At 71.5% G+C, this 56,258-nt stretch carries 49 protein-coding genes, 1 tRNA gene and 1 other RNA gene (1 of these 51 running past the window's edge); 29 read left to right on the plus strand and 22 right to left on the minus strand.

The features are described 5' to 3' along the window. Positions 1-225: 225 nt before the first annotated feature. Positions 226-1,149, plus strand: coding sequence for an RNA polymerase sigma factor SigJ (gene sigJ / locus AB0G11_RS35550; RefSeq protein ID WP_357591132.1), 924 nt, complete (start codon positions 226-228; stop codon positions 1,147-1,149). 217 nt (positions 1,150-1,366) lie between these two features. On the opposite strand, the gene AB0G11_RS35555 is transcribed toward sigJ, so the two are convergent. Next, positions 1,367-1,454, minus strand: a tRNA-Ser gene (locus AB0G11_RS35555). 93 nt (positions 1,455-1,547) lie between these two features. Here AB0G11_RS35555 and ffs point away from each other — a divergent pair. Then, an RNA gene (gene ffs / locus AB0G11_RS35560) (signal recognition particle sRNA small type) lies at positions 1,548-1,645 on the plus strand. Positions 1,646-1,675: 30 nt separating this feature from the next. Continuing rightward, entirely contained in the window at positions 1,676-4,345 is a 2,670-nt protein-coding gene (locus tag AB0G11_RS35565; protein WP_357591134.1) for a DNA polymerase III subunit gamma and tau, read from the plus strand. 100 nt (positions 4,346-4,445) lie between these two features. Here AB0G11_RS35565 and AB0G11_RS35570 read toward each other — a convergent pair whose 3' ends face one another. Further along, positions 4,446-5,876, minus strand: a complete 1,431-nt coding sequence (locus tag AB0G11_RS35570; protein WP_219508190.1) for a helix-turn-helix domain-containing protein — start codon at positions 5,874-5,876, stop codon at positions 4,446-4,448. A gap of 326 nt (positions 5,877-6,202) precedes the next feature. On the opposite strand from AB0G11_RS35570, the gene AB0G11_RS35575 reads away from it, so the two are divergent. The 5 genes from AB0G11_RS35575 (at position 6,203) to AB0G11_RS35595 (ending at position 10,095) form a co-directional block, all read left to right on the plus strand. Further along, a complete protein-coding gene (locus AB0G11_RS35575) occupies positions 6,203-6,553 on the plus strand; it encodes a YbaB/EbfC family nucleoid-associated protein (RefSeq protein WP_219508191.1) in 351 nt (116 codons plus the stop codon). Positions 6,554-6,556: 3 nt separating this feature from the next. Continuing rightward, positions 6,557-7,156, plus strand: a complete 600-nt coding sequence (gene recR / locus AB0G11_RS35580; protein ID WP_219508192.1) for a recombination mediator RecR — start codon at positions 6,557-6,559, stop codon at positions 7,154-7,156. Next, the gene (locus AB0G11_RS35585) at positions 7,149-7,679 is read left to right on the plus strand and encodes a DUF5063 domain-containing protein (RefSeq protein ID WP_219508193.1); all 531 of its coding nucleotides are present in this window, start codon (positions 7,149-7,151) and stop codon (positions 7,677-7,679) included. The genes recR and AB0G11_RS35585 overlap by 8 nt, the downstream gene beginning before the upstream one ends. 86 nt (positions 7,680-7,765) lie before the next feature. Next, entirely contained in the window at positions 7,766-9,040 is a 1,275-nt protein-coding gene (locus AB0G11_RS35590) for an aspartate kinase (protein ID WP_219508194.1), read from the plus strand. Then, a complete protein-coding gene (locus AB0G11_RS35595; protein WP_219508195.1) occupies positions 9,037-10,095 on the plus strand; it encodes an aspartate-semialdehyde dehydrogenase in 1,059 nt (352 codons plus the stop codon). The genes AB0G11_RS35590 and AB0G11_RS35595 overlap by 4 nt, the downstream gene beginning before the upstream one ends. A 54-nt stretch (positions 10,096-10,149) precedes the next feature. On the opposite strand, the gene AB0G11_RS35600 is transcribed toward AB0G11_RS35595, so the two are convergent. Beyond that, positions 10,150-11,166 (minus strand): hypothetical protein, encoded by a 1,017-nt coding sequence (locus tag AB0G11_RS35600; protein WP_357591136.1) that lies wholly within the window; start codon positions 11,164-11,166, stop codon positions 10,150-10,152. Positions 11,167-11,390: 224 nt separating this feature from the next. On the opposite strand from AB0G11_RS35600, the gene AB0G11_RS35605 reads away from it, so the two are divergent. Genes AB0G11_RS35605 through AB0G11_RS35620 form a run of 4 tightly spaced genes read left to right on the plus strand, consistent with a single transcriptional unit; the run spans position 11,391 to position 14,915 of the window. After that, positions 11,391-12,059 carry a TetR family transcriptional regulator gene (locus AB0G11_RS35605; RefSeq protein WP_308125893.1) on the plus strand — a complete coding sequence of 223 codons (669 nt, stop codon included), beginning with the start codon at positions 11,391-11,393 and terminating at the stop codon, positions 12,057-12,059. 57 nt (positions 12,060-12,116) lie between these two features. Continuing rightward, positions 12,117-13,076 (plus strand): LLM class F420-dependent oxidoreductase, encoded by a 960-nt coding sequence (locus tag AB0G11_RS35610; RefSeq protein WP_357591137.1) that lies wholly within the window; start codon positions 12,117-12,119, stop codon positions 13,074-13,076. Between the two features lie 5 nt (positions 13,077-13,081). Further along, positions 13,082-14,497, plus strand: coding sequence for an amidase (locus tag AB0G11_RS35615; protein ID WP_219508198.1), 1,416 nt, complete (start codon positions 13,082-13,084; stop codon positions 14,495-14,497). A gap of 58 nt (positions 14,498-14,555) precedes the next feature. Further along, the gene (locus AB0G11_RS35620) at positions 14,556-14,915 is read left to right on the plus strand and encodes a YkvA family protein (protein WP_246645511.1); all 360 of its coding nucleotides are present in this window, start codon (positions 14,556-14,558) and stop codon (positions 14,913-14,915) included. On the opposite strand, the gene AB0G11_RS35625 is transcribed toward AB0G11_RS35620, so the two are convergent. From AB0G11_RS35625 to AB0G11_RS35640, 4 genes are all read right to left on the minus strand, one after another. Beyond that, entirely contained in the window at positions 14,912-16,108 is a 1,197-nt protein-coding gene (locus AB0G11_RS35625) for an amidohydrolase family protein (protein ID WP_219508199.1), read from the minus strand. The genes AB0G11_RS35620 and AB0G11_RS35625 overlap by 4 nt on opposite strands. A 134-nt stretch (positions 16,109-16,242) precedes the next feature. Then, entirely contained in the window at positions 16,243-16,986 is a 744-nt protein-coding gene (locus tag AB0G11_RS35630) for a tyrosine-protein phosphatase (protein ID WP_219508200.1), read from the minus strand. A 10-nt stretch (positions 16,987-16,996) separates the two neighbouring features. Next, positions 16,997-17,794 carry an SURF1 family protein gene (locus AB0G11_RS35635; RefSeq protein ID WP_357591139.1) on the minus strand — a complete coding sequence of 266 codons (798 nt, stop codon included), beginning with the start codon at positions 17,792-17,794 and terminating at the stop codon, positions 16,997-16,999. 29 nt (positions 17,795-17,823) lie between these two features. Continuing rightward, entirely contained in the window at positions 17,824-18,270 is a 447-nt protein-coding gene (locus AB0G11_RS35640) for a helix-turn-helix domain-containing protein (protein WP_219508202.1), read from the minus strand. Positions 18,271-18,330: 60 nt separating this feature from the next. Between AB0G11_RS35640 and AB0G11_RS35645 the strand changes: the two genes are divergently transcribed. Further along, positions 18,331-18,852 (plus strand): GNAT family N-acetyltransferase, encoded by a 522-nt coding sequence (locus AB0G11_RS35645; protein ID WP_357591141.1) that lies wholly within the window; start codon positions 18,331-18,333, stop codon positions 18,850-18,852. Then, positions 18,849-19,439, plus strand: a complete 591-nt coding sequence (locus AB0G11_RS35650; RefSeq protein WP_219508204.1) for a TetR/AcrR family transcriptional regulator — start codon at positions 18,849-18,851, stop codon at positions 19,437-19,439. The genes AB0G11_RS35645 and AB0G11_RS35650 overlap by 4 nt, the downstream gene beginning before the upstream one ends. Here the strand turns inward: AB0G11_RS35650 and AB0G11_RS35655 are convergent. Next, positions 19,393-19,737 (minus strand): hypothetical protein, encoded by a 345-nt coding sequence (locus AB0G11_RS35655; protein WP_308125894.1) that lies wholly within the window; start codon positions 19,735-19,737, stop codon positions 19,393-19,395. The genes AB0G11_RS35650 and AB0G11_RS35655 overlap by 47 nt on opposite strands. Positions 19,738-19,889: 152 nt before the next feature. Here AB0G11_RS35655 and AB0G11_RS35660 point away from each other — a divergent pair, with 152 nt between their 5' ends. Further along, entirely contained in the window at positions 19,890-21,287 is a 1,398-nt protein-coding gene (locus AB0G11_RS35660; protein ID WP_357591143.1) for a class I SAM-dependent methyltransferase, read from the plus strand. Between the two features lie 305 nt (positions 21,288-21,592). Here AB0G11_RS35660 and AB0G11_RS35665 read toward each other — a convergent pair whose 3' ends face one another. The 3 genes from AB0G11_RS35665 to AB0G11_RS35675 all read right to left on the minus strand — a co-directional run bounded on the left by AB0G11_RS35665 (position 21,593) and on the right by AB0G11_RS35675 (position 26,796). Continuing rightward, positions 21,593-24,562 carry an AfsR/SARP family transcriptional regulator gene (locus AB0G11_RS35665; RefSeq protein WP_219508206.1) on the minus strand — a complete coding sequence of 990 codons (2,970 nt, stop codon included), beginning with the start codon at positions 24,560-24,562 and terminating at the stop codon, positions 21,593-21,595. 171 nt (positions 24,563-24,733) lie between these two features. Further along, complete coding sequence (locus tag AB0G11_RS35670; protein WP_219508207.1) at positions 24,734-25,390, minus strand: GNAT family protein; 657 nt, start codon at positions 25,388-25,390, stop codon at positions 24,734-24,736. A gap of 131 nt (positions 25,391-25,521) precedes the next feature. Further along, on the minus strand, positions 25,522-26,796 hold the full coding sequence (locus tag AB0G11_RS35675) for a pyridoxal phosphate-dependent aminotransferase (RefSeq protein ID WP_357591145.1): 1,275 nt from the start codon (positions 26,794-26,796) through the stop codon (positions 25,522-25,524). A 79-nt stretch (positions 26,797-26,875) separates the two neighbouring features. On the opposite strand from AB0G11_RS35675, the gene AB0G11_RS35680 reads away from it, so the two are divergent. The 3 genes from AB0G11_RS35680 to AB0G11_RS35690 are packed head-to-tail and all read left to right on the plus strand — an operon-like array spanning position 26,876 to position 29,532. Continuing rightward, on the plus strand, positions 26,876-27,811 hold the full coding sequence (locus tag AB0G11_RS35680) for a LysR family transcriptional regulator (RefSeq protein ID WP_219508209.1): 936 nt from the start codon (positions 26,876-26,878) through the stop codon (positions 27,809-27,811). Positions 27,812-27,822: 11 nt separating this feature from the next. After that, positions 27,823-28,494, plus strand: coding sequence for a ribonuclease HII (locus tag AB0G11_RS35685; RefSeq protein ID WP_219508210.1), 672 nt, complete (start codon positions 27,823-27,825; stop codon positions 28,492-28,494). Between the two features lie 33 nt (positions 28,495-28,527). Next, the gene (locus tag AB0G11_RS35690) at positions 28,528-29,532 is read left to right on the plus strand and encodes an LLM class flavin-dependent oxidoreductase (RefSeq protein WP_357591147.1); all 1,005 of its coding nucleotides are present in this window, start codon (positions 28,528-28,530) and stop codon (positions 29,530-29,532) included. Positions 29,533-29,537: 5 nt separating this feature from the next. Here the strand turns inward: AB0G11_RS35690 and AB0G11_RS35695 are convergent, their stop codons facing one another. Together AB0G11_RS35695 and AB0G11_RS35700 are read right to left on the minus strand one after the other, a co-directional pair. Next, positions 29,538-29,924: an SCO5389 family protein gene (locus tag AB0G11_RS35695; protein WP_219508212.1), complete on the minus strand. Its 387-nt coding sequence runs from the start codon at positions 29,922-29,924 to the stop codon at positions 29,538-29,540. Between the two features lie 86 nt (positions 29,925-30,010). Then, positions 30,011-30,949 (minus strand): ATP-binding protein, encoded by a 939-nt coding sequence (locus AB0G11_RS35700; RefSeq protein WP_219508213.1) that lies wholly within the window; start codon positions 30,947-30,949, stop codon positions 30,011-30,013. Between the two features lie 71 nt (positions 30,950-31,020). On the opposite strand from AB0G11_RS35700, the gene AB0G11_RS35705 reads away from it, so the two are divergent. The 3 genes from AB0G11_RS35705 (at position 31,021) to AB0G11_RS35715 (ending at position 33,416) form a co-directional block, all read left to right on the plus strand. Next, positions 31,021-31,500, plus strand: coding sequence for a tetratricopeptide repeat protein (locus AB0G11_RS35705; RefSeq protein ID WP_357591149.1), 480 nt, complete (start codon positions 31,021-31,023; stop codon positions 31,498-31,500). Between the two features lie 112 nt (positions 31,501-31,612). After that, positions 31,613-32,287: a VC0807 family protein gene (locus AB0G11_RS35710; protein WP_357591151.1), complete on the plus strand. Its 675-nt coding sequence runs from the start codon at positions 31,613-31,615 to the stop codon at positions 32,285-32,287. Positions 32,288-32,297: 10 nt separating this feature from the next. After that, positions 32,298-33,416, plus strand: a complete 1,119-nt coding sequence (locus AB0G11_RS35715) for an SRPBCC family protein (RefSeq protein WP_357591153.1) — start codon at positions 32,298-32,300, stop codon at positions 33,414-33,416. A gap of 108 nt (positions 33,417-33,524) precedes the next feature. On the opposite strand, the gene AB0G11_RS35720 is transcribed toward AB0G11_RS35715, so the two are convergent. Continuing rightward, positions 33,525-34,850: an LCP family protein gene (locus AB0G11_RS35720; RefSeq protein ID WP_357591155.1), complete on the minus strand. Its 1,326-nt coding sequence runs from the start codon at positions 34,848-34,850 to the stop codon at positions 33,525-33,527. Positions 34,851-35,056: 206 nt separating this feature from the next. Between AB0G11_RS35720 and AB0G11_RS35725 the strand changes: the two genes are divergently transcribed. Next, positions 35,057-35,734, plus strand: coding sequence for a class I SAM-dependent methyltransferase (locus AB0G11_RS35725; protein WP_219508218.1), 678 nt, complete (start codon positions 35,057-35,059; stop codon positions 35,732-35,734). Positions 35,735-35,777: 43 nt separating this feature from the next. Further along, the gene (locus tag AB0G11_RS35730; protein WP_219508219.1) at positions 35,778-37,217 is read left to right on the plus strand and encodes an MFS transporter; all 1,440 of its coding nucleotides are present in this window, start codon (positions 35,778-35,780) and stop codon (positions 37,215-37,217) included. Here the strand turns inward: AB0G11_RS35730 and AB0G11_RS35735 are convergent. Further along, positions 37,144-37,752 carry a hypothetical protein gene (locus AB0G11_RS35735; protein ID WP_219508220.1) on the minus strand — a complete coding sequence of 203 codons (609 nt, stop codon included), beginning with the start codon at positions 37,750-37,752 and terminating at the stop codon, positions 37,144-37,146. The two genes, AB0G11_RS35730 and AB0G11_RS35735, sit on opposite strands and share 74 nt — an antisense overlap. Positions 37,753-37,803: 51 nt before the next feature. Continuing rightward, the gene (locus tag AB0G11_RS35740; protein WP_357591156.1) at positions 37,804-38,463 is read right to left on the minus strand and encodes a hypothetical protein; all 660 of its coding nucleotides are present in this window, start codon (positions 38,461-38,463) and stop codon (positions 37,804-37,806) included. Between the two features lie 447 nt (positions 38,464-38,910). Between AB0G11_RS35740 and AB0G11_RS35745 the strand changes: the two genes are divergently transcribed. Together AB0G11_RS35745 and AB0G11_RS35750 are read left to right on the plus strand one after the other, a co-directional pair. Then, the gene (locus AB0G11_RS35745; RefSeq protein ID WP_357591158.1) at positions 38,911-40,164 is read left to right on the plus strand and encodes an ATP-binding protein; all 1,254 of its coding nucleotides are present in this window, start codon (positions 38,911-38,913) and stop codon (positions 40,162-40,164) included. A gap of 81 nt (positions 40,165-40,245) precedes the next feature. Continuing rightward, entirely contained in the window at positions 40,246-41,202 is a 957-nt protein-coding gene (locus AB0G11_RS35750; RefSeq protein WP_357591160.1) for a serine hydrolase, read from the plus strand. A gap of 133 nt (positions 41,203-41,335) precedes the next feature. On the opposite strand, the gene AB0G11_RS35755 is transcribed toward AB0G11_RS35750, so the two are convergent. After that, on the minus strand, positions 41,336-42,775 hold the full coding sequence (locus AB0G11_RS35755; RefSeq protein WP_246645517.1) for a DUF234 domain-containing protein: 1,440 nt from the start codon (positions 42,773-42,775) through the stop codon (positions 41,336-41,338). 43 nt (positions 42,776-42,818) lie between these two features. Further along, positions 42,819-43,700 (minus strand): LysR family transcriptional regulator, encoded by an 882-nt coding sequence (locus tag AB0G11_RS35760; protein WP_357591162.1) that lies wholly within the window; start codon positions 43,698-43,700, stop codon positions 42,819-42,821. Positions 43,701-43,771: 71 nt separating this feature from the next. Between AB0G11_RS35760 and AB0G11_RS35765 the strand changes: the two genes are divergently transcribed. Beyond that, a complete protein-coding gene (locus AB0G11_RS35765; RefSeq protein ID WP_357591163.1) occupies positions 43,772-44,650 on the plus strand; it encodes a 4-hydroxy-tetrahydrodipicolinate synthase in 879 nt (292 codons plus the stop codon). Here the strand turns inward: AB0G11_RS35765 and AB0G11_RS35770 are convergent. After that, on the minus strand, positions 44,612-45,757 hold the full coding sequence (locus AB0G11_RS35770) for an FAD-dependent monooxygenase (RefSeq protein WP_357591165.1): 1,146 nt from the start codon (positions 45,755-45,757) through the stop codon (positions 44,612-44,614). The two genes, AB0G11_RS35765 and AB0G11_RS35770, sit on opposite strands and share 39 nt — an antisense overlap. A gap of 84 nt (positions 45,758-45,841) precedes the next feature. Between AB0G11_RS35770 and AB0G11_RS35775 the strand changes: the two genes are divergently transcribed. Together AB0G11_RS35775 and AB0G11_RS35780 are read left to right on the plus strand one after the other, a co-directional pair. Beyond that, positions 45,842-46,291 (plus strand): MarR family transcriptional regulator, encoded by a 450-nt coding sequence (locus AB0G11_RS35775; RefSeq protein WP_357591167.1) that lies wholly within the window; start codon positions 45,842-45,844, stop codon positions 46,289-46,291. Between the two features lie 149 nt (positions 46,292-46,440). Further along, positions 46,441-48,591 carry an ATP-binding cassette domain-containing protein gene (locus AB0G11_RS35780; RefSeq protein ID WP_357591169.1) on the plus strand — a complete coding sequence of 717 codons (2,151 nt, stop codon included), beginning with the start codon at positions 46,441-46,443 and terminating at the stop codon, positions 48,589-48,591. Here AB0G11_RS35780 and AB0G11_RS35785 read toward each other — a convergent pair. Genes AB0G11_RS35785 through AB0G11_RS35795 form a run of 3 tightly spaced genes read right to left on the minus strand, consistent with a single transcriptional unit; the run spans position 48,578 to position 56,025 of the window. Continuing rightward, positions 48,578-53,380: a DNA repair ATPase gene (locus tag AB0G11_RS35785; RefSeq protein WP_357591170.1), complete on the minus strand. Its 4,803-nt coding sequence runs from the start codon at positions 53,378-53,380 to the stop codon at positions 48,578-48,580. The genes AB0G11_RS35780 and AB0G11_RS35785 overlap by 14 nt on opposite strands. Before the next feature lie 3 nt (positions 53,381-53,383). Next, entirely contained in the window at positions 53,384-55,480 is a 2,097-nt protein-coding gene (locus tag AB0G11_RS35790) for a flotillin family protein (RefSeq protein WP_219519273.1), read from the minus strand. After that, the gene (locus AB0G11_RS35795) at positions 55,480-56,025 is read right to left on the minus strand and encodes a hypothetical protein (protein WP_357591172.1); all 546 of its coding nucleotides are present in this window, start codon (positions 56,023-56,025) and stop codon (positions 55,480-55,482) included. Before AB0G11_RS35795 ends, AB0G11_RS35790 begins: the two co-directional genes overlap by 1 nt. Before the next feature lie 132 nt (positions 56,026-56,157). Here AB0G11_RS35795 and AB0G11_RS35800 point away from each other — a divergent pair, with 132 nt between their 5' ends. Then, positions 56,158-56,258, plus strand: the start of a protein-coding gene (locus AB0G11_RS35800) for an NADP-dependent oxidoreductase (RefSeq protein ID WP_357591174.1). Its footprint extends 835 nt past the window's final position; the window shows 101 of its 936 coding nt (coding positions 1-101); its start codon is at positions 56,158-56,160; its stop codon lies off the right edge, out of view.

The raw sequence follows: 56,258 nt of genomic DNA on the forward strand, positions 1-56,258 counted from the left end.
CCATCGACCGGACCACCTACAAAGCCACCATCAGCATCAACATGCTCCGGGCCAGCCCTTGACGCCACGACCCCAGCCCTAACTGAACGGCGTTGCCTCTAGGACAAGGCAGTCCACCGGCCTGTGACGGCGGCGAATGTGACGTGCGTCTCCCCTCCCGTGCGGGCCTGCGCGGCTACCCTGCGGTACGTCATCGCGGCCGTACGCGAGTCGGGGAGGAATTCCGTGCTTGGATCAACAGCTCAGAAAGAGGCCTTCGCTTACCGGCCGCTGCTGTTCTCCATCGCCTACGGGATGACCGGGTCCGTGGGCGATGCCGAGGACATCGTGCAGGACGCGTTCCTCGGCCTGACCCGGGCGTACCAGGCGGGGACCGTGATCGACAACCTGAAGGCGTACCTGACCACGGCCGTGACGCGACTGAGCCTCAACCACCTGGGGTCGGCGCGGGTGCTCCGGGAGACCTATGTCGGCGAGTGGCTGCCGGAGCCGGTCGTCGTGCTCGCCGACCTGCCCGAACCGGCCGAGCACGCTGAGCTGTCCGACTCGCTGTCGATGGCCTTCCTGGTGCTGCTGGAGTCGCTCTCGCCGATGGAGCGGGCCGTGTTCATGCTGCGCGAGGTGTTCGGGTACGGCTATCCGGAGGTGGCTGGGATCACCGGCAAGACCGAGGCGAACTGCCGGCAGATCTTCGCCCGCGCTCGGCAGCACATCGCCGCCGGAGGGCAGGTCGAGGGCAGTGCGCTGTCCCGCGAGCGCCGGGCGGAAGGCGAGGAACTCGCGCGCAGGTTCTTCGTGGCCGCCGAGGGCGGCGATATGGACGCCCTGCTCGGCCTGCTCGCGCCTGACGTGGTGCTCCACGGGGACGGGGGCGGCAAGGCGCGGGCCTTCGGGAGTCGTCTGGCCGGGCGGCCGGCTGTCATACGGCTGCTCCTCGGCGTGTTCCGCCGGGGCGGGACCCTGGGCGTCTCCCTCCGGCCGGCCTCGATCAACGGCCGCCCGGGCGCTGTCAAGTACGACTCAGAAGGCCGCGTGATCGGGGTGGTCGAGCTCGACATCGCTGAAGGTGTGGTCCGCGCGATCCACGCGGTGGCCAACCCCGACAAGCTCGCCCACATCGGGCCGGTATCCGATCTAGGACGGCTCTAGGAGTGATGGTGCAGTCCCGATCGTCAGCAGGCTGTCTCAAAGGCGCAGAGCGACGGCACTCCACGAATGGGGGTAGGTGTGACCGTTGAGGTGCCCGTGGGGAGGGGTCGTTACGGCCTGCGGGCTCATGGCGGATCCAGGACAAGGCGCCGAGGGCTCACCTGGGACCCGAACGCCAGAAGGGGTGTGCCGTGATCACGGCACACCCCTTCTGGGCTGGCGGAGGATGGGGGATTTGAACCCCCGAAAGGTTGCCCTTTACACGCTTTCCAAGCGTGCGCCCTCGGCCACTAGGCGAATCCTCCGCCGACGAGCTTACCGGACTTCCGGACGTGTGAAGACCACCATTTCCCCGGAGCGAGCGTGGAGCGAGCACTGCCGCATCCCGCTAGACTGTCGGTGGACCCCTCGCGCGGCGTCATCCTGTGAACCTCCCCAGGGCCGGAAGGCAGCAAGGATAAGCGGGCTCTGGCGGGTGTGCGAGGGGTTCTCTTCGTTAGGAGCCCCTCGCAGGCGGGATGGTCGCATGAGCCTTGCGCTTTACCGCAAGTACCGGCCCGGGACCTTCGCCGAGGTCAAGGGTCAGGAACACGTCACAGACCCGCTGCGGCAGGCGCTGCGCACCGGCCGAGTCAACCACGCCTACCTCTTCAGCGGCCCGCGCGGCTGCGGCAAGACCTCCAGCGCCCGCATCCTGGCCCGCTCGCTCAACTGCGAGAAGGGCCCGACGCCCGACCCGTGCGGCACCTGCGAGTCCTGTGTCGCGCTGGCTCCGACGGGTCCCGGTCACCTCGACGTGATCGAGATCGACGCGGCCTCCCACGGTGGCGTCGACGACGCCCGCGACCTGCGCGAGCGGGCCTTCTTCGCGCCGGTCTCCGCGCGCTACAAGATCTACATCATCGACGAGGCGCACATGGTGACCCGCGAGGGTTTCAACGCGCTGCTCAAGCTCGTCGAGGAGCCGCCGCCGCACCTGAAGTTCATCTTCGCGACGACCGAGCCGGAAAAGGTCATCGGCACCATCAAGTCGCGTACCCACCACTACCCGTTCCGGCTGATGCCGCCCGCGACGCTGCGCGCGCTGATGGAGGAGATCCTCACCTCCGAGAGCGTCCCGTACGAGCCGGCCGCGTTGCCGCTCGTCGTCCGCGCCGGCGCCGGGTCGGCGCGTGACTCGCTGTCGATCCTCGACCAGCTCCTCGCCGGGGCCGAGGACGACGGCATCACGTACGCCAAGGCCGTGTCGCTGCTCGGCTACACCGACGGCGACCTGCTCGACGACGTCGTGGCCGCGTTCGCCGAGCGTGACGGCGGCCGGGTGTTCCAGACGGTCAGCCGGGTCATCGAGGGCGGCCACGACCCGCGCCGCTTCGCCTCCGACCTGCTGGAGCGCTTCCGCGACCTGGTCATCCTGGCCAACGTCCCCGAGGCCGCCACCAGCGGGCTGCTCGACCGGCCCGCCGACGAGCTGGAGCGTCTCGTCGAGCAGGCCGCGTCCATGGGGCCCGCCGAGCTCACCCGGGCCGCCGAGATCTTCAACGCCGGGCTCACGGAGATGCGCGGCGCGACCTCGCCGCGGCTCCTGCTGGAGCTGATGTGCGCCCGCGTCCTGCTCCCGGCCGTCTCGCAGGACGAGACCGCCCTGCTCGCCCGCCTCGAACGCCTCGAACGCGGCGGCGCCGTCGCCCAGATGGCCGCCCGCGCGTCCGCCCCTCCGCTCCCGCAATCCGACGGTACGGGTCACGGCGCGGCGGGGCACGGTGGGCCGGTGCGTGAGGCCGTGCAGGGCGGGGTGGCGGTTCCCGCCCAGGGCGCGGCGTCCTACACGACAGGCGGCCCCGGCGGTGGCGCCCCTGCCGGTGGCACGTCGCAGGGAAGTGGCTCGGGCGAGGCGGCGGCGCAGGAGGCCGGTTCGGGGGAGGGGCGCGTGGCGCGGCCCTCCGGCGACGACTGGCCCGAGACCGTACGCCCCGGCGCCGCGCCCCCGGCCGCTGCCGCACCGGCGGCTCCCGCGCAGAGCGGCGCCGGGCCCGTGTCCGGCGGCGCTTCCGGGGGGCCCGTCGCCGGCGGGGCGGGGGCGATCCAGCAGCAGTGGCCCGCGGTCCTGGCAGCGCTCAAGCAGCGCAGCATCGTCGTGTGGGCGAACGTGAGCACCAACGCCCAAGTGGTCGGCGTCGAGGGCAACCTGGTCACTCTCGGCTTCACCCAGGTCGGCGCGATGAAGAACTTCACCGGCGGCGGCAAGGACGCCGTGGTGGCCGGCGCGCTGGGCGACGTGCTGGGCGGCACCTGGCGCGTGGAGGCCGTGGTGGGCGGCGGCCCGCAGGCGGCCCCGCGCGGTCCTCAGCCGGGCGGCTCCCACCCGGGCGGCTCGCATTCCGGCGGGCCTCAGGGGCATGCGCCGGGGTCGCACCCGGGCGGCGCTTCCGGGTCCCATCCCGGCGGGGCGTCGGGGTCGCATCCCGGGGGCGGATCGGGTTCTCATCCCGGCGGTCCGTCCGGGGCGCAGGGCGCATCCGGCGGTGACGCGGCGGACGGGCAGCAGGGCGGCTCCCACGTGGGCGGCGCCGAAGGGCGCACGGGCGGCCCTTCCGGGCCGCCGTCCGGGCCTGCGGGCGCGCGTCCCGAGGGAGGCGCGGGATCACGTCCCGGCGGCCCCGCAGGGTCGCACGCGGGCGCTGCGGGGCCGCACGGGGCTGCCACGAGCTCGTACGGGGACGCGGACGGCCGGGGAGGCGCCGCGGGCGGTCCGCACGACGCGGCGGGCGCCCAGGCGGCACAGGACGGCGCGCACGGGCCCGGCGGGGCGGCGGGCGGCCCTCAGACGACGGACGAGTCGTGGCCGACGGCGCCCGACGACCCGGGGCTCGGCTCGCCTCCCACGCCCGACCCCACCCAGGCGGCTCCCGGACGGTCCGGGGGCGGCGCGGTGGGCGCCGGGCTGGCGGCGGCCCGTTCGGCGGCCAGGGCGGCCGCGCAGGCGGGTCCCCGGACCGGCGCTCGTGCCGGCGGCGGCCGGGCGGGGGCGGCGTCCGGGTGGCCGGACGCGGTGCCCCGGCGGGACAAGAGCCTGGAGACGGACGACGTCGACCCGCTGAACGACGCGGACGCCGACGTGGACGCCGTCTCGGGCATGGCGCTCCTCCAGCGCGAGCTCGGCGCCCAGGTGATCGGCGAGATCGACCACACCTGACCCCCGTCGGAAGGCCGCCGTCCGCGGCGGGCGCGAACCCGGTGGCGGGCGCGGATTCTGACGGTGTCGCGGTTACCTGTCAGTAGCGGGTGGCGAAGGATCAGGGGGCGCGGAGGCGGGCGTGGGCTGCGGCCGCGCGGGGGTCGCAGGCCGGGAGGCCGCGGGTGATGCGTTCGAGGACCTGGTGGTCGTCGCGGCCGCTCTCCGTCTGGGCGTAGGCCCACAGGTCCTGGGGAGTGCCGTGGCGCAGCAGCGTGGTGCGGACCTGGACCTCCAGCTCGTCGCGGGCGCGGCGGATCTCGGGTGACTCCGAGCGCGGCAGCAGCGGCCCGGCGTAGGCGCGGGCCAGCGCCGCCGGGTCGCCGGCCGACAGCAGGCGGCGCAGCTCCAGGAAGTCGGCGTCGACGGGCGAGGTCAGCCGGTACGGCTTCGCCTCGACGATGGCGCCGAGCTGGGCGCGCAGCCGGTGCACCTCGGCCCTGATGGTGACGGGGTTGCCCGCGTCCCCGTACAGGTGGAAGGAGAGCTGGTCGGCCGAGAGGCCGCGCGGGTGGAGGGCGAGGAGGGCGAGGATCTCGGCGTGCCGCAGGGACAGCGGCAGCTTGCGGCCGTTGACGACGGCGGTCGGCGGGCCGTCGCCGAGCAGGGTGAGCCCGAGCGGGGAGGCGGTGACGGTCGGGGTGGCGCGCAGGAGGTAGCCGCCCGAGAAGGGCTCCAGGACGGCGACGCGGCCGTCGCGCAGGATCATGCGGTCTCCGGTGGTGGGGAGCGGGACGCGGGAGCCGAGGCGGCCGGAGGGGTCGCCGGCGATGACGCGGCCGGTGGGGGAGAGCAGGATGGTGGAGCGGGCGCGCAGGCCCTCGTAGCGGCGGCGCAGCGCGTCGTCGCGTTCGTGCATGCGCAGCGCGAGCTGGGTCTCGGCGAGCTTGGCCGCGGCGCCGACGAGGGCGACCGTGGCGGGGTGGAGGCTGGGCGCGGTGCCGCTGACGTCGACGCAGCCGAGGATCTGGCCGGAGTCCGGGTCGATGATCGGGGCGGCGCTGCACGACCAGACGTGCAGCACGCGCATGAGGTGTTCCTCGGAGTAGACGTGCACGGGGCGGCGCAGCGCCAGGGCGGTGCCGATGCCGTTGGTGCCGACGATGCCCTCGCCCCAGTGGTGGCCGGTGGCGAGGCCGACCTGGTCGGCGCGGCGCAGGGTGGCGGCGTGGCCCTCGCGCCACAGCACCCGGCCGTCGGAGTCGGTGACGAGGACAATGTTCTCGCTCTCGTCGGCGGAGCGGCCCAGGGTCTGGGCGAGGAGCGAGAGCAGCGGCTGGAGCGGGTGCGAGGCGCGCACGTCCTTGATGGTGGCGCTGTCGAAGGCCAGCGGGGCGGCGGTGGCGTCGAGGTCGATGCCGGCGTCGAGGGAGCGCCTCCAGGAGGCGCCGATCATGCCGCGGGGCTCGGCGGGGGTCACCTCGTCGGCGCTGAGGCTGTCGTGTGCCGCGCGCAGGCGGCGGGAGTATGCGTTCAAGTGAGCGTAACTCATCGGCCACTCCATGTAATCGGCCCCCAAGGCGAGCATCCGTTGTACAGGGCTTCCGGCGCAACCCGTTCGAGGGATTGCTTAGGGTGATTGAACGATCGCAACCTGTGTGCAACGTGGTGACGTCTACCGTTCCTCTCGACGCACCGGCATGGTGCGGCCGCTCCGGCCGGTGTGATGGCCGGGTCCCGGACACTGGAGGGGGGCCGGGATCCGGCCAGAATGAGGCCGGAGCGCGAAACACCTGCATGCCTGCCAGTACATGACCGCGCCCAAACACCGTAGGCTCGTGGCAGTCAAGAACGCGGAGCCACGAGGAGCGCACGACGGTGAACCCAGGGGATGTCAACCTGCAGCAGCTGCTGGAGCAGGCCCAGCTCATGCAGCAGCAGCTTGTGAGCGCCCAGCAGGAGCTCAACGATGCGCAGATCGAGGGCTCGGCCGGTGGCGGGATGGTCACGGCCGTCGTCAACGGCTCGGGCGAGCTGCTCGAGCTCAAGATCAACCCGAGCGTGATCGACGCCGCGGACCCGCAGGACACGGCCGACACGATCGCCGACCTGGTGATCGCCGCCGTGCGCGACGCCATCAGGGCGGCCTCCGACCTGCAGCAGGAGAAGCTGGGCCCGCTGGCCCAGGGGCTCGGTGGCGGCGGCCTCGGCCAGTTGCCGGGGTTCTAGACGATGTACGAAGGGGTCGTCCAGAACCTGATCGACGAGCTGGGTCTGCTTCCTGGCGTCGGTCCCAAGAGCGCGCAGCGGATCGCCTTCCACCTGCTGGCGGCCGATCCGGCCGACGTCAAGCGGCTGGCGCACGCGCTCCTGGAGGTCAAGGAGAAGGTCCGGTTCTGCCGGGTGTGCGGCAACGTGGCCTCCGAGGAGGAGTGCCGCATCTGCCGTGACGCGCGCCGCGACACGCATGTGATCTGCGTGGTCGAGGAGTCGAAGGACGTCGTCGCGATCGAGAAGACGCGCGAGTTCCGCGGCACCTATCACGTGCTCGGCGGCGCGATCAGCCCGATCGACGGCGTCGGCCCCGACGACCTGCGCATCCGTGAGCTCATGACCCGGCTGGCCGACGGCCGGGTGACCGAGCTCATCCTCGCCACCGATCCCAATCTCGAGGGTGAGGCGACGGCGACCTATCTCGCCCGTCTGGTGAAGCCGATGGGTGTGAAAGTGACACGACTGGCCAGCGGTCTGCCTGTGGGCGGTGACCTCGAGTACGCCGACGAGGTGACCTTGGGCCGCGCGTTCGAAGGACGGAGGCTGCTGGATGTCTGACGAGTGGAGCATCCTGGCGGAGGAGATCGCCGGACACGCGAGCAACTATGTGGACGGCCTGGCGAGAGTGGCGGGCGGCGAGGGCGGCGACGCCATCTGGTCGCTGTTGCTGGTCGAGGTCGCGCAGGTGAGCCTGGCCGGGGCCAAGCTCGGCGCGAACCGCGACGTGATCCTGTCGGGCAACTACGAGCCGCCGCTGAGCGAGGACCCCGACATCGACGGGGTGCGCACGGCGCTGGCCGAGAGGCTCGGCCCGGTCGACGACTACGCCGAGGTGTTCGACCCGTACAAGGACACGGGGGTCACGCCGTACAGGCTCTCCGACGACCTGACGGCGGTGGCGGCCGACCTCATCCACGGGCTGCGTCACTATCAGGCCGGGCGGCCGGCCGAGGCGCTGTGGTGGTGGCAGTATTCCTACTTCAACACCTGGGGCAACCACGCGGGCGCGGCCATGCGGGCGCTGCAGGCTCTGGCCGCGCATTCGCGGCTCGACGTGGCGGAGGAGGCCACCACCGTCTGACGGGTGTCCACATAGTGGTTGAGCCATCAGTGGCATGAGAGCCCCCAAGTAGACTGGCACCTCACAGTCCAGACCGGGAGACTCTCGTGGCGCTCGTTGTGCAAAAGTACGGTGGTTCGTCCGTCGCCGACGCGTCCTGCATCAAGCGGGTCGCGCAGCGGATCGTCGCGACGAAAAAAGCCGGCAACAACGTGGTCGTCATCGTCTCCGCCATGGGTGACACGACGGACGAGCTGCTCGACCTGGCTCAGCAGGTGTCGCCGCTGCCTCCGGGCCGCGAGCTCGACATGCTGCTGACCTCCGGCGAGCGCATCTCCATGGCGCTGCTGGCGATGGCGATCGCCAACCTGGGGCACGAGGCCCGCTCGTTCACGGGCTCGCAGGCGGGTGTGATCACCGACTCGACGCACGGCAAGGCGCGCATCATAGACGTGACGCCGAGCCGCATACAGGAGGCTCTCGACCAGGGCCACATCGCGATCGTGGCCGGTTTCCAGGGTGTCTCGCAGGAGTCGAAGGACATCACGACGCTGGGCCGCGGCGGCTCCGACACGACGGCGGTCGCGCTGGCGGCGGCCCTGGAGGCCGACGTCTGCGAGATCTACACCGACGTCGACGGGATCTTCACCGCCGACCCGCGGATCGTGCCGGCCGCGCGGCAGATCCCCAGGATCTCCTACGACGAGATGATGGAGATGGCGGCCTGCGGCGCGAAAATCCTGCACCTGCGCTGCGTCGAGTATGCTCGCCGCTTCAACCTGCCGATTCACGTACGCAGCTCGTTCAGTAACAGGGAAGGCACGTGGGTCGTCTCCGACCCTTACCACGAAGGAACCGAGATGGAGCAGCCGATCATCTCCGGCGTCGCGCACGACCGGAGCGAGGCCAAGATCACTGTTGTCGGGGTGCCCGACAAGGTCGGTGAGGCTGCCACGATCTTCAAAACTCTGGCCAACGCCGAGATCAACATCGACATGATCGTGCAGAACGTCTCGGCCGCTGCGACCGGTCGCACCGACATCTCCTTCACGCTGCCCACGGCCGACAGCCAGACGGCGCTGACGGCGCTGAAGAAGATCCAGAGTGAGATCGGCTACGAGTCGCTGCTCTTCGACGACCAGATCGGGAAGGTGTCGCTGATCGGCGCGGGCATGCGCTCGCACCCCGGCGTCACGGCGACGTTCTTCGCGGCTCTCGCCGACGCGGGGGTCAACATCGAGATGATCTCCACGTCGGAGATCCGCATCTCCGTGATCGTCGAGCAGGACGGTGTCGACGCGGCCGTGGCGGCCGCCCACCGTGCCTTCGATCTCGACTCCGACCAGGTCGAAGCCGTTGTGTATGGAGGTTCAGGACGATGAGCAGGCCCAATCTCGCCCTGATCGGGGCCACCGGAGCCGTAGGCACCGTCATGCGGGACATCGTCTCCTCGCGTGACGACATCTGGGGCGAGGTGCGCCTGGTGGCGTCGCCGCGCTCGGCCGGCAAGGTGCTCCAGGTGCGCGGCGAGGACGTCGTCGTGCAGGCGCTGGCCCCCGAGGTGTTCGACGGCATCGACATCGCCATCTTCGACGTGCCCGACGAGGTGTCGGCCGTGTGGGTGCCGATCGCGGCCGAGCGCGGCGCGATCGCGATCGACAAGTCGGGCACGTTCCGCATGGAGCCGGACGTCCCGCTGGTGGTGCCCGAGGTCAACCCGCTCGACGCGCGCGAGCGGCCGCGCAACATCATCTCGACGCCCAACTGCACGACGCTGTCGATGATGGCGGCCATGGGCGCGCTGCACGCCGAATACACGCTGACCGAGCTGGTCGTCGCCTCCTACCAGGCGGTCTCCGGCGCGGGCGTGGCGGGCTCGGCCCGGCTCTACGACGAGGTCGAGGCGCTGGCCGGCGACCGGTCGATCGGCCAGACGGCCGGTGACGTGCGCAAGGCGCTGGCCAACAAGCTGCCCGACGACTCGCCGTTCCCGGCGCCGATCGCGTTCAACGTGGTGCCGTGGGCGGGCTCGTACAAGGACGGCGGGTGGGCCTCCGAGGAGCTCAAGCTGCGCAACGAGTCGCGCAAGATCCTCGGCATCCCCGACCTCAAGGTCTCGGCGACCTGCGTCAGGGTGCCGGTGATCACCACGCACTCGCTGGCCGTGCACGCGCGGTTCGCGCGCGAGATCACGGTCGCCGACGCGCACCGGGTGCTGGGCGCCGCGCCGACGGTGGTTCTCATGGACGACCCGGCCAACGGGGTCTACCCGACCCCCGCCGACGTGGTGGGCACCGACCCGACCTATGTGGGCCGGGTGCGTCAGGCGGTCGACTTCCCCAACACGCTGGATCTGTTCGTGTGCGGTGACAACCTGCGCAAGGGCGCCGCGCTGAACGCGGCGGAGATCGCCGAGCTGGTCGCGTCCGAGTTCTGACGGGTTTCTGAAGTCCGGGCTCCGTCCACCGGGTGGTGGACGGAGCCGGCCCTGTCACCGGAACAGGATGTCCCAGTGGTCGCCTTCGTCGGCGAAGATGTCGCCCGACGGGGAGCGGTAGAGGGTGGCGCCGTCACTCCGCACACCGGTCCGGTGATTATTTTTTGTGATGTACCGGTCGATGCACTGGTTGTGTGAGATGTCGAGCTTGTAGCCGTTCCCGTGGCTGAACCGGCCCGAGGCGTGGCCCGCCTCGGTGCCGCCCGTCACCGTGATCGGGCACCGGCTGCGCCGCTTCAGCTCCACGGCCTTGGCGACGGTCCGGGTGCGCACCGAGTCGAGCGACGTGCAGTGGCGCAGGTGCTTGCTGGTGCAGTTGCCCGTCGACTTCCAGCGCAGGCCGGCGTCCTTGAGCCAGTCCGAGGCGTGCGCGTGCGACAGGTGCACGGTGGCGTGCCTGGGCCGCGCCCGGTGCAGGTCCACCGCGGGACGGCGGTGCCGCCTGGCCTCCGCCTTGCCGCCCTTGCTCTCGCGGGCCCGTGATTCGGGCCGCTCGGCCTGGCCGGCGTCGAAGCGCCTCAGGTAGAGCTCGCGGAACTCGCGCTCGTCGCCCGGCTCCCGGAAGTCGCCGGGGTGGCCGCTGGGCTCCTGGAAGTCGCCGGGCCGGCTGCCGGGCCGCCGGAGCTCGCGGGGTTCCCGCAGCTCTCCGTGCTCTCCCGGCTCTGCGGGGTCCCGCAGCTCTCGCGATTCCCCGTGCTCCCGCGGTTCTTCGTGCTCCCGCAGGTGGGAGAGCTCGCGCGGGTCGGTGGGTTCGCGCATATGGGTGAGCGCGCCCGGATCGGCGTGCTCGCGGGTCTCCGGGTGGTGTGCGCGGAGCCCCGCCAGCCCGTGGACGGGGCCGAGTTGGGCGTGGTAAGCCCGTTCCAGGCTCGTCGCGGTCTTCTCGAGCATGGCGTACCAGCGAGGGGCGTTGTACATGTCACCGGCTTCGTACACCCGGATGACCGGGTCCGGAGCCTGGCGTGGCTCGTCCGCCGGCGTCCTGGGGGCGGCCGAGGCCGCAGACGCCATCGCGATGATGGTGATCTCGATACCAAAGAGCGCGACCACGAGGAGCCGCACTGTCCTACGTATCCACATGTCGATGCCTTTTCGCGGAATAGCCCTTCCGCTGGAATCATCAATCCCACCCTTCACACCGGATAACCCCTGTCCCACCGGGATCTTTGCCTTGTGGCGGCGATCACCGTGCGGCTTCATGACCTAACCCGGAAATAAGCCGTAAAGTGACGAACGTGTCCGAAGCCCGAAACCGAGGATCGGAGAGCACTCGAGAGGTCATCGTCGAGACGGCCTTGCGACTGTTCCGGGAGCGCGGCTTCGAAGCGACGACGATGCGCGCCATCGCCGCCGAGGCCGGGGTGTCCGTGGGCAACGCCTACTACTACTTCGCCAGCAAGGAGGCGTTGATCCAGGCGTACTACGACCGCGCCCAGGCCGAGCACGAGCAGGCCTGCCGTGAGCTGCTGGCCACCGAGTTCACGCTGGCCGGGCGGCTGAGCGGGGTGCTGCGCGAGTGGGTGCGCGTCTCGGAGCCGTACCACGAGTTCGCGGTGAAGTTCTACAAGCACGCGGCCGAGCCGACGAACCCGCTGAGCCCGTTCAGCGAGCAGTCCTCGCCGGCCAGGGAGGCGTCCATCGGGATCTACCGGCAGGTGGTCGAGGGGGCGCGGGACCGGATGAACGCCGAGCTGCGCGAGGAGCTGCCCGAGCTGCTGTGGCTGCTGTCGATGGGCATGGTGCTGTTCTGGGTGCACGACACCTCGCCGGGGTGCGCGCGCACGTATCGGCTGATCGAGGTGACGGTGCCGCTGGTGGACCGGCTGGTCGGGCTGTCGCACCTGCCGGGGCTGCGCGGGATCACCAAGGACTTCATCGCCGCGGTGCACGAGCTCAGGGCGTAGTCGAGGCTACAGACCGGTTGGTATGGTCAGGGCACACCCGGATCCCGGAGGCGCGCGATGACCCAGAACTGGGGCATGACCATCCCCTTCTACGACCGTTCGCTGGCCCGTTCGCGGGAGCTGATCGAGGAGCTGCCCGCGCTCGGCTACACCGACCTGTGGTCGGCCGAGGTCAACGGCACGGACGGGTTCACGCCGCTGGCCCTGGCCTCGCAGTGGGCGCCCGGGGTGCGGCTGGGCAGCGCCATCGTGCCCGTCTCCACCCGCGGCCCGGCGCTGCTGGCCATGTCGGCGGCCACGCTGGCGGACCTGGCGCCGGAGCGGTTCGTGCTCGGCATCGGCTCGTCGTCCCCGGCGATCGTGGAGCGCTGGAACGCCGTCGAGTTCGCCAAGCCCTACGCGCGCACCCGCGACACGCTGCGCTTCCTGAAGCAGGCGCTGACCGGCGAGAAGGTGTCGGAGACGTACGAGACGTTCCAGGTCAAGGGGTTCAAGCTGGAGCGGGCGCCGAAGACGCCGCCGAAGATCGTGCTGGCCGCGCTGCGGCCGCGGATGCTGAAGCTGGCGGCCGAGGAGGCCGACGGCGCGATCACCAACTGGCTCTCGCCCGAAGACGTGCGCAAGGTGCGCGCCGAGATCGGGCCTGAGACGGAGCTGATCGCCCGGCTGTTCGTCTGCGTGAGCGAGGACACCGACCGCGTACGCGAGCAGGCCCGGTGGATGCTGGCCTCCTACCTCACGGTGCCCGCGTACGCGGCCTTCCACGACTGGCTGGGACGCGGCGAGGTGCTGCGGCCGCTGCACGAGGCGTGGGCGGCGGGCGACCGCAAGTCCGCGCTCCAGGCCATCCCCGACGAGGTCGTCGACGCGCTGATCGTGCACGGCGACGCGGCGACCTGCCGGGCGCGGATCGAGGAGTACGTCGCGAACGGCCTCAACACACCCGTGCTCGCCCCGATCCCGGGCGGCGAGGTCTCCATCACCCAGGCCGTCCGCGACCTGGCTCCGAAGGGCTGAGGCGCATGGACGACATCCTGCGGCTGGACGCGGTCGGCCAGGCCCGGGCGGTGCGCGAGCGGCTGGTGTCGCCGCGCGAGCTCGCCGAGGCCGCCATCGCCCGCATCGAGGCCCGCGACGGCGAGCTGAACGCGGTCGTGCACCCGCGCTTCGAGCGGGCCCTCGCCGAGGCCGACGACCTGCCGGAGCACGCGCCCTTCCGCGGTGTGCCGATCCTGCTCAAGGACCTGGGCTGGCAGCAGGCCGGCGAGCCGTACAGCGCGGGCTCGCGGGTCTGCGACGGCCTGCGGATCGACCGGGACGGGCACGGCGTGACCCGGTTACGCGAGGCCGGCTTCCTGATCCTGGGCCGGACGAACACGCCCGAGTTCGGCAGCACGATCAGCACCGAGCCCGTCGCGTTCGGCCCCACCCGCAACCCGCACGACCCCGCGTACTCAGCGGGCGGGTCGAGCGGCGGCTCGGCGGCGGCCGTGGCGGCCGGGATGGTCGCGCTCGCGACGGCCAGCGACGGCGGCGGGTCGATCCGCATCCCCGCCTCGTTCTGCGGCCTGGTGGGCCTCAAGCCCACGCGCGGGCGCGTCAGCCTCGGGCCCGCGCAGGGTGAGGGCTGGAACGGCTTCTCCTGCCCGGGGTTCGTGACCAGGACCGTGCGCGACACCGCCGCCGCGCTCGACCTGGTCTCCGGGTACGTGCCCGGCGACCCGTACGCCGCCCCGCCGCTGCCGCGCCCGCTCGCCGAGGAGGCCGGAGCCGACCCGGGACGGCTGCGGATCGGGTACGTCACCGCGCACCCGAGAGGCGACGTGCCGGAGGTCCCCGAGCTGGTCGAGGCCGTGACGGGGGCGGCGGCGCTGCTGTCGGCGCTCGGGCACGACGTGGCGCCCGGCTGCCCCGAGGCGCTGGGCGAGCCGGACTTCCCCCTGCACTTCGGCGCCATCGTGGCCGACAACCTGGCCGCGCTCGTCGAGAGCCTGGGCCCGGCCAGGGGCAGGGCCGTCGAGCTGGACGAGCTGGAGCCGCGCAACGCCGCCATGGTGGCCACGGCCCGGGGACGCAGCGCGGCGGCCCACCTGCTGGCCGCGCAGTGGATCGACGGCTTCCGCAGGCGGATGGCCGCCTGGTGGGCCGCCGGGCACGATTTGCTGCTCATGCCGTCGGTTGGCGTGGCGCCGTTCCCGCTCGGCTGGATCCCGCCGGAGGACCTGAGCACCGCGTTCGGCAGGACCGCGCACGTCGTGGCCTTCACCTCGCCCGTCAACGCCACCGGCCAGCCGGCCGTCTCGCTGCCGCTGCACCGCACCCGCGACGGGCTGCCCGTGGGCGTCCAGCTCGTGGCCGCGGCCGGGCGGGAGGACCTGCTCATCAGGGTCGCGGCGCAGATCGAGGCCGCCAGGCCGTTCGAGCATCCCGCGCTGTGAGGAACTCCTTGCCCCCGGTAACACGTTATGTCGTGAGAGACGGGGTAAGGGGAAACACATGATGGCGAAAGCAGCGAAGGCCGCGGCGGCCTATCGGGCGTACCGGGACGTCACCAAGCCCGGCACGCCCGGCCTCATGCCGCGGCTGCGGGCGATCCCCCGCATGCTCGGCGCCGCGCTCCGGGGCCGGTACGACGGGCTGGGCAAGGGCAGGCTCACCATGATGGCGCTCGGCGTCGTCTACCTGGTCTCGCCGATCGACGTCGTGCCCGACTTCCTCATGCTGATCGGCGTGGCCGACGACTTCGGCGTGTTCCTGTGGCTGATGGCGTCACTGCTCGGCGAGAGCGGACGCTACGTCGACTGGGAGCGCCGGATCATCACCGGCCGGGTGGAGCCGGCCCCGCAGGAAGGCTAGATCTCCTCCATCCTCAGCCACGCGCGTGACGGCAGCGGGTGCCCGAACAGCCGGGCCGCGTTGCCGTAGGCGACCCTGGCGATGTCGGCGGGCGGCAGCGCGCCGAGGTTGCGCGCGACCGACTTCTGCGTGTCGGGCCAGGTGGAGTCGGAGTGCGGATAACCGCTCTCCTGCAGCACGTGGTCGAGGCCGACCGCGAGCCGCACCCCCGACAGCGCGTGGTCGTCGAGTGTGCCGAAGAAGAAGTTGCGGCGCAGCACCTCGCTGGGCTTGAGCCCGCCGTCCCACTGCGCCTCGCCGGCCACCGGGTGGTCGAGGGCGTAGTCGGCCCGCTCGGCGAGCACCGGCAGCCAGCCCACCCCGCCCTCGGCGATGAGGATGCGCAGGTTGGGGAAGCGCAGCGGCAGCCCGGACCACAGCCAGTCGGCGCAGGCGAACATGGCGCTGGTCGGCAGCAGCGTGGTGATCGCCTCGATGGGGGTGTCGGGCGACGGCACCGGCGACCAGCTCGACTCGCCTATGTGGAGGCAGACGACCGTGCCGGTCTCCTCGCAGGCGGCGAAGAACGGGTCCCAGTGGCCGGTGTGGATCGACGGCAGCCGCAGCCGGGTCGGGAACTCGGGGAACACCACCGCCTTGAAGCCCCGGGCGGCGTTGGCGCGGATCTCCTTGGCGGCCACGTCGGGGTCGGGCAGCCAGGGGAGCTGCAGGCCGATGATCCGCTCCGGGTAGGTGCCCGCCCAGACGTCGATGTGCCAGTCGTTGTAGGCCTTGACCAGCGCGAGGCCGAGCTCCTGGTCGCGCGTCCTGGCGAACGGCATGCCCGACTGGCCGGCCAGCATGCCGGGGAAGCACAGCGCGGCCCAGACGCCGGCCACGTCCATGTCCTGGACGCGGGCCTCGATGTCGTGGCAGCCGGGGCGCATGGTCTCGAACCTGACCGGGTCCAGGGTCCACTGCTCGCGGGGCAGCCCGGCGCCCACGTCGAGGCCGGCGCACGGGTAGGTGGCGCCGCCGTAGCGCCAGACCTGGTGACCGGCCTCGGTCTCCACGACCTTGGGCGCGACGTCGGCGTATTTCTCCGGCAGCCTGTCCTCGAAAAGGTCAGGGGGCTCGATCAGATGATCGTCGGCGGAGATGATCACGTAGTCGCGCCGCCTCGGCTCTGGATCGGGAAGCAGCGGCGTAGTCACGCAGGTAACCGTACGACGGCGGGATAACGTCGAACAAGCTGCGACGTATCCGTTGGGTATCCGGGCATATCCGAGGGCCGTTCGGACCCGGGATCGCCGGGAGGGGGACGGCTGGCGATCCCGGGGCCCCGCCGCTACCCGCGCGGGCCGGGTTCAGTCAGGAGATGGGCGCGCAGTTCGCCGACGGCGTCGGGGGAGAGGCCGACCACGCCGGTCACGTACGACTCCACCGAGCCGTGCCTGTCCGCCAGGTCGGCGAGGAACAGCCGCATGGCCTCGGCGGGGGCCAGGCCGAAGCCGGGCCACAGCTCCTCGTCCGGGTGGCGGGCCCGCCAGTCGGCGATGAACCGCTCGGTGGCCAGGCCGGTCAGCTCGTAGTCGGCCACGATGTCGTCGTCGGCCACGCCCGCCACGGCCAGGATCATCGCCGTGAGCAGGCCGGTGCGGTCCTTGCCGGCGGCGCAGTGGATCACGGCGGGGGCGCTGTCGGCGCGGCAGACCGTCTCCAGGGCGGTGCGCAGGTTGTCCACGCCGTCCTCGGTGACCTCCAGGTAGCGGTCGGCCAGGAAGCGGGGGACGCCCTCCGCCTCGTCGAAGGTGGCGAACTGCCAGCGCCGGCCCTCGATCGGCAGGTTGTGGTAGGCCAGGCCGTGCTCGTCGGGGACGCGCCCGTGCCTGTCGACCTCGAAGGGGTGGCGCAGGTCGATGACGGTGCGCACGCCCAGCGCGCGGAACGTCTCCAGGTCGGGTCCGGCCAGCCAGCCGAGGGAGTCGGCCCGGTAGAGCCGCTGCCAGCGGACGGTCCGGCCGTCCTTGGTGGCATATCCACCTATGTCGCGGAAGTTGTGGATATTTGCGAACTTGATGTGGCGGCTCACGCTCACCACCTTAGTTCGCGGACATTTCCGCCTGCTGGTCATCGGCGGCGCGGGCCTCCTGCGCCTTGCGGTCGGCCAGCTCGCGGCGGATCAGCAGCACCCAGCCGCCGATCGCGATGCCGACGAACAGCCACCACTGCACGCCGTAGGCCAGGTTGAGGCCGCCTCCGGCGCCCACGTCGGGGGCCGGCACCGGCTCGGGCGCCGCCGCGGGCGCGGGCTTCTGCTCGACCAGCTCCACGAAACCGCCCACGAGCCGGTACGGCAGCGCCTTGCCGATCTTGGCCGGGTCGATGAGCAGGACCTGGCCGGGCGGCAGCCCGGAGCGCTCGCGGATCCCGCTGTTGGCCTCGGTCTCGCCGGTACGTAGCCGCCCGGTGACACTTACCTCACCCGGCGGCGGCGGGGGCACGTCCGGCGGGGTGTCGGCGGTCGCCCCGGCCTTCACCCAGCCCCGGTTGACGAGCACCGCCTGGCCCTGGCCGATCACCAGCGGGGTCAGGACGTAGTAGCCGTTGCGCCCGTCCTGCGGCCTGCGGCGCACGACCAGGCCGTGCCCGGCGTCGTACGTGCCGCTGACCACGACCTTCCTGAACCGGTCGGACTCCTTGACCGGCTCGCCCGGCCGGGCCAGGGTGCCGAGCGGCACCGGGGCTGCCTCGATGTTGGCGGTGACCAGGTCGCTGTTGGCCGAGCGCTCCTCGAAGCGCCCGAACTGCCACCGGCCCAGGAACACGAAGGCGGGGATCACGAGCAGCACGACGACGTGGAGCGCGATCCAACGGGGCGTGAGCAGGAACCGGTACACGCTACAAGGGTAGGCACCGATGCCGGTGGTCAGGCGCCCGGCACCGCCGTGACCTCGCGCGGGCCGCCCACCTCGTGGCCGTCGGCGCAGCGCAGGTGTTGCTCGACGGGTGCGCCGCAGTCGCGGTGGGTCAGCAGGACGGGCGGGCCCTCCTCGCCCGCCAGATACTTGTCGCCCCAGTGCATGAGCGCGACCAGCAGCGGATAGAGGTCGCGCCCCTTGTCGGTGAGCCGGTACTCGTCGCGCTGGCGCTGGCCGGGCTCGCGGTAGGGCTCCTTGCGCAGCAGGCCCTCGTCCACCAGCCGGGTCAGCCGGGCGCTGAGCACCTGGCGGGGGGCGCCGGTGAACGCCTGCATGTCGGCGAAGCGGCGTACGCCCCGGAACGCCTCACGCAGCACCAGGAAGGTCCACTTCTCCCCGACGATGTCCAGGGTCCGCTCGATGGAGCAGTTGGCCACCCGGAAAGGCACGTTCATGGTGCACATCATACCTGAGTTCAGTTGACAGACTCAGATCGTTGAGGGCAGGCTGGGTCTGTGATTCGAACTCAGGAGCCGCTGATCCGCCCGGCGCGGGCCGACGACGACGAGCGCGTCCGGCGCTTCCTGGCCGGGCTGTCGCCGCAGACGCAGACGCTGCGCTTCTTCACCGGCGTCACCCGGCCCTCCGCGAGCCTCGTGCGCACGATGGTCGAGGTGGACGAGCGCCGTGACGCCCTGGTCGCGCTGCACGGCGACGAGATCGTCGGCCACGCCATGAGCTACCGGGGAGGCACGGCCGACGTGGAGATCGCCGTGGTCGTCACCGACCAGTGGCAGGGCTTCGGGCTCGGCCCCAGGCTCCTCGGCACGCTCCTGATCAGAGCCGCCGTGCGGGGCGCCACCACCGTGGGCATGGACGTGCTGGGGGAGAACAGGCGGGCGCTGCGGATGATCCGCAGGATCTGGCCGGAGGCCGGCATGAGGGTCGCGTCCGGCGCGGTCGAAGTGACCGCTATGATCCAACAGGCGGGAGTATTTGCGGAACAACGTTCTGGTGGCTCACCATTGACAGCGTGAAGAGTGTCAAGAACGGACGCGACGGACGGACCCGGATCATCGAGGGCGCGCTCCGCCGTTTCAGCCAGGACGGCGTCTCCGCCACGACCCTGGCCAGCCTCCGCGAGGAGAGCGGCGTGAGCGTCGGAAGCTTCTACCACCACTTCGCCAGCAAAGAGCACGTCTTCGGCGTGCTCTACGGCGAGATCCTGGCCTCCTACCAGAGCGAGTTCCTCGCCGAGCTGGTCGGGCACGACGACGCCCGTGCCGGGATCGAGGCGATCGTCGCGTTCCACATGCGCTGGGCCGGAGAGCACCCCGAACGGGCCCGCATCCTGGTCAGCGAGCGCCCGCCGCGCAAGCACGAGCCGGGCGGCGCCGAGGTCGCCGAGGCCAGGCGCGGCTTCTTCCGCCAGGTCTCCGACTGGTGGCGGCCGCACATGAAGAACGGCCTGCTCCAGCCCGTCCACCCGACCATGTGCTACGTGCTGTGGCTCGGGCCCGCGCAGGAGATGTGCCGGCTGTGGTTCGCGGGCGCCCACACCCCCACCGACGAGGAGATCAGGGGGCTCGGCGAGGCCGCCTGGCAGAGCCTGCGCCAGCCCTGACCGGCGGCCCCAGCCGGGCGGGCACCCGCCAGCTCGACCGGTCGAGCGAGATGTCCAGCCGCAGCTCACCGCGCTGCCTGCGCAGGCCGGGCACCCGTACGCGATCGTGCACCGCGAACCGGCCCCGGTGCCGGTAGCCGAAGCCGAGCTCGCCGGGAAGCACCCGCATGTCGTCGTGGTTGCCGCAGCGCGGGCACGTCCACGAGACCAGGTCCAGCCACCGGTTGTAGCCCGAGCAGGCCGCGAAGTATTCGTCCGGCGCGAAACGGGACTGGCAGGTCAGGCAGGGGATCAGCACGAATCCGCTCCTCGTCGAACGGCACAGCGGCTCCCCAGAAGTATCGCGCCCCACTTGTTCCCAGCTTGCGGAAAACTTGGATGTCTCGGTAACAGTATGATCACTGACGGTATCGGAGGTTCCGTTGTGATCTGCGGTGAAAGGATGGTCTCGTGGAACGACTGCGTGAGCACCTCCTGGAGACCGGCTACACGATCGACGGCGTCCGCGACCGGCTGGGCGACATGGCGGCCACGGCGCTGGCCCGCGAGGAGCTCGTGCCGGCCCTGCGCGCCACCGCCGCCGGCGACCCGCTGGGCACGCTGATCCGCCTGTGGTGGCTGGGCGTCCCCGTGGAGACGAGCGCGCTGCACCCGTCCGTGCTGGAGTCCGGCCTGATCGCCGTCTCCGGCTCGCAGGCCCGCGCGACCGTCCACCTCCAGCCCTGGGAGACCGGCGGCTACGTCGTCTCCGACCGCAAGGTGCGGCCCGGCGACCCGGCGCTGCGCCCCGACCACGTGGTCGGCGCGGGCGGCGCCTCCGCCAACCTCGCCCAGCTCGTCACCCGCCGCCCCGTCGGCCGCGCCCTCGACCTCGGCACCGGCTGCGGCGTCCAGGTGCTCTCGCTGGCCGGGCGGGCCGGCCACGTCACCGCCACCGACGTCAACCCGCGCGCCGTCGAGCTCGCCCGGCTGAGCTGGCAGCTCTCCGGCCTGACCGGCGTCGAGGCCCGCACCGGCTCCCTGTACGAGCCCGTGGCGGGCGAGCGGTTCGACCTGATCGTCTCCAACCCGCCGTTCGTCATCTCGCCCGGCGGCCGGCTGACCTACCGCGAGACCGGCGGCGACGGCGATGGCTTCTGCCGCGATCTCGTACGGGACACGCCCCGGCACCTCAACCCCGGCGGCCAGGCCCACTACCTGGCCAGCTGGCTGCACGTCGAAGGCGAGGACTGGCGCGACCGCGTCGGCGGCTGGCTCGGCGAGACCGGGTGCGACGCCTGGGTGGTGCAGCGCGACGCGCAGGACCCCGCCGAATACGTGGAGCTGTGGCTCAAGGACGCCGCCGAGCAGGGCACCCCCGGCTACACCGAGCACTACGACCGGTGGCTCGCCTGGTTCGAGGAGCACAAGGTCGAGGGGATCGGGTTCGGCTGGATCAGCATGCGCAGCTCCGGCACCCTGGACCCGGTCGTACGCCTGGAGGAGCTCACCCACCAGGTCACGCTGCCCGTCGGCGGCTACGTCGACGACGTGCTCGACGCGATCGGCGCCGCCCACCGGGTCCGCGACCTCGGGTCCGCGCTGCTGCGCACCGCCGACGGGCTGCTCGACGAGCGGGTGGGGCTGCCGGGGGCCGAGGACCCGATGCGCATCGTGCTCCGCCAGACGACCGGGCTGCGCCGCAGCAGGGAGGTCGGCACCGTCGAGGCGGCGCTCGCCGGGGTCTGCGACGGGGAGCTGGCGCTGGGGCCGCTGCTCAACGTCATCGCCGAGCTGGTCGGCGACGGCGAGATCCCGGACGCCGACGCCATCCGCCCCCTCATCGCGGAGGGCTACTTCCTGCTCTAGACCTTTTCGGTTGCCCAGGCTCAGCGCCTTTGATTCGCCGTTGATCGGTTGTTGACGCCGCCGGTGGAAGCTTCTGACTACGACACGGACCTGGGGGGTTCGAGGACCGTGTCGGGTCCGGCCGGTCGTCGATGTGAGGCGGCTAGCCGCTACGCGGAGCATCCGGATAACCGGGCCCCCTAGCGACGCGTGGCGGTCAGATGGCCGGCCGGGCCGCGTATCTCATCGGCCACGGGGGTCGTGACTCCAAAGGGACAGCCTTGTTTAACCATGTGTGGATGACACGTCTGGACGACGAGCTGTACTCAGGACTCGACGACCTGAGCGCTGTCGAGGAGGACCTTGATGTCCCCGGCCTCGGGCGCGCCCAGCCTGGTGAAGATGGCGAAGGCCTGGCGTAGGCAGTCGACGCTCCTGGAGACGCTGCCGAGCCCGCGCAGCGCCTTGCCCAGCACCGCCAGCGACAGCGCCTCCCCGAACGGGTGGCCGATCTCGCGTGACACGACCAGCGCCTGCTCGGCGTGGCGTACGGCGTCGGGGTAGCGCTCGGCGGCGATGAACGTCTCGGCCAGCCGGGAGCAGACCCGCTGCTCCCACACCCGCTGCTTGCTGGCGCGGAAGAAGGCCAGGCACTCGGCGTGGTGGTGCACGGCCTCGGTGAGCCTGCCGACGCGCGACAGCACGATGCCGAGGTGGTAGCGGGCTCTGGCGGTGCCGGCGCCGCTGCCGATCTCGGTGAAGATGGCCAGGCCCTTCTCGGCCGCGGCGATCGCGTCGTCGGGGCGGCCCAGGCCCAGGTGGTCGCGGGCGGAGTAGCTGAGCACCAGCCCCTCGCCGGCGGGCACGCCGTTCTCCCGGTAGAAGCGCATGGCGGCGTCGAACCAGGCGAGCGCCTCGGTGTGGCGGCGCTGCCGGCCGACGACGACGGCGAGCGCGTTCAGCACCTCGCCGGTGACGACCTTCTCCTTGCGCTCGACCGACAGCGTGTGGACGATCTCGAACTGCTCCTCGGCCTCCGGCAGCCGGTTGCCGGCGAACAGCACGCGGCCGAGCACGTAGCGGGCGCGCAGCTCGCCGGCCTGGTCGCCGAGCCGCAGCGCGGTGGCGAGCACGGCGCGGGTGCCGAGGTCGAACTCGCGGGTGTGGGTGCCCGACTCCAGCAGCGGCTCCATGGCCACGAGCAGGTCGCCGGCGGGCAGGAGCTGCTCGCCGGTGCGCGAGGACGCGGCGGCCTGGTTGATCGCGGCGAACAGCGAGTCGCCCTCGGCGATCAGCCAGGCGACGGCCTCGTCGGCGGTGCCGAACGTGCGCCCGCTGCCGACCACCACCAGGTTGTCGGAGATCATGCTGCCCTCGTAGGCCAGCCGGTGGGCCGACTGGGCGGAGGCCAGGTAGAAGCCGAGCAGCCGCCGCAGCGCCATCGTGCGGGCTTGGGGGCGTTCGCTCTTCTCCAGCGCCCGCCTGGCGAACAGCTTGAGCAGGTCGTGGAAGCGGTAGCGGCCGGGCGCCGGGGCCTCCAGCAGGCTGGCGTCGACCAGCGACTCCAGCACGTCCTCGGCCTCGATCACCGTCGTCGAGAGCACGGCGGCTGCGGCGCCCGCCGAGATGTCGGGCCCGTTGGGCAGCGACAGCAGCCGGAAGGCGCGGGCCTGGGCGGCTTCGAGCTGGCCGTAGCCGAGCGCGAAGGTGGCCTCGACCGCCAGGTCGCCGACGCGCAGCTCGTCGAGCCTGCGCTGCTCGTCGGCCAGCCTGGGCACCAGGGAGGCGACGGTCCACGAGGGCCGGGCGGCGAGCCTGGCGGCCACGATGCGCACGGCGAGCGGCAGGAAGCCGCAGGCGGCGACCACGTCCATGGCGGCGGCGTGCTCGGCGGCGACCCGTTCCGGCCCGGCGACCGAGGCGAACAGCGACAGCGCCTCGTCCGGCTCCATCACGTCGAGGTCGATGAGCTTGGCCGACGGCAGGTCGGCCAGCTTGACCCGGCTGGTGACGATGGCCGCGCAGCCGGGCGAGCCGGGCAGCAGCGGGCTGACCTGCCGGGCGTCGCGGGCGTTGTCGAGCAGGACGAGGATGCGCCGGTCGGCGAGGATGGACCGGTACAGCGCCGAGCGTTCGGCCAGTCCTTCGGGGATGACGTCGGTCGGGATGCCGAGCGCGCGCAGGAACGCGCCGAGCGCCGATTCGGGCGCGGTCGCCTCGTCGGTGTAGCCGCGCAGGTCGGCGTAGAGCTGGCCGTCGGGGAACAGGTCGCCGGTCGCGTGCGCCACGTGCACCGCCAGCGCGGTCTTGCCGACGCCGCCGATGCCGCAGATCGCGGCGACGGGCACGCCCTCGGCGGGCGACTGGGCCGACAGCAGCGTACGCAGCCGCCGGGCGATCTCCTTGCGGCCGGTGAAGTCGTTCACGGCGGCCGGGAGCTGCGCCGGGCGGGGCAGCTCGGGCGCGTGCTCCTCCTCGGCGGGCGGCTCGTCGGGGGCCACCTCGGCGGCAGCGAGCGTGGGGTCGGCGGCCAGGATGCGCTGGTGCAGCGAGGTCAGCTCGTGGCCGGGCTCGATGCCGAGCTCCTCGACCAGCGCGTCGCGCGTCTCGGTGAACACGGCCAGCGCGTCACCCTGCCGCCCGCACCGGTAGTAGGCCAGCATGAGCTGGGCGCGCAGGCGCTCGCGCAGCGGGTGGTCGGCGGTCAGCGCGATCAGCTCCGACACGACCGCGGCGTGGTTGCCCAGCTCCAGGTCCATGTCCATGAGCGTCTCGATGGCGCTGATGCGGCGCTCGATCAGCCGGTCGCGCTGGTGCTCGGCGTACGGGCCGACGGCCCCGGCGAGCGGTTCGCCCTCGAACAGGGCGAGCGCGGCCCGCAGGCCGGTGGCGGCGGCGGACAGCCGGCCTGACCTGCGCGCGCTCTCGGCCTCGGCCATGCCGCGCTCGAACCGGGTCAGGTCCAGCGCGTCGCCGGGCAGTCGCAGCGCGTAGCCCCTGCCGACGGAGGTGAGCAGCTCGGGACGTGAGCGGGCGGGCCTGTCGGGCTCCAGCACCGTGCGCAGCCGGGACACGTACGTGCGCAGCGCGCCGAGGGCCCTGGGCGGCGCTTCCTCGCCCCACACGGCGTCGATCATCTCGGCCGGGGTGACCGCGCGGCCTTCCCGCAGGAGCAGCATGCCGAGAATGGAGCGCTGCAGCGGCGTGCCGAGGTCGAGCTCCTGACCATCGCGCCACGCGCGGACGGGACCCAGTACGGCGAACCGCAGCCCGCCTTCGATGTCCTGACCAGCCATGCCGCCTGTCCCCACATCAATGGAACGATTTGTTACCAAATGATAGATCCAATGACGCCGAGCACCTAGGAATGCGGGCATTCGTTAACCGAAGCGTTGGCCGCCTTTTGACGACACGGCCTTTACGACACAGGCCCCGCCCATTCCGGGCGGGGCCTTCAACGGATTTTCCTATGCTGCTTCGACTGCCGTCTCGACCAGACCGAGCCTGTGGAGCAGCCGTTCTCGCACGGCCGGCCATTCGGAGATCAGGATCGAGTAGAACGCCGTATCTCGGACCGTGTCGTCGGCGCCTCGGCTTTCCGCTCGCCGCACCCCGTCGAAGTGTGCGCCGAGGGCCTCGATGGCGGCCCGGGATCGGACGTTCCTCACGTCGGCCTTGAGCGTGATGCGGTGGACCTGCCAGGTCTCGAAGGCGTGCGAGAGCATCAGGAACTTGCTCTCCCGGTTGGCACCCGTGCCCTGGGCGGAGGCGCCCAGCCAGGTGTAACCGATGTCGGCCACGGACGGGACCTCGCCCACCGCACCACGCGTGCCCGGAGGCCAGGGCATGGGACCCTGCCAGTACTCCAGGTTCATGAGACGGGTGGCACCGACCACGCGGTCGGTGTGCAGCCACCGGATGGCGAAGGGCACCGTGCGGCCCTCCGCCTGCTCAGCCAGCGCGGCCTCCACGTAGGAGACCATCTCGTCCCGGTTGCCCGGGACCCGAGTGAAGCCGTAAGTGGACCGGTCTTCACTCGCCGCGGCGATCAGGTCATCGACCACCGCGAGGCTGAGAGGTTCCAGGCGCACGAGGCGCCCGGACAAGGTGACAAGAGCGGACATGTGCACATGATGGGGGTTGCTCGGAGTCCGCGGAACCACGCTATCGGGGCCGTCGTCCCCGCACCCCGGAAAGCACGGTGTTTCCGCAGGTCAGAGGGGTAATTCGGAAGGATCTCCGGGGAAGATTTCGCCTAACCGTGACATCCGGTCGGCACCAGCGCCGGACGCCGTTCACGCGACGCCAGCGAGAGCTCCTTCAGGCCCATCGAAAGATGGTCGAGCGAGGCCGCGATCCACGGCAACTGGAGCGGATCGGGGCTGGTCAGCGCGGTCAGCCGGTCCTCGGTCGTGTCCCCGTACAGCAGGCTGACCGCAACCCGCACGCGCGCGGCGGCCGGGTCGTCGCCGAAGGCGTGACCGGGCAGCACCCCGAGGCCGTGCTGGTCGAGCAGGAGCCGGGTGACGTCGGCCGAGCCGCCGAGCCGCAGATGGCTCAGGTCCGGGTAGAGGTAGAAGCCGCCCTGCGGGGCCGGCACGGAGGCGCCGATCTCCACGAACCTGTCGTGTACGGCGCGGGCCAGCGTGCCGTGCAGCCGGCGGCTCTGCCTGACGCGCTCGGTGAGCTCGCTGGGGTCGGTGAAGGCGTACGCCGCGGCCTCCTGGATCGGGGCGGCCGGGGCCGACCAGATCTCGCTGGCCACCGCGAGCAGCCGGGCGCGCAGCTCGTGCGCGTCGTCGGGCAGCCGCGCGACGCCGATCCGCCAGCCGCCCAGAGCCAGGCTCTTGCTCAGCCCGGTGGTGACGATCGTGCGCTCGGGCGCCAGATCGGCCGGGGAGGTGAAGGACGTGGAGGGGTCGTGCAGCAGGTCGCGGTAGATCTCGTCCGAGATGACGTACAGGTCCAGTTCGCGGGCGAGCGCGACCAGGCGGCGGATCGCCGAGCGCGGCGCGAGCCGGCCGGTGGGGTTGTCCGGCAGCGTCACGAGCAGGGAGCGTACGGTCCGGCCCTGGGCGCGGGCGTCCAGCACGGCCGCCTTCACCAGGTCGGGGTCCGGCACGCCGCCCTGGCCCGAGGGCGCGGGGACCAGGATCGGGCGTGACCCGACGAGGTCGGCCTGCGCGGCGTAGCTGACCCAGCTGGGCATGGGCAGGACGACGTCGCCGCCGATCGCCAGGAGCAGGCCGTACAGCAGGGATTTGCTGCCTGGCCCGCAGACGACCAGCTCGGGGTCGGTGATGAGCCCCCGTCGTGTCCAGTAGCCCGCCGCCGCCGTCCTGAGCTCGGACGCCCCCGCGACCGGCCCGTAGCCGTTGCGTTCCGATGCGGCGGCCAGCTTGTCGCGCAGCGCCGGGTGGACGGGCAGTCCTGCCTCACCGAAGGCGAGGTTCAGCACGCGTTCCCCGGCGCGTCGTCTTCGTTCGATGTCCTCGTTCGCCGCCAGGGTGGCGGAGAGAGTCACGGTCATGTTTGTCACGTTCCCAGGGTGGTTGTAGGAAGGCATCAGGACAAGCGAGGCTTTTTGTGGGTAGGCGTAAGGAATTCCGATGCTCGATTTGCGGCGTTTGACGTTGATCTGCGAGTTCGCTCGGCGCGGCAGCATCGCCGCGACCGCGGAGTCGCTGGGCTACAGCCCCTCCGCGGTCTCGCAGCAGCTCGCCGCGCTCGAACGCGAGACCGGCACCGCGCTCATCGACCGGACCGCGCGCAGTGCCGAGCTGACCGACGCCGGCCGCAGGCTGGTGGCGCACGCGGAACGCATCCTTTCCATGGTCGAGGAGGCTGAGTCGGACCTTTCGGCTCACGCGGGCAGCCCCGCCGGACGTGTCGTGGTTACCGCCTTCCCCACAGCGGCCGTCGCATTCGCCCCGGCCCTCGCCAGGTCCCTCCGCCGCCACACCGAACTCACGCTCAGGCTGGGGCAGAGCAGGTCGGGAAAGGGCATGCGGGAGGTGCAGTCAGGCGAGGTCGACATCGCGCTCGTCGACGACTGGTACGGCATGGCCCGCGACAGCGAGAACCTGCGCGTCTTCCCGCTCCTGCACGACCCCCTGGTGCTCGTCGTGCCGCGCAAGCACCGGCTGGCCGACCCCGACGTGCCGCTCGACCTCAGGGAGCTGCGCGACGAGCCGTGGATGGCCACCCCCGACGGCGAGCCGTCCCGCCTGGCGGTGGACCGGCTGTTCGTGGACGTGGGCGGCACCAAGCCGACGCCGTGGGAGTTCGAAGGACTCGGCACCATCCTGTCGCTGGTCGCCAAGGGCATCGGCATCGCCGCCGTGCCCGCGCTCGCGCTGGCCGCCGGCGTGCGCGGGCTGTCGGTCCGCCACTTCCCCGGCAACCCCGTCGGCCGCGACGTGCACGCGGTGGCGCGCGTCTCCAGCGTCAACCGGCCCTCGGTCTCGGTGACCCTGCGAGCCATCCACGTGGCCGCCCGCTACATCGCCGCCGATCTGGATCCGGTACGGTTCGCCGACCGGTAGCGTTCTGCGCCATGGCGCCGACGTACGACATCGAGACCCTCCTGCTCGCCCAGCCGAGCGTGCGCACGGTCGCGGGCGTGGACGAGGTGGGCCGCGGAGCCTGGGCCGGGCCGGTCACCGTGTGCGCCGTGGTCACCGACCTGTCCGCGCCGCCCACCGGGCTCACCGACTCCAAGCAGCTCTCCGCCGCCAAGCGCGACAAGGTCGCCGCCGAGCTGGAGACCTGGGCCGCCGGCATCGGCTTCGGCGAGGCGGGCCACGACGAGATCGACCGGCTCGGCATGACCGAGGCGCTGCGCCGGGCCGCCCGGCGTGCCCTGGAGGCGCTGCCCACCAGGCCCGACGCCGTCATCCTCGACGGCAAGCACGACTACATCGGCGCGCCCTGGCCGGTGCGCCTGGAGGTCAAGGGCGACGCGGCCAGCATCTCGGTGGCCGCCGCCTCGGTGCTGGCCAAGGTCAGGCGCGACGCGTACATGGCGGAGATCGGATGTGAGGCGTACGGGTTCGCGGAGAACGCCGGATATCCGTCGCCGCAGCACCAGCAGGCGCTCGCCGAGCTGGGGCCGACGGCGCACCACCGGCTCTCCTGGTCCTACTTGGACGACCTGCCGGCCTGGCGGCACCTCAAGCGGCACCGCGACCCGGCCGCCGTCGAGGGGCAGGTCAGCCTCTTCGGCTGACACCGGGCTGCGGCGTCGGCCATCATCGGTGGGATGCGCATCGGCATCTTCCTGGTCGCCGCCCAGTTCCCAGGCGGGGAGCCGGGCCGGATCCTGGCCGACACCGTCGAGCTGATCGTCGCCGCCGAGCGGGCCGGGTTCGACGACGCGTGGATCGCCGAGCACCACTTCATGACCTACGGCGTGTGCCCGTCGCCGATCACGCTGGCCGCCGTCGCCGCCGGGCGCACCACCAGGATCGGGCTCGGCACCGCCGTCAGCGTGCTGTCCACGCAGCATCCGATCGCCCTGGCCGAGCAGGCCGCCATGCTGCACCACCTGTCGGGCGGGCGCTTCACGCTCGGCGTCGGGCGTGGCGGGCCGTGGGTGGACCTGGAGGTGTTCGGCACCGGGCTGGACCGGTTCGAGCGGGGCTTCCCGGAATCGCTCGACCTGCTGACGGCCGCCCTGTCACGCGAGACGGTGTCGGCCTCCGGTGAGTTCTTCGCCTTCCGCGACGTGCGGATGGTGCCGTCGGCGCGGCTGCGGCCGGTGGTCGCGTGCACGTCGGGGTCCACGATCGCGCTGGCGGCCGGGCGCGGGCTGCCGATGCTGCTCGGCGTGCACGTGGGCGACGAGGAGAAGGCGGCGGCGGTGCGGGCTCATGGCGCGTCCGGTGTTCCCGGCTCTTCCGGGGGGCACGTCGCCGCGGCGGTCGCGCACGTCGCCGACACGACGCCGCAGGCCGTGCGGGAGCTGAAGGAGTCGATGCCCGCCTGGCTGAAGCCCGGCCTGGCGAGCTACACGCCGGTGGACGGGCGGCCACGACCCGAGCGGGACGTGGACGCGTACGTGGACTTCCTGGCCCGGATCCACCCCGTGGGCTCGCCCGAGCACTGCGCCCGCACGCTGCTGCGCACCGCCGAGATGACCGGGATCGACCACTTCATCCTGATGGTGGAGGCGGCCGGGAACGCCCTGAAGGACGTGCGGCGGCTCGGCGCCGAAGTGCTGCCGCTGCTGAGAGGCCGCCCGCCCGGAGCGGCGGGCGGCCCCTGAACGGATCAGCAGTCCACCAGCTCCGGCTTCTGGTTGAGGATCTGCGCCCGCGGCGTGACGAACTCGCTCAGCGCCTCGCGCGCCGCCGGGTCGAACACGGCCACGCGGTGACAGTTCTGGAAGGCCAGCTTCATGCCGAAGTGGCGCTCCAGGGCGCCCCGCATCGCGTCGCTCGCCAGGCAGCGCAGGAGCTGCCCTCGGGCCTCCTCGTCCGGTGGCGGCACCTGGTTGTCGGCGAACTCGGCGCCGGTCCTGTCACGCTGCTCGACCAGCTCGGTGATCACCGACCAGGCGTAGGGCAGGGAGTCGCGGACGCAGGCGACGAACGCCGCGTCGTCGACGTCCCCGGCTCTGGCCTGGTCGAGGAGATCGTTCGGAACGGTCAGCGACATGCTGTCTCCTTTCGAAAGACATCAACTTGACGCTAGGTGAGCCTCCGGAAACGCTCCAGATGGCCGTAGGGCGACAGTCGTGTGGGTCAGGCGGCCGGAGGGCCGTAGACGAAGTCGGGGTCGACCTGACCGGCCAGGTCGAGGCCGGTCCTGGCGTTGGCCCAGGCGCGGGCGTTGCGCAGGTGGAACTCGGCGGCCTGGCGGCCGAACCGCACCCAGTCCTTCTCCTGCTCGTCGACGTGCTTGAGCAGCACGGCGAGCGCGTCGGAGTTGGCCGGCTCCAGGTCGTCGAGGCTGAAGGCGCGGCCCTGCTCCATGGCGCGCACGGCGGAGGAGTGCTCCATCCAGGTGAGCAGGTCGTCGCCCACGTGCTCGCGCAGGAAGTCGACGTCGGAGGGGCCGTGGACCTTGTTGCCGACCACGGCCAGCGGCACGTCGTAGTCGGCCGCGTAGTCGCGATACTGCCGGTAGACGCCGACGCCCTGGCGGGTCGGCTCGGCGACGAGGAACGTCAGGTCGAAGCGGGTGAACAGGCCGGAGGCGAAGGAGTCGGAGCCCGCCGTCATGTCGACCACCACGTACTCGCCGTGGCCGTCGACCAGGTGGTTGAGCAGCAGCTCGACCGCGCCGACCTTGGAGTGGTAGCAGGCCACGCCGAGGTCGTCGTCGTTGAACGGGCCGGTGGCCATCAGGCGGAAGCCCTCCGGCGTCGGGGCCGCGTAGCGGTGCTCGGCCAGGTCCTTGACGGACACCAGCCGGGAGCCGCGGCCCGGCGGGGTCGTCTTGACCATCGCGTCGGCGGAGGGGATGCGCGGGTTGTCGCCGCGCAGGAAGTCCTTGATCTCCGTGAGGTGCGCGCCGAGCGGCTCCGGTGGGCTGTCGAGCCCGAGCACCAGCGACAGGTGCTGGTTGATGTCGGCGTCGACCGCCACCACCGGCGCGCCCCTGCCCGCGACGTATCTGGCGAACAGCGCCGAGATCGTGGTCTTGCCGCTGCCGCCCTTGCCGACGAACGCCACCCTCACGAGAACCTCCTGGCGATGATTATGAAAACCGTTTCCGCTCGTACGGGTGACCATCATGCCACACTCGGTGCATGCGAAACGATGATTTGGCGATGGCCGTGCGGTTGCGTGAAGAAGGCAGGAAGGAGGAGGCCAGGACGGTGCTGCTCGCCCTGGCGGAGCGATATCCGGACGACGCCGAGGTCGCCTGCCACACCGCCTGGGTGCACGACTCGCTCGGGCTGGAGGCCGAGGCGGTGCCCTATTACGAGCGGGCGCTGGCGGGTGACGGGCTGACGCCCGGCGACCGGCTGGGGGCCTTCACCGGCCTGGGCAGCACGTTGCGGGTGCTGGGACGGGTGGCCGAGTCGCGGGCGCTGTTCCGGCGGGCGCTGGAGGAGTTCCCCGGAGACCCGGGGCTGCGGGTGTTCGAGGCGATGGCGCTCTACAACGCGGGGGAGTCGCGGGAGGCGGTCTCCACGCTGCTCAAGCTGCTCGTGGAGGCCGGGCACGTGGGCGGTTACGAGCGGGCCGTCGCCTATTACGCGGACAATCTGGACGAGACGGTCTAGCGCGTCAACCTAAGGATGTAGCCGGGATCAGACCCTGGGCCGATGTGACGGCAGGTGATCGCGTCGTAGCGTTGAGCTGACCAATCGGGGGATCGACTCGGGGGTGACCGCGATGACCCTGACAGCCCGGCCGGCGGCGCGTACGGCGTCCTGGCAGGTGTTGCTGGCCATCATGCTGGTGGTCTTCGTGGTGGTGCCCGTCGCGGCCTTCTACGGGCTGCGCGCCCTGGGAGTGAGCCCGTGGCTCGCTCTCATGGCCGGGGCCGTGGTGCCCGCGGCGGTGCTGGCGCACAAGGTGATCGCCGGCGGGCGGATCGACGGGCTCGACCGGTTCACGATCGCCACGCTGGCCCTGACCGGCGTCAGCTCGCTGTTCAGCGGCGATCCGCGGCTGCTGCTGCTCAGGGACGCGCTCACCGGCGCCGTCGCGGGCGGCTGGGCGCTGATCACCGCGATCTCGTCCCGGCCGCTCGCCCTGGAGCTCACGCTCCAGCTCGGCGCGCCGGAGCGGGAGGCCGCCTGGCGGACCTCCCCGGCCTACCGCGGCGCCATCCGCACGATCACCGCGCTGTGGGGCGCGGGGCTGCTGCTCGACGCGGCCGTCTCGGCGGTGGTGACCTTCACGGTCCCGCCGGACCTCGTGCCGCTCGTCCGGCTGTCGGGGCTGGCCTTCGTGGCCGCCGCCGTCACCGCGGGCGTCATTTACGCGCGCCGCTACCACCGGCGTAACGGCCACCGCCTGGTGATCCCCGACAACGGCCGCATCGTGCTCGACTACCCGACCTGAGGGGGCACCCATGACGACCACCCAGCTCACCGCCGAGGTGCGACGGATCGCCGGCCTGCCGTTCGACGAGAGCGAGACCCTGCCGCCCGAGGCCTACACCTCGCCAGAGTTCCACGCCCTGGAGCTGGAGCGGATCTTCCGCAGCGACTGGCTCTGCGTCGCCCGCGCCGACCAGCTCGCCGACCCCGGCGCCTACCTGCGGCTCGACCTGCCCGGGCGGCCCCTGGTGCTCACCCGCGACGAGGACGGCACGCTGCACGCGCTCTCGCGGGTCTGCCGCCACCGGTTCATGGACATCCTGCCGCCCGAGACCACCCCGGAGCAGGGCCGGCTCAAACGCCTGACCTGCCCGTACCACACCTGGACCTACCGGCTCAACGGCGACTTCGCCGGACGGCTCGCCGGGGCGCCGCTCATGCGCGCCCCCGGATTCGACCGCGCCGCCTGCCGCCTGGCCGCCTACCGGCTGGAGGAATGGCACGGCTTCGTCATGCTCAACCTCGACCCCGGCGCGCCGCCGCTCGCCCCGGAGCTGTCCGGCCTCGACGCCGTGCTGGGCGGGTTCGACCTGGCGTCCTGGACGCACGCCGCGACCATCCGCTGGGACGACGTGCCCGCCAACTGGAAGGTCGCCCTGGAGAACGGGTCGGAGAACTACCACCACATGGGCACCCACGCCGACACGCTCGAACCCGTGGCGCCCGCCCGCGCCACCCGCGTCGACGAGTGCGACGGCCGCTGGTTCACCATGCACACCCCCGACCCGGCCGACCCCGGCACCGGGCTGACCATCGCCGGGATCTTCCCCAACACCGTCCTGGCCCTGCAATCGGGGCTCGCGGTGTGGGCCACCTGGTGGCCGACCGGGCCGGTGACGCACGACGCGGTCTTCCACGTCCTCGTCCCGCCGGGTGCCGCCGGGCAGCCGGGCTTCCCGGCCTACCTGGACTCGCTGGTCGCCGGGCTGCGGCTGATCCAGGACGAGGACCTGGTGGCCATCCACGGCGTCCAGCGCGGGCTGTCGGCCGCCCCCGACCCGCCCGCGGGCCGCTTCTCCCACCTCGAACGCCCCCTGTGGCAGTTCCAGCGCTACCTGGCTTCCCGCCTCGACGCCGAGGCGCCGGGGTGACGGTCGGGCCGGTCGTCCCCGTGGGGCGGCCGCGCCAGCGCACCGGAAGATGTGGCTCGACGGCTACCGTGGCCGGCTGGGGTTCGTGACGATGCTGCTGCGGCGGGTCTAGCCGCAGGCGCTGTCCAGGGTCAGCGGGCGTTCGGGGCTCGGGGTGGCGTCGGACGACCGGTCGGGCGTGGCCCCGCGCGCGGCGGTCCCGTCGGGGGCGGTGTGGCCGGTGGCGATCGTGGGGCGCTCGGAGAGCACCTGCGAGACCTTGCGCCGGATCAGGTGCCAGTCCGGGTCACCGGTGCTGATCAGGGGCGGGACGAAGCTGAGGCTCCTGATGTGGGTGTCCTTGACCTTCTGCGACAGCTCGACGAGCGCCGGGAGCACGTCCTGCGGCAGGTCGGTGGAGATGGCGCGCTTGGTGGCGGAGGCGAGGCTCTCGAAGCTGTTGAGCACGGTCACCGGGTCCGCCTGCTTGACCACGGCGTTGAGCAGGCACTTCTGGCGGCCCATGCGCACGTAGTCGTCGCTGTCGGTGCGGGAGCGGCCGTACCAGAGGGCTTCCTCGCCGCTCAGCTTGCGGGTGCCGGCGGGCAGCAGCCCTTCGCGGTGCCTGCCGTAGACGATGGGCTCCTCGACGGTGACGCGGACGCCGCCCATCGCGTCGACAATCTCGGCGAAGCCCTTCATGTCGATCATGGCGTAGTAGCTGACCGGGATGCCGAGAATGCCGCTGACGGTCTCCTTCAGCAGCGCCGGGCCGCGCTTGCCGTCAGGCTGGCCGGGGACCATCTCGGGGTGGTCCTCGGCGTACTGGAAGACCTCGTTGAGCAGGCCGGGCGTGGCCGCGCCCGCGCCGGTGAAGCCGTAGGGGAACAGGTCGCGCGGCGGGCCGGCCGGCATCGGGACGTTCTGGAGGTTGCGCGGGAGGCCGAACAGGGTGGTGGCGCCGGTCGCGGTGTCGACGCTGGCCACGGTCATGCTGTCGGTGCGGACGCCGGGCCGGTTGGGCGCGGAGTCGGCGCCGATGAGCAGGAAGTTGACGCGCTGGGCGCCGTTCCACGGGTCCTGGGCGACGACGGGCGAGGAGTTGCCGGCGAACAGGGTGTGGACGACGTCGCGCGACAGGTAGGCCAGGCGGGCGGCGTACGCGGTGGGGGCCAGGACGAGCGCGCACAGGGCGATGGTCAGGCCGGCGGTGAGGCCGCGGGCGACCGCGTGCGAGGAGGTGGGCCGGACCAGCAGGTACGACCAGATGATCACGGTGGTCCAGGCGACGGCGAGGACGGCGAGGGCGAGCGCGAGCACGGTGATCCAGCGCGGCTGCACGGCGAGCGACAGCAGCCGGGCGCTGAACGCGGTCAGCACCGTGAGGATGAAGCCCAGCATCAGGACATATATGGACATGAGCAGGATGCCGGTCTTGTGGCGGTGTGTTGCCATGTGTGCCACGCCCCACAGCAGGGCCGAGCCCAACGTGAGCACGATGCTCGCTCCGGGCCCGAAACCGCGTTCCTTACCTGTCATGCCTGGTCAAACCCCCGCTTCTGGCCAATCCCTCCCACGTTAGTGACGCTTTGCCGTTGTATGACCTGCCCTCAGGGAAGGGGCGTGCCAATATCCGGTCAAGAGATTCTTTGAGTTATAACGTGATTGTGCGTGGAAACTACGGGTTCGACGCGGCTTGGGCTCTGGCAGGGCTCGTCGCGGGAGGCGCGCTGCTGGCCGCCCTCGCGGCGCTCGCGTACGCCAACGACGTTCCCGAGGCGGGCGTCGCCTTCGTGTTCGCCGCCTGCTACACGCTGGCCAGCGCGGGCAGCTACTTCTACACCGCGCGGCGCGGCAGGTTCGCCGTGTGGGAGCGCGAGCTGGCGCGGCTCAAGGGGGACGAGGAGCTGCTCGACCTGGGGACGGGCCGCGGCGCCGTGCTCATGACCGCGGCCAGGCTGCTGGAGGGCGGACGGGCCACCGGCGTCGTCTGGCACGCGCGGGGCGAGGCCGCCGTACGCGCGAACGCCGAGGCCGAAGGCGTCGCCGACCGGGTCGAGGTGGTCACCGGCGACCCCGGCGAACTGCCGTGCCCCGACGAGTCGTACGACGTGGTGGTGTCGAGCCGGCCGACGCGCGAGCTGACGATCCAGGAGGCGTACCGGGTGCTGCGGCCCGGCGGGCTGCTGCTCGTCGCCGACGACAAGCACACGCAGGCGTACGAGGCCACGCTGCGCGAGCTCGGCGTCACCGACGTGCGCAGGCGCGACCTGGGCGCGCGCTTCTGGTACGGCGGGCCGTGGGCCGCGACGTGGCTGCTGGAGGCGCGTAAGCCGTAACCGCCGGGTTTGCCGTTCGCCACGCGGGTATCGACGTGACCTTATGAGCGACGTGGAGATCGGCACGATCAGCACGAAAGTGCCCGCCCGGCTGGATCGGCTCCCCTGGTCGCGCTGGCACTGGATGATCGTGATCGGTCTCGGCACCGTCTGGATCCTCGACGGCCTAGAGGTCACGATCGTCGGCAACCTGTCCGCCCAGCTCGCCAAGCCGGGCAGCGGCCTGGACATCACCCAGCAGCAGGTGGCCGGCCTCGCCGCCGCGCTCTACGTGGCCGGGGCCTGCTCGGGGGCGCTGTTCTTCGGCTGGCTGACGGACAGGTTCGGCAGGAAGAAGCTGTTCATCATCACGCTGATCGTCTACCTCGTGGCGACGCTGATGACGGCGTTCTCGTTCAGCGCGTGGTGGTTCTTCCTGTTCAGGTTCCTCACCGGGTTCGGCATCGGCGGGGAGTACGCGGCCATCAACTCGGCCATCGACGAGCTCATCCCCAGCAGGCACCGGGGGCGCATCGACATCCTCATCAACGGCAGCTACTGGCTCGGCGCGGCCGGCGGCGCGCTGCTGACCGTGCCGCTGCTGAACGACCTGCCCGTCAACATCGGCTGGCGGGTGGCGTTCGGGCTCGGCGTGGTGCTGGGCCTGGCGATCCTGCTCGTACGCAGGCACGTGCCGGAGAGCCCGCGCTGGATGTTCATCCACGGCCGTGAACAGGAGGCCGAGGCGATCGTCGACGACATCGAGCGGCAGGTCGGCGGGCACCTGCCGGAGCCCGCGCAGTCGATGACGATCCACCAGCGCAAGTCGATCGGGTTCGTCCGGATCGCGCACACGATGGTGGCCCTCTACCCGAAGCGCACCGTGCTGGGGCTTTCGCTCTTCATCGGGCAGGCGTTCCTCTACAACGCGATCACCTTCGGGTACGCGCAGATCCTGTCGACGTTCTACGGCATCGACACCCACACGGGCTACTACTTCGCGGTCATCGCCGTCGGCAACTTCCTCGGGCCGCTGCTGCTCGGGCCGCTGTTCGACACCGTGGGACGGGTGCCGATGATCTCGGCCACCTACGTCGGCTCAGGGCTGCTGCTGCTCGGCACCGCGTGGCTGTTCAACGAGGGAGTGCTCACCGCCGTCACGCTGACGGCGTGCTGGTCCGTGGTGCTGTTCGTGGCCTCGGCCGGAGCCAGCTCCGCCTACCTGACGGTCAGCGAGATCTTCCCGATGGAGACCAGGGCCATGGCCATCGCGTTCTTCTTCGCCATCGGCACCGCCGCCGGAGGCATCGCCGGTCCGCTGATCTTCGCCGAGCTGGTCTCCAGCGGCGTCCCCGGCGACACGGCGCTCGCCTTCGCCATCGGCGCGACGTTGATGATCCTGGCCGGCGTGGTCGAGCTGATCTTCGGCATCAAGGCCGAACGTCGCGGCCTGGAGGACATCGCGGCCCCGCTCTCAGCGGCCTCGACAGGCAAGGACGCATGACGCGCAGCACCTGCGTGCTGTCGGCCAGATAGAGGTGCGGCACGTCCACGAACACCCGCATCGGGCCCAGCGTCAGCCCCAGCTCGTGCGCCATCCCCGCCTGCACCTCGGCGAGCGGCAGGTAGTTCAGGTAGCTGGTGAAGGCGTTCTGCGAGCGGAACGTCGCCGTCATCACCAGCGCGCCCTCCCTGATCCGGAACGCCAGCCCGATCAGGCACGGCACGCAGTCGTACGGCTCGCCCGGCACCGTGAGCGAGATCCACGCGCTCTTGCTGTACGGCTTGACGCGCAGCAGATCGGCGGCCCAGCGCAACTGCCCCTTGATTCGGGCGCCATAGCTGTACTTGAACGGCGCCACCACCGTGTCCTGGCTGAACTTCCTGCCGTACAGCGCCAGCCGCTCGGCGTCACCGTAACGCTCCACGATCGGGTCGTCCCGGCGCACCTCGGCGATCTCGAACAGCACCGACGGCCCCTCCATCACCGGGCCCCGGTCGTCGTCGGCCAGCGCCCCCTCCGTCCACACATGGCGCATCAACCAGATCCACGCCTCCCCACATGACGCCCACTCCGCAGGATCGGGCATTCAGGTCTCCAGATTCGGGAACTCGTACGGGCTACGGGGGAGCCGGCGCCGCCGCGACACGTTGCACCGCACGTAATAGACCGAGTAGTGCACCAGCGCCACCATCAGGACGCCGAACAGCAGCAGGAGCGCGTTCGGCTCCTGCCTGGCCAGGCCGGTCACGCCGACCGTCAGGTAGGCGGAGTTCACCAGCGACAGCACCATGACGTTCACGCCCGGCCAGGCCAGCGGCGCGTACGTCTCGGGGAAGCGCGGGTCGACCGGCAGGTTCGGCGACCAGCCGAGGTCCGCCGCCAGGCGGGTCGCGTACAGGAGCCGGAAGTTGTTGATCGCGCGGGCCGTCCTGGCGTGCGCGTTGACCGCCTCGATCAGCCGCAGGAACGGCAGCACCGCCAGCACCCCGAACGCCACCACCAGCGCGAACAGGTACCAGGGCACGCTCTGCCAGGCGGTCAGGCTCTCCGGGTCGACGACCTTGGCGCTGGTGAGCGCGATCGCCGCCAGGAACGGTCCAGACAGCAGGCTCATCGCGAGCCTGGTCATCTTCAGGCGCTCTTCCTTGGCGGCGAGGTGGACCGCGTAGATCCCGGTGAAATCGGCCGTGGCCAACTGGAGGAACTGGGCCGGGCCGAGCCCGTCGGCCGGGGGTGGTTTCCGCATGAGCGTGCTCCCGCATTCTCCCTTAACCCCAGTATGAGCACACTCTTTGGGAAATGACGGGGATTCTTACCATTGGTACCAACAAATCGTCAGGAAGTCGCCTTCGCAGCGGCGACCAGCCTCGGCAGTGCCCCATCGTGTCGCTCGTCCCCGTCGGCAAAGGGCTCGCCCGTCAGGCGCTTCGCGCCCTCACCCGCTCGGCGTGCTTCCCGGGGCCTTCGGCCCCTCCACGAGGCGAGGGCAAGCCCTCGCGCTCCGCCGCCCGTCACGCGGTCGGGGTGGTTGGGGTGGTTGGGCCGATACCGGAGCGGCAGGACGACCACGCGGGGTGCGGCAGAACGCCCACAGGGGGTGCGGCAGAATGACCACAACCATAGCGGCAGAGTGACCACATACCCTGCGGCAGACCGCCCACATGCCCCCTCTACCAGTGATAACGTCTGAGCCATGGTCGACGGCAATCTCTATGGCAGACGCGCGCACGCCATGGCTCTGGAAGCCCTCGCCGACACTCGGGTAGTCGTGGTCAACGGCGCCCGCCAGGTCGGCAAGAGCACCCTGGCGCACTCGATCCTGGGCAGGACGCCCGGGGCCAAGGAGTTGTACCTCGACGATCCGGCGGTGCTCGACGCGGCGCATGAAGACCCGGTCGGGTTCGTCCAGCACGACGGCCTGCTGCTGATCGATGAGATCCAGCGGGCACCCGGACTGCTGCTCCCGATCAAACGTGAGGTGGACCGGGACCCCCGCCCCGGACGCTTTCTCCTGACGGGCTCGGCGCGCCTGCTCGACCTGCGCGATCTTCCCGACGCCCTGCCCGGACGGACGGAGACGATCGAGTTGTGGCCGCTGTCCCAGGGCGAGATCGACTCGGCTCCGGACGGTTTCGTCGACGCCGTCTTCCGCAGAGGCGCGGATGTCGACGTCAAGGCTGAACTCAGCAAGCACGACTATGTGGCGCGGGCACTTCGTGGCGGTTATCCGGAGGCGGTTCGGCGTGACCCGGGCCGCCGCCGTGCTCGTTTCTTCGATTCCTACGTCTCCGATCTCATCACCCGTGACGTGCGCCAGGTGACGAACATCGAACGGCCGGCTGAAATGCGGAGGCTGCTCAGCGTGGTCGCCGCGCGTATGGGCAATCTGGCGGTGGCTCAGGCTCTCGGCAATGACGCGGGAATGCCCCGCGTGACGTTGTCGCGCTATCTGGATCTCCTGGAGCTGGTGTTCGTCATCAAAAGAATTCCGGCCTGGTCCTCCAACCTCACGACGCGTGCGGTCGGCACGCCGAAGCTGCTGGTCGTGGACTCTGGCCTGGGAGCGAGGCTGGTCGGGATCTCGCCCGAGCGCGCGATGGACGTGACGAGTCCCGTGGGGCCGCTCGTGGAAAATTTCGCGCTCGGGGAGATCGCTCGCCAGCTCACGTGGGCCGATGAGCCGGTGCAGCTTTTTCATTACCGCAATCGGGACAAGGTGGAAGTGGACGCCGTGCTCGAACACGCGTCCGGCGACATCGTGGGCGTTGAGATCAAGGCGGCCGAAACCGTGCGCGGCGACGATTTCCGCGGCCTTCGACACCTGCAGAGCCGGCTCGGGAACCGTTTCATCGCGGGGTTCGTGCTCTATGCCGGGCACGAGTCGCTGTCCTTCGGGGCCGGACTCAAGGCGCTTCCGCTGGCCGCGCTCTGGCGGCTCGAAGCGTGACTCCCGGGGCGTCTGGACCGCGAAATTGACTCTCACACCGTGTGATGCCCTATGCCAGGATGTGCCGAATCCTGGGAGGTCATGATGGCAATCGAAGAGCGCGTCGAGGCCGTGCTGCGGGCGGGTGAGGCGCCGAACCTGCACGGGCTGGTCGTCCGGCGGCACGGTGAGGTGCTGGTGGAGCACTACGGGGCGGGGGAGGACTACCGGCTCGGTGACGCGCTCGGGCATGTGACGTTCGATGCCGCGACGCTGCACGACGTCCGGTCCGTGAGCAAGAGCGTGGTCGCCCTGCTGTACGGGATCGCGTTGAAGGACGGACTGGTGCCGGAGCCGGGGGCTGGGCTGGTGGCGCAATTCCCGGAATATCCGGACCTGGTGGCCGATGAGTCCCGGGCGCATCTCACGATCGAACATGCCCTGACCATGACGCTCGGCCTCGACTGGGACGAGAGCGTCCCGTACACGAGCACCGCCAACAGCGAGCTCGCCATGGAGGAGGCGCCCGACCGCTACCGCTACGTCCTGGAACGTCCCGTCGTCGAGGAGGCCGGGAAGCGGTGGTCGTACTGCGGGGGCGGCACGACGCTGGTCGGCGGGATCATCGCGCGGGGCGCCGGGCGGTCGCTGGCCGAGTACGCGCGTGAGGTGCTGTTCGAGCCGCTCGGGATCGGCGCGTTCGAGTGGACGACCGGCGACGACGGGGTGCCGCTGGCTCCGGCGGGGCTGCGGCTCAGGCCGCGCGACCTGGCGACGATCGGGGAGATGGTGCTGGACGGCGGTCGCGGCATCGTGCCGGCCGAATGGCTCGACGAGATGCTGCGACCCCGCGTGGAGATCGGGGCGAACTTCGCGTACGGCTATCACTGGTACATCGACACCGGCGAACCGCGCAAGATCGGCGCGCACGGCAACGGCGGGCAGCGGCTGTTCCTGGACCCGTCGCAGGGGCTGGTGGTGGCCGTGACGGCGGGCGACTACAACGACTTCGGGCAGCCCAGCACCACGGCCGTCATGAAGGCGATCGAGCAGGACTAGGAACGGGCCCTCCGGCCGACTCGATCGCATGGCCGAGGCCGGGGTCACGGGCGTGCCGGTGCCGGCGACCTTGGCGGCCGACCAGCGGCAACGCGCACTGGGCGGGTGTCCCGGCGATCCGGCAGCGTCCCCGCTAGTGAGCCTGCCAGGCGGCCAGCAGATCGTCCGGGCCCCACTGCTCGACCGGGAGGCCGGGCTCGAAGCCGGACCTGGAAACGGCCACCCAGGCGGTCCGGCCGGTGACCCCCGGCACGGACGCGGCGCCCCGCGTCAGCTCGTCGTAGTCGTGCCGGTCGAACCGCCGTTGTTCGAGCCACTTGATGGAACCGACGAAGTGGATGTTCTTCGCCACAGGCGCCCGGTCCGCGCCGACCAGGTCGATCTCCGGGTTGTTCTGGCGGTTCCACCAGCCGCCGACTTCTTCGGTGTCCGGCCACCGGTCGTTCGGCAGGGCCCTGGCCAGGGACTCGCGGATGATCGGCTCCACCGCGCGCCCCCGCCAGGCCGTCCAGGATCGCTCGATGCGGCGCAGTGCCACGTCGGGGCGTCCCCGCTCGCTGTCGACGACCGCCTTCTGCAGGAAGGACAGCCAGAACCGCAGGTAGTGGTCGGCCACCCGGTAACGCTTGTTCTTGTCCTCGGGTTTGGTGGAGAGCGGGACTTCCGCCGCCACCACCCGCTTCTCGACCAGGGTCTTGAGGATCGGAGCGAGCGTTCCGGAGGGAAGCGCGGCGTTGTTGCCGACCTTCTCGGCGATCTTGCCGAACGTGCGCTCGCCGGCGCCGATGACCTCCAGCACCGCGCGGACGTGCGTGCCGGCGGGAAACTCACCGAGGAGGGACAGCTCCCCTGCGGCGAGAAGAGGCGACAGCGGCGAATCGAGGCTTCGGCGGAGGAAGTCGAGGCGGGACAGCCCCGGCTCCCAGGACTGGACGATCTCGGGGAACCCGCCGGTGATGAGGAGCGCGTCCACGGCGTCGGCCGCGGGCAACCCGGTCATCTCGGCGACGTCGGCAAGAGACAGCGGCCGGATCGTCATGCCGGCCGCCCGCCCGAAGAACGGGCGCCCGTACTCCTGGAGGGCTTCCATCATGGTGAGATCGCTGCCTACGAGGATCAGCAGGATCGGCTTGTCGGACAGGAAGCGGTCCCAGACCGTCTGGAGAGCGCCTTCGAACTCGTGATCCTGCTCGATCAGCCAGGGGACCTCGTCCAGGACCACGATGCAGGGTGAGTCCGCGGCCGCCGTGGCCAGCGCCCTGAGCGCGCCGTTCCAGTCCGCCGGCTCGACCCCCTGGACGAGCGCGGCTCCGGGAAGACCGGCACAAACGGCGGCCTCGACGAAATCGCGCCGCTCCGCCGCCGGGGCGCGGCCGCGGGTGGCCTGGAAGATGACGTACGGGAGCTTCGACCGGTCGCAGAACTCCTGCACGAGGCGTGACTTGCCGACCCTGCGCCGACCGCTCATGATCAGCGCGCGCCCTCGGGTCGGATGCCTGCCCTCGGCTACGCCGCGGAGCTGGTCGTCGAGGATGCGGAGATCGTGGGCACGCCCGGTGAACGTGGTCGCCATGTCCGCCTCCGGAAAGTCGATTTCATCTTAGTAAGAAGCAATCTTACTTAGATGGATCCGACTTAACCTCGCCGATCGCCGTGTGGAAGGCCGCGAGGGCGGCTCGGATGGCCGGGTGGTCGCCGTGTCCGCGTCTGAAGGCGGCCAGGGTGCGGCGGCTGAGGGGGAGCGGGGTGAGGGTGACGCCGGGCGGTGGCGACAGGGCGGCCAGGCGCGGGACCAGCGCGACGCCCGCGCCTGCGGCGGCGAAGGCGAGGACGGTGTCGAAGTCGTCGATGCAGTGCCGGACGAGGGGTTCGAAGCCGGCGGCCTGGCAGGCCCGGATGGTCATGGTGTGGCAGAGGGTGCCGGGTTTGCCGACGATCCACGGGTCGCCGGAGGCGTCGGCGATCGCGGTGCGGTTCGTCAGGTACATCGGCTCGCTGAACAGGGGCTCGGTCTCCAGCGACGTGTCGGTGACGGGCGGGACGAAGTCGTACTCGTGGACCAGCGCCACGTCCAGCTCGCCGGCGCGCAGGGCGGCGGAGACGTCGGCGGGGTCGATCTCGGAGATCATCGGGATGACGGCGGGGTGCGCGCCGGTGAGTGCGGCGAGCGCGGGCGGGAGCAGGACGCGGGCGGCGGTGGGGAAGGCGCCGATGCGCAACGGACCGGCGGGTCCGCCGCGGACGGCGGCGAGCGCGGCGGAGGCGCGTTCGAGCTGTTCGAGCACGGCCTGGGCGTGCTCGACGAGGAGGTGTCCGGCGGGGGTCAGCGTGACGGTGCGGCCGGTGCGGCGCAGCAGCGGCACGCCCGCCTCCCGTTCCAGGGCGCTGAGCTGCTGGGAGACGGCTGACGGGGTGAACGCGACGGCCTCGGCGACGGCGGCGATGGTGCCGCGCCGGGACAGTTCGCGTAGAAGGTGCAGCTTGCGAGGGTCGAGCATAAGTCGAGCTTACGGTGGACGTCACAAATCATCGCTGGACCTACCGAATGCCCAGGGGCCAAGCTCGAAGCATGCTGAGTGGAATCCATGTGCCGCTGATCACGCCGTTCGACGAGACGGGGGCGGTGGCGTACGACGCGGTCGAGAAGCTGGCCGGGCACGTGCTCGACCAGGGGGCGGCCGGGCTGGTGGCGCTGGGGACGACCGCCGAGGTGGCGGCGCTCGACGCCGACGAGCGGGCCGGGGTGATCGAGGTGTGCGCGCGGATCTGCGGCGAGCGCGGGGCGCCCCTGACCGTGGGCGTCACGGGCAACGACACGCGATCCGTCGCGCGGGCGCTGAGCGAGCTGCCCGACGGGGTCGCCGCGGCGCTGGTCACGGTGCCGTACTTCCTGCGGCCGTCGGAGCGCGGGGTGATCGCGCACTTCGAGGCGCTGGCCGAAGGGACGCCGGTGCCGCTGGTGATCTACCACATTCCCTACCGGACCGGGCAGGCGGTGGGCGCGGCCACGCTGCGGCACCTGGGCGCGCACCCGATGGTCGCCGGCGTGAAGTACGCGGCCGGGGGGATCGACCAGGACGCCGTCGACCTGCTCGGGGACCTGCCCGACGGGTTCGCGGTGCTGGGCGGCGACGACGCGTTCATCTCGCCGCTGCTGGCGCTGGGCGCGGCGGGCGGCATCCTGGCCTCCGCACACCTGGTGACCGACCGGTTCGCCGAGCTGGTCGCCGCCTGGCACGCCGGGGACGTGGCCCGGGCCAGGGCGCTCGGGCACCGGCTGGCCACGATCTCGGCCGCGCTGTTCGCCGAGCCGAACCCCACGGTCATCAAGGGCGTCCTGCACGCCCGCGGCCTCATCCCGACCCCGGACGTGCGGCTGCCGCTGCTGCCCGCGAGCGCCGCGGCCGTCTCACAGGCTGACCTGGTGGCGGTACATCCAGGCCAGTGACTCCTGGCTGGCGCTCTTCTTCAGGAAGAACGGCATCAGCGCGTCGCGGAACACCCGCGCCACCGGCCCGGCCGCCTTGCTGTTGCTGATCGTCTTCGCGTACGCCACCACGCGCTCGACCCGGCCGCGCCGCTCGGCCTCGAACCGGCGGAACGCGGCCTCGTGGCCGGCCTCGTCACGCAGGCAGCGGGCCAGCACGACGGCGTCCTCGACGGCCAGCGAGGCGCCCTGGCCGGAGCTGGGCGAGGTGGCGTGCGCGGCGTCGCCGGTCAGCACGACCCTGCCCTGGTGCCAGACCGGCACGGGCGGCAGGTCGTGGATGGGCAGCATCGGCCCGATCTCGGCCCGCCGGACCAGCTCGGCCGAGAAGTTCGCGTCGTCCTTGAACGCCTCGACCAGAACCGGCCGCCAGTCGTCCGGCACGTCGCCGAGCGCGCGTGGCAGGTTCGCGAACCACCAGGTCTCACCCGATTCGGCCACCGAGTAGCCGAAGAACGCCCGCTTCCCGAACACCATGTGGTAGACGCCCGGTTCGCCGGTGAAGTCCTGGTCGTGGATGATCCCGCCGCCACTGTAGAGCCCGGCGTAGCGCGGGGCGGGCGCCTGCGGGTCGAGCAGGTGCCGGGTGCGCGACCGTACGCCGTCGGCGGCGATCAGCAGATCGCCCTTCGCCCGCGTCCCGTCCTCGAACGTGGCCGTCACCTGGTCGCCGGTGTCGTCGAAGGACACCATGCGCTTGCCGTACGAGACCCGCACGCCACGGCGGGCGGCCCCGTCGCGCATGATCCGGTAGAGGTCGGAGCGCAGGATCGTGTGGCTGACCGTGCCGTCGTCCAGGGCGAGCCCGTTGGCCACCGTGCCCAGGCGCTTGCCGGTGCCGCTCCACATGACCATGGCCGGCGTGGGGATGCCGGCCGCCATGACCTCGCGGTGCAGGCCCAGCGAGCGCAGCGCGTCGAGGCCGTTGGACGCCAGGTTGAGGAACGAGCCGACGCCCTGCGCGGTGTCGCCGTACGCCTCGTAGATCTCCGCCTCGATGCCCACCTCGTGCAGTGCCATCGCCAGCGCGGGGCCGCCGATGCCGCAGCCTATGACCAGAGCCTTCATCGTGATAACCTTTCGTTCGGCTGAACGAAATATATGACGATGGAGACGCTGATGTCCAGAGATATTTCGGAACACCGAAAGAAATTGCTCGACGCCCTGTCCGACGCCGGACGGGCCAACAGCAACGCCGCCGTGATGTACCACACCGCCATGGGCGAGCGGATGGGCCTGGGGATGAGCGAGGAGAAGACGCTCGACCTGCTGCAACGCCTCGGGCCGCTGACCGCGGGGGAGATCGCGCAGCACACCGGGCTGGCCCCCGCCTCGGTCAGCGGGCTCATCGACCGGCTGGAGGCCAAGTGGCTCGTCCGGCGCGTCCGCCACCCCAAGGACCGCCGGCGTGTCATCGTCGAGGTCAACTACGAGCGGATCGCCGGGTTCGGGGAGCTGTTCGAGCCGCTGGTGACCGGACTGACCGAGCTCTATGCGGGCTACACCGACGAGGAACTGGAGGTGATCGTCGACTTCCTCCAGCGCGCCACCGCCATCCAGGTCGCGGCCACGGCGAAGCTGACGGAGGGAAAAGGGTCTTGACTTATCCCGATTTATCGCCTTAGATCATCGCCCTATGGGTTACTGCTTCCTGTGATGTTCGCGCCGGGCGCCCCCGCGTAGAGCCGTACCGCTCCGCCACGCGCCCGCTCTGCCGTCATGTTCGCGCGAAAACAGGAGGTGGTGCTTCCTTGCGTACCCAACTTTCCCTCTCCCAGGTCACCAAGCGTTACGACGACCGCGTCGTGCTCGACCGCGTGTCGTTCACCGTCAAGCCCGGCGAGAAGACCGGCGTCATCGGCGAGAACGGCTCCGGCAAGTCCACGCTGCTCAAACTCCTCGCCGGAGCCGAGCGGCCCGACAACGGCGAACTCACCGTCGCCGCGCCCGGCGGCGTCGGCTACCTGCCCCAGGCGCTCGAACTGCCGCCCGGCGCCACCGTCGGCGACGCCGTCGACCACGCCCTCGCCGACCTGCGCGACCTCGAAACCCGCATGCGCGCCGCCGAGCAGACGCTCACCGAGGACACCCTGGACGCGTACGCCGCCCTCGTCGAACGCTTCGAAGCGCGCGGCGGCTACGAGGCCGACGCCCGGGTCGACGCCGCCCTGCACGGCCTCGGCCTGCCCGGGCTCCCCCGCGACCGGCCCGTCGCCACCCTCTCCGGCGGCGAACGCTCCCGGCTCGCCCTCGCCGCCACGCTCGCCTCCGCGCCCGAACTGCTGCTGCTCGACGAACCCACCAACGACCTCGACGACCAGGCCGTCGCCTGGCTCGAACAGCACCTGCGCGCGCACCGGGGCACCGTCGTGGCCATCACCCACGACCGGGTCTTCCTCGACCGGGTCACCACCAGCATCCTGGAGGTCGACCACGGCGCCGTCCGCCGCTACGGCAACGGCTACGGCGGCTACCTCGCCGCCAAGGCCGCCGAACGGGCCGCCCAGGCGCTGGCGCACGAGGAGTGGAAGGCCGAGCTCGCCCGGCACGCCGGCCTCGTCACCGCCAACGCCGGCCGGCTCGCCGCCATCCCGCGCAAGGTCGCCAAGGCCGGCATGGGCACCGGCGCCTGGCGCGCCCGCTCCCGCACCCACGGCGCCGCCGGGCGCATCCGCCAGTCCCACCAACGCGCCGCCTGGCTCCGCGCCCACCCCGTCCCCCCACCCCCGCCCCGCCTCCACTTCACCACCCCACCCCTCCTGACCACCCCCCACCCTCCGGGCCCGCCAACGCTCCCAACGGCCTGGCCCCCACCCCTGGAGGGCGCCTCCCAGGAGTGGACCCCACCCCTGGAGCAGGCCCCGCTCCCGGAGGGTGCCCCCCTTACGGAGGGGGCGCGTTCCCAGGAAGGGGCGAACTCCTCGAAGGTGGCGCTCTCTGCGGGGGGTGCGGCCTCTTCGGGGGCTGGGGACTCTCAGGAGACGGTTCCGTCAGAGGCGGCGGCGTCGGGGGAGGGGCTGCCTCCCTCCGAGCCGGTAACGCCCCCCACGGGATGGCTCCCACCCCTGGAGCAGGCCCCCCTTCCGGAGGGTGCCCTCCTTACGGAGGGGGCGCGTTCCCGGGAAGGGGTGAGCTCCTCGACGACGGCGCTCTCTGTGGAGGGTGTGGCCTCTTCGGGGGCCAAGGACCCTCAGGAGACGGCTCCGTCGGAGGCGGCGGGGCCGGGGGAGGGGCTGGTCCCCTCGGAGAAGGCGCGCCTCTCGGAGGGGGTACGCCCGGCGCAACGGCCCGCCTCGCCGGAGGCCGCAGGCGGGCCTGGGGAGCGCTCCGGGCGGTCGGAGGTCGTGGTGGAGGCGAGGGACCTCGTGGTGCGGGGCCGGCTGCGGTTGGCGGGGCTGTGCGTACGCCAAGGGGAGCGGCTGCTGGTCACGGGCCCGAACGGGGCGGGCAAGAGCACGCTGATGCAGGTGCTGGCCGGGGAGCTGGCTCCCGACGGGGGGACGGTGCGGCGGCCGGCCCGGGTCGGGTACCTGCGGCAGGACCAGGCCCCGGCTGCCAGGGACCTGACGCTGCTGCGGGCGTTCGCCGAGGGCCGGGCGGGTGACCTGGAGGAGCACGCGGAGACGCTGCTGGCGCTGGGCCTGTTCCGGCCGCGGGACCTGCTGCTGCGGATGGGCGAGCTGTCGTACGGGCAGCGGCGCCGGGTGGAGCTGGCCCGGCTGGTGACGAGCCCGGCGGACCTGCTGCTGCTGGACGAGCCGACGAACCACCTGTCGCCGCTGCTGGTGGAGGAGCTGGAGGAGGCGCTGGCCGGGTATGGCGGCGCGCTGGTGGTCGTGACGCATGACCGGCGGATGCGCGCCGCCTTCACGGGTTCGCGGCTGGAGCTCAGGTCTCCCTGATCGCCGAGCCGACTTCGCGGACGCGGTCGGCGAGGAGGCCGAGGGCGCCGACGGCCCGGGTCATCGGGTCGTCGCCGCTTCCGCCGAGCGCCTTGGCGCGCACGTACGCGGCCTTGATCTCGGCCCAGCGGGCGGCCTGGGCGGGGGTGAGTCGGCCGCGGAGTTCGGCGAGTTTGAGCAGGTTGGCCTCGGCGTCGGAGGTGAGGGTCTGGGCCTCGCCGAGGTAGTGGTCGTCGAGCACGGCTTCGAGCTCGTCGTCGTTCATGGCGGGGACGATGCGTTCGGCGAGCTTGTTCATGTTGCGGTAGGAGCCCTGGAGCCGGTAGGGCGGTTCGGTGCGGGCGGCGTCGGACTGGGCGGCGGAGGCGATGTAGGCGCGGTTGTTGGCCAGCACCACCTCCTGGACGCGCAGGAGCTTGCGCAGCACGCTGAGCACCTGGTCGAGCTCGGGCTTGGTGTAGGGGTGCTTGAGCTGGTCGGGGCGCACGCCCTGGTCGCCGCGGGCGAGCCGGACGAGGAGTTCGACGTCGGAGCGGTCGCGGGCGGACAGGGGGGCGAGGACGGCGTTGGAGGTGAGCGCGTTGTCGATGAAGCTGAGCGCGAACAGCTCTTCGCGTCCGGAGAGCACGTCGCCGAGGTTCCACACGTCGGCCCGGTTGGCGAGCATGTCGGGGATGCGGAAGCGCTGCCCGGACTCGGTGTACGGGTTGCCGGCCATGCACACGGCGAACCGCTTGCCGCGCAGGTCGTAGGTGCGGGTGCGCCCGCTCCAGACGCCTTCGATGCGGCGTTGGGCGTCGCAGAGCGAGATGAACTTCTGCAGCAGTTCGGGCGAGGTGTGCTGGATGTCGTCCAGGTAGAGCAGGGTGTTGTTGCCCGTCTCCAGCGCGAACGAGATCTTCTCCACTTCCTGCCTGGCGGTGGCGTCGGGCGCTTCGGCGGGGTCCAGCGAGGTGACGCGGTGGCCCAGGGCGGGCCCGTTCACCTTGACGAACACGAGCCCGAGGCGGCTGGCGACGTACTCCATGAGCGTCGTCTTGCCGTAGCCGGGTGGTGAGATGAGCAGCAGGAGGCCCATCTGGTCGGTCCGTTTGCCCGCGCCCGCCGCGCCGAGCTGCTTGGCCAGGTTGTCGCCGATGAGCGGCAGGTAGACCTCGTCGAGCAGCCGGTTGCGCACGAAGGCGCTCATCACCTTGGGCTTGTACTCCTCCAGCCGGAGCCGGCGGCGTTCGGCGTCGACGAGCTCGCCGCGCCGCTTCTGGTAGGCGCGGAAGGCGGGGACGCGTTCGGTGGCGAACCGCCGGGTCCTGGCCAGCGTCTCGTCGAGGCGGATCTCCAGTGTGCGGCCGGTGATGCGGGTGTGGGCGCCGAGGAGCCCGTCGGCGGTGGCGGTGACGGCGGCGCCGGAGTCGTGCCGGGGCAGGTCGCAGAGCTGTACGGCGACGGCTTCGGTCAGCTCGGGCCCCTGGTCGAAGGCGCCGAGCCAGGCGCGGGCGAGCTGCACCCGTTCGGGCAGCGGGACGGCCTTCAGGTCCTGCTCGAACTCGCGGGTGCGGCCGGGCCCGAGCGCCTGGTGGAACCCGGCGACGAGGTCGCGCGCCGCCTTGCTGGTCACGAACCCGGCGGGCTGCCCGGCCAGCTCCTCGACCAGGTATTCGCCGGCCAGGTCGCCGGCGTCCCAGGCTCCGGCGGTCGCCAGGAAGGCCGAGATGAGCGCGCCCAGCTCGGCGGCCAGTGACGGCAGCGCCGGGGTGGGGCCGAAGACGTCGCGGGCGCGCACCAGCGACACGGCTCGGGTGGTCAATGTTTTACGTGAAACCTCGTCGATCCCGTGCGCCCAGAAGAGCTGCGCCCCGGCCCGCGCCTCGGGCGGGTAGCGCAGCAGCCCGGCGCCGTCGCGGAGCCGGACGAGCACGTCGAGGATGGCCGCGGCGTCGTGGTCGTGGACGCCGCGCTCGTACCCCTCGTCGTAGCGGTCCTGGGCGGCCTGCCGTACGAGGGCCTGGAGGTCGGCGCCCGGCACGGCGGCGTCGAGGAGTGAGGCGGCGAGGTGTTCGGCGCGGTAGACCTCCGGCGTCTCGGAGACCAGGAGCTGGTCCCAGAACGGCCGGGTGTCGGCGAACGAGGCGGGGACGGGGGCGCGGTAGTCGGTGCCGGTGATGGCGAAGTGCATCTCGGAGCCGTGCGGCACCAGCGTGAGGTCGATGGGCTGGGTGTTGACGGCGAAGCGGTGGTGGCCGAGCCGGATGGTGTCGCCGCCGTCGGTGAACAGGTCGAGCCGGTCCCGCAGTGCCCGTCCGGCCTCCTGCTGTGCCGCCTTGACCCGGCCGTCCAGCTCCTCGGCGCGTACGGCGTCGCCCAGCTCGCGCAGTTCGGCGGCGACCGAGCGGAGCTTGGTGATCATGGGGTCGGTGGCGAAGTAGGTGTTGACCTCGTCGAGCGTGCCGAGGCCGCCGAGCCGCCGGGTGACGCCGGTCAGGATGCGTTCGGCGGAGGCGAACAGCCGGTCGGTGCGCCGGGCCAGCGCGTCGAGCTGTGACTGCTTGCGGGAGGAGAACGCCTCGTAGACGTCGTCGCGCTTGGCGGCGAGCTGGGCGGCGAAGTCGTCGAACTCGCCGAACCGCGACTCCAGGTTCTCCACCTGGATCATCAGCCGGCCGAGCTGTTCGTCGCAGCTCTCGGGGCTGTCGGCGACGGCGAGCGCGCCGGTGATGGCCTGCCCGAGCAGCGCGAACTCGGCGGCGAACGCGGCGCGGCCCTCGCTGCCGAGCAGTTCGCGCCGCCGTCCGTCGAGCACGGCCCGCGCCCGGTTGACGCCGCCGAGCACCTCGGCGATGCGGCCCAGGATGGCGGTGCGGACGGTGGCGTCGGCGATGTCGAGCGAGCCGACGACCTCGGTGACGACCTCCAGTCCTTCGGCCTGCGTCGACAGCCGGTCGGCGACGGGCTCGGCCTCGGCGGCGGTGGTGATCGCGCCGGCCTGGGCGGCCAGCTCCTCGACGGCGGCGTGGTAGCCGGTGAACGCGTCGGCGCCCTCCAGGAACGCCACCGCGCGCCGGCCCGCCGCGTCCAGCTCGGCGCGCACCTCGGCGGCCAGCTCGTCCAGCCGGGCCAGGTCGACGTAACGCACCTCGCGCAGCGTCACCAGGTGGCCCTGGGCGCGGCGGAGGGTGGCCAGCAGCGTCACCCAGGCGTCGGCGGTCGCGGGCGTGTCGCCGCGCGAGCGCCGGACGAGCTGGGTGACCTCGTCCTCGGCCTCTTCGAGGGTCCGCTCGGCCTGCCGGGTGAGCTGCTCGACGTTCTCGTACTCGTCGAGGACCTGTTCGGCGGTGGCGCGGACGTCGCCGAGCGGGCCGTCCAGGCCCTGCTCGCCGAGCCAATGGTAGCTGTCGAAGGCACGCGTGCAGGCGGCGATCAGCGCCTCGAACGTGGCCGCCGACGGCGCCATCTCCTCGATCATCCGGGCGACCGACAGGCAGTCGGAGATGCCGCGCACCAGCTCGGCGTTGCCGATCCGCTCCAGCGGCCCGGTGCCGGCGGGCTGCGCCGCCGCGTAGGTGTCGGAGACGTACGGCGTCTGCCACACCTGCATGGGGTGGACCCGCGTCGGCTCCTCGGAGGTGGCGCGGAAGACCACCATCGTGCCGTCGTCGAACAGCGAGTAGCCGTGGCACACGATGGGGTTGGCCACCTCCTTCCTGATCACGTTGTACGGCAGCAGCAGCGAGCGGCCGTCGCCCCTGGCGTGGAAGACGTAGAGCACGTCCTCGCCGTTGGGGGAGCGCACCACCCGCTCGAACTCCAGGTCGGTCACGTCGGTGTCGAACGTCTTGCTGACGCCGGTGGCCAGGTAGTAGCCGCCGGGGAAGATCAGCCCCTGGTCCTCGGGCAGCCGCTGGCAGGCCTGGCCGATGCCGTCGAGCCTGGTCACGGCCTTGGTGCGGGTGTTGAAGACGAGGTGGCGCCAGGCGGTCTCCTTGTACGGCCTGATCCGCATGAGGATGAGCGGGCCGACGCGGGCGTGCTCGACGTCGGCGTCGGCCAGGCTCTGCAACTGCTCGGTGACGGGTTCGGCGTAGATGCCCTCGCCCGACTCCGTGTTGTTTTCGATCTTGATGGTGAGGTCGCCGCCGACGGTCTCGACGAACACCTCGCCCTGCACGGAGATGTGCGGGTGGCGGCCGAGGACGTGGTCGTCGCGGGTGGTGGGCGTCCACTCGAAGTCGTGGGAGGGCGGGAAGACGTGGTCCCGCTCCCCACGGTTGTCCTGATATTTCGGGACCCCGGTGGGCGTGACCGTCCAGCGCAGCACCCGGATGTCCGCCGGCCCCGTCTTGAACACGGCCAGCAGCTTGCCCTCCACCCGCCTGAGCTGCGCCAGCCGGGTCTCCTTGTAGTAGCGGTAGAGCTCGGCGAAGTCCTTCCTGAACGCCTCGTCGTCCAGCGTCTCCAGCTTGTCCTGGTCGAAGCGGAACGCGTCCCCGTCACGGGTGAACCGGTGCACCGCGAACACGTCCGACACCGCGGTCTCCGGCTTGAGCCCGATGAACACGTTGTAGCCGAACAGCATCACCCCGCCCAGGGAGACGATGTCCCTGGGCACGCAGTTGTTCTCGGTGCGGATCCGCTCGGTGCCCAGCAGCCGCAGCTCGGCGCCGCCGAACACCTCCAGCCGCTGGGCGTTGACCGACTCGGCCGCCTTCGTCAGCGCCTTGGCCTGGGCCCCGAGCCGGTTCCTGAGCACCTCGTAGGTGCCGGCCTCCAGATCGGGCCGGACGTCCTCGGCCACGCGTCAGACCTTCGCCGGGGTCAGCGCCGCCACGGGGGAGTCGGCCACGCCCAGCCGGCGCGCCGTCTCCAGCAGCTCGCCGAGCGGCCCGGAGTCCGGCCCGCCCCGCTGGATGAGCTGCATGAGCAGCGCCGACACGGTCAGGTTCTTCAGGTCCTCGCTGCCGATCCCGCCGACCAGCCGCCCGATGTCCTCGACCAGGCTGGCGCTCCCGTTCAGGTACGGGGTCGCCATCGACCGGACGACACCGGAGTGCTCGACGAAGCCGTCGACCACCTTGCCCGCGGTGATGGAGCCGACGACCTTGTCGAAGAACATCGTGTCGCCGCCGACGATGTCGATGTTGGCCTTGGCCAGCCCGGCGGCCAGCACACCGGCCTGCGACTCGGCCACCTGGCGGGAGACGTCGATCTGCTTGAGCCGCACTTCCTTGTCGGCCTCCAGCCGCAGGCGGTACTCCTCGTGCGCCCGGCTGGCCTCGTCCAGCGCGGCCAGCGCGGCGGCCTTCTCCGTCAGACCCTCGGCCTCGGCCTTGAGCTTCTCGCCCACCGCCGCGGCGGTGGCCAGCGCCATCGCCTGCTCGCCCTCGGCCTTGGCCTTGAGCCGGTCGCCCTCGACCAGCGCCATCGCCTTGGCGCCGTCGGCCTCGGCCCGCAGCTTCTCGCTCAGCACCAGCGCCTCGGCGCGGCCGACCTTCTCGATCGCCTCCGCGTCGCGCTCCCTGACCTGGACGTCGGCCAGCCCGGCCGCGGCCGACTCGGCCTGGATGCCCTCCGCCAGCCGGATCTTGGCCCGGGCCTCCAGCTCGGCGGCCTGCTGCTTGGCCTCGGCGAGCACGAGCTCCTCGCGGGCCCGAAACTTCGACGCCGCCTCCGCGGCCTCGGCGGCCTTGATGCCCTTGACCAGGTTCTCCTGCGCCTCGGCCTCGGCGGCGATGATCACCGACTGGCGGGTGCGCTCGGCCTCCTCGACCACGCGCAGCCGCTTGATGGCCTCCTCCTGCTCGGCCACGGTCTTGTCGACGGCGATGCGCTCGCGGATGACCTCGGCGATCGACCGCTTCTCGGTCTCGACCTCCTTGTCCTTGGCGATGCGCGACAGCTCGGTCTCCCGCTCGCGGGCGATGACCTCCAGCAGGCGGTCCTTCTCGATGCGCTCGGACTCGATGGCGATCACGCGCTCGCGGTTCTTCTCCGCGACGGCGACCTCGCGGGCCCGGTTCTCGTGCTGGACGCCGAGCTGTTCGTCCGTCTTGATGTTGGCGGCCTGCGCCTTGAGCCGCTCCTCGGCCTGGACGCGGGCGATCTCGGCCTCCTCGCGCGCCTTCATGGTCTCGATCTCGCGCTTCTGCTTGATCTCGGCGTCGGCCTGGCGGCGCTGCAGCTCCAGGATGGCCTCACGGGCGTCCACGTTCTGGCGGGTGATCTCCTTCTCCTCGGTGCGCTGGAACTCGTTGGTGCGCACGTGCTCCAGCGCCGTCAGCTCGGTGATCTTCCGGATGCCCTGGGCGTCGAGGATGTTGCTCTTGTCGAGCTGGTTGAGCGAGGTCTGCTCCAGGTAGTCGATCGCCGCGTCCTCCAGGCTGTAGCCGTTGAGGTCGGTGCCGATCAGCCTGACGATCTGGTCGCGGAACTCGTCGCGCTTGGTGTAGAGGTCGACGAAGTCGAGCTGCTTGCCGGCGGTCTTGAGCGCCTCGGAGAACTTGGCGCTGAACAGCTCCTGGAGCGTCGACTCGTCGCTGGCCCGGACGGTGCCGATGGCCTGGGCGACCTTGATGACGTCCTCGGCGGTCTTGTTCACCCGGACGAAAAAGGTGATCTTGATGTCGGCCCGGATGTTGTCGCGGCAGATCAGCCCTTCCCGGCCGGTCCGCCCGATCTCGATGGTCTTCACCGAGATGTCCATGATCTCGGCCCGGTGGACGACAGGCAGCACGATGGCCCCGGTGAACGTCACGTCGACCTTGTTGACCTTCGAGATGATCAGCGCCTTGCCCTGCTCGACCTTCCGGAAAAGGCGGCCGACGAGGATGAGCAGTCCTATGACGATGACCAGGACGACGGCGAGGAATATACCGAATCCGGTGGAGATGACATCCATCAGTGCTCACTTTCGTAAGGCATGACCCAGAAGAATTCGCCGTCTGCGTCGTATTCGAAGATCAATGCGCTGTCGCCGCGGGACAGCCTGTCCTGACCGGTCGTGCGGACCTGGATCACGGCCGAGGAGCCGTCGGCGGCGGTGACTTCGGCCTGGCCGAAGTCGGCTGTCGCCGAGCCGGTGCGGATCACGCACATCTGGCCGACGAAGTCGCCGCGCGAGGGCTGCCGCTCGCGGGGGGCCAGCCGCCGCAGCGGCGCGAGCAGGGCGCGCGTGCCCAGCCAGCCGCCGGCCAGGGCGAGCAGCGGCACGACGGGAAGGGTGGTGATCTGGCTGCCGATCAGCGTCAGCAGCCAGGAGAACGCGATCAGCAGCGAGAGCGTGACGCCGGCCGGCACACCGCCGAGACCGAGCCACGGCGCGTCATGGTCGCCGGTGTCGAACAGGCCGGTCACGACCACGATCCAGTAGCCGACGACCACGATCAGCGGGTAGGTGAAAACGGCCATCGGATAGCTGAACGCGACATGCAGAAACTCGCCCAATGCTGGTTGCCCCGTCCCCCGGTGCGTATCCGTTGTCGGACTATATCGAGATAAAGAGCGAGTAAAGGAAAAAGTTCCCGAAAGGTTAGCTGGCTTGACCTCAAGTGCGGTTGAGGGATCAGGCTGGCCGGCATGAGCCAAGAGATGATGCGGGCCGCGGCGTTCTCCGCCTTCGGCGGCCCCGAGGTGTTGCGTGTGATGGAGCTGCCCGCGCCGCAGGCGGGCCCCGGCCA

It is taken from the genome of Nonomuraea sp. NPDC023979, assembly GCF_040639085.1.
In the GTDB taxonomy this organism is placed as follows: domain Bacteria; phylum Actinomycetota; class Actinomycetes; order Streptosporangiales; family Streptosporangiaceae; genus Nonomuraea; species Nonomuraea ceibae.

What these genes read in the sequence shown, in the direction of transcription:
- AB0G11_RS35565 (WP_357591134.1), top strand. Translation starts at nt 1,676, where the DNA reads ATGAGCCTTGCGCTTTACCGCAAGTACCGGCCCGGGACCTTCGCCGAG.
- AB0G11_RS35570 (WP_219508190.1), bottom strand. Translation starts at nt 5,876, where the DNA reads ATGAGTTACGCTCACTTGAACGCATACTCCCGCCGCCTGCGCGCGGCA.
- recR (WP_219508192.1), top strand. Translation starts at nt 6,557, where the DNA reads ATGTACGAAGGGGTCGTCCAGAACCTGATCGACGAGCTGGGTCTGCTT.
- AB0G11_RS35585 (WP_219508193.1), top strand. Translation starts at nt 7,149, where the DNA reads ATGTCTGACGAGTGGAGCATCCTGGCGGAGGAGATCGCCGGACACGCG.
- AB0G11_RS35595 (WP_219508195.1), top strand. Translation starts at nt 9,037, where the DNA reads ATGAGCAGGCCCAATCTCGCCCTGATCGGGGCCACCGGAGCCGTAGGC.
- AB0G11_RS35600 (WP_357591136.1), bottom strand. Translation starts at nt 11,166, where the DNA reads ATGGCGTCTGCGGCCTCGGCCGCCCCCAGGACGCCGGCGGACGAGCCA.
- AB0G11_RS35610 (WP_357591137.1), top strand. Translation starts at nt 12,117, where the DNA reads ATGACCCAGAACTGGGGCATGACCATCCCCTTCTACGACCGTTCGCTG.
- AB0G11_RS35615 (WP_219508198.1), top strand. Translation starts at nt 13,082, where the DNA reads ATGGACGACATCCTGCGGCTGGACGCGGTCGGCCAGGCCCGGGCGGTG.
- AB0G11_RS35620 (WP_246645511.1), top strand. Translation starts at nt 14,556, where the DNA reads ATGATGGCGAAAGCAGCGAAGGCCGCGGCGGCCTATCGGGCGTACCGG.
- AB0G11_RS35640 (WP_219508202.1), bottom strand. Translation starts at nt 18,270, where the DNA reads ATGAACGTGCCTTTCCGGGTGGCCAACTGCTCCATCGAGCGGACCCTG.
- AB0G11_RS35665 (WP_219508206.1), bottom strand. Translation starts at nt 24,562, where the DNA reads ATGGCTGGTCAGGACATCGAAGGCGGGCTGCGGTTCGCCGTACTGGGT.
- AB0G11_RS35670 (WP_219508207.1), bottom strand. Translation starts at nt 25,390, where the DNA reads ATGTCCGCTCTTGTCACCTTGTCCGGGCGCCTCGTGCGCCTGGAACCT.
- AB0G11_RS35675 (WP_357591145.1), bottom strand. Translation starts at nt 26,796, where the DNA reads ATGACCGTGACTCTCTCCGCCACCCTGGCGGCGAACGAGGACATCGAA.
- AB0G11_RS35680 (WP_219508209.1), top strand. Translation starts at nt 26,876, where the DNA reads ATGCTCGATTTGCGGCGTTTGACGTTGATCTGCGAGTTCGCTCGGCGC.
- AB0G11_RS35685 (WP_219508210.1), top strand. Translation starts at nt 27,823, where the DNA reads ATGGCGCCGACGTACGACATCGAGACCCTCCTGCTCGCCCAGCCGAGC.
- AB0G11_RS35690 (WP_357591147.1), top strand. Translation starts at nt 28,528, where the DNA reads ATGCGCATCGGCATCTTCCTGGTCGCCGCCCAGTTCCCAGGCGGGGAG.
- AB0G11_RS35695 (WP_219508212.1), bottom strand. Translation starts at nt 29,924, where the DNA reads ATGTCGCTGACCGTTCCGAACGATCTCCTCGACCAGGCCAGAGCCGGG.
- AB0G11_RS35705 (WP_357591149.1), top strand. Translation starts at nt 31,021, where the DNA reads ATGCGAAACGATGATTTGGCGATGGCCGTGCGGTTGCGTGAAGAAGGC.
- AB0G11_RS35710 (WP_357591151.1), top strand. Translation starts at nt 31,613, where the DNA reads ATGACCCTGACAGCCCGGCCGGCGGCGCGTACGGCGTCCTGGCAGGTG.
- AB0G11_RS35715 (WP_357591153.1), top strand. Translation starts at nt 32,298, where the DNA reads ATGACGACCACCCAGCTCACCGCCGAGGTGCGACGGATCGCCGGCCTG.
- AB0G11_RS35720 (WP_357591155.1), bottom strand. Translation starts at nt 34,850, where the DNA reads ATGGCAACACACCGCCACAAGACCGGCATCCTGCTCATGTCCATATAT.
- AB0G11_RS35730 (WP_219508219.1), top strand. Translation starts at nt 35,778, where the DNA reads ATGAGCGACGTGGAGATCGGCACGATCAGCACGAAAGTGCCCGCCCGG.
- AB0G11_RS35735 (WP_219508220.1), bottom strand. Translation starts at nt 37,752, where the DNA reads ATGCGCCATGTGTGGACGGAGGGGGCGCTGGCCGACGACGACCGGGGC.
- AB0G11_RS35740 (WP_357591156.1), bottom strand. Translation starts at nt 38,463, where the DNA reads ATGCGGAAACCACCCCCGGCCGACGGGCTCGGCCCGGCCCAGTTCCTC.
- AB0G11_RS35745 (WP_357591158.1), top strand. Translation starts at nt 38,911, where the DNA reads ATGGTCGACGGCAATCTCTATGGCAGACGCGCGCACGCCATGGCTCTG.
- AB0G11_RS35750 (WP_357591160.1), top strand. Translation starts at nt 40,246, where the DNA reads ATGATGGCAATCGAAGAGCGCGTCGAGGCCGTGCTGCGGGCGGGTGAG.
- AB0G11_RS35755 (WP_246645517.1), bottom strand. Translation starts at nt 42,775, where the DNA reads ATGGCGACCACGTTCACCGGGCGTGCCCACGATCTCCGCATCCTCGAC.
- AB0G11_RS35760 (WP_357591162.1), bottom strand. Translation starts at nt 43,700, where the DNA reads ATGCTCGACCCTCGCAAGCTGCACCTTCTACGCGAACTGTCCCGGCGC.
- AB0G11_RS35765 (WP_357591163.1), top strand. Translation starts at nt 43,772, where the DNA reads ATGCTGAGTGGAATCCATGTGCCGCTGATCACGCCGTTCGACGAGACG.
- AB0G11_RS35770 (WP_357591165.1), bottom strand. Translation starts at nt 45,757, where the DNA reads ATGAAGGCTCTGGTCATAGGCTGCGGCATCGGCGGCCCCGCGCTGGCG.
- AB0G11_RS35790 (WP_219519273.1), bottom strand. Translation starts at nt 55,480, where the DNA reads ATGGATGTCATCTCCACCGGATTCGGTATATTCCTCGCCGTCGTCCTG.